49 protein-coding genes (2 of these 49 running past the window's edge) are annotated in these 57,671 nt (G+C 64.4%); 31 read left to right on the forward strand and 18 right to left on the reverse strand.

The annotated features are described in order from the left end of the window. Positions 1–549 carry the 5' portion of an SDR family oxidoreductase gene (locus EWU68_RS01130; protein ID WP_238692241.1) on the reverse strand. The gene continues 180 nt to the left of window position 1, outside the view, so 549 of the gene's 729 nt are visible here — the first part of the coding sequence; it begins with the start codon at positions 547–549; the stop codon falls past the left edge of the window. Positions 550–617: 68 nt separating this feature from the next. On the opposite strand from EWU68_RS01130, the gene EWU68_RS01135 reads away from it, so the two are divergent. Then, positions 618–980 (forward strand): MerR family transcriptional regulator, encoded by a 363-nt coding sequence (locus EWU68_RS01135; protein ID WP_129314040.1) that lies wholly within the window; start codon positions 618–620, stop codon positions 978–980. 152 nt (positions 981–1,132) lie between these two features. On the opposite strand, the gene EWU68_RS01140 is transcribed toward EWU68_RS01135, so the two are convergent. Beyond that, the gene (locus EWU68_RS01140) at positions 1,133–2,011 is read right to left on the reverse strand and encodes an NAD(P)H-binding protein (protein ID WP_129314041.1); all 879 of its coding nucleotides are present in this window, start codon (positions 2,009–2,011) and stop codon (positions 1,133–1,135) included. A 168-nt stretch (positions 2,012–2,179) separates the two neighbouring features. Here EWU68_RS01140 and EWU68_RS01145 point away from each other — a divergent pair, with 168 nt between their 5' ends. Beyond that, positions 2,180–2,773, forward strand: a complete 594-nt coding sequence (locus EWU68_RS01145) for a TetR/AcrR family transcriptional regulator (protein ID WP_129314042.1) — start codon at positions 2,180–2,182, stop codon at positions 2,771–2,773. A gap of 122 nt (positions 2,774–2,895) precedes the next feature. Further along, positions 2,896–3,264, forward strand: coding sequence for an ester cyclase (locus EWU68_RS01150; RefSeq protein ID WP_129314043.1), 369 nt, complete (start codon positions 2,896–2,898; stop codon positions 3,262–3,264). 102 nt (positions 3,265–3,366) lie between these two features. On the opposite strand, the gene EWU68_RS01155 is transcribed toward EWU68_RS01150, so the two are convergent. Next, positions 3,367–4,986, reverse strand: coding sequence for an SLC13 family permease (locus EWU68_RS01155; protein WP_165162077.1), 1,620 nt, complete (start codon positions 4,984–4,986; stop codon positions 3,367–3,369). Positions 4,987–5,090: 104 nt separating this feature from the next. Between EWU68_RS01155 and EWU68_RS01160 the strand changes: the two genes are divergently transcribed. The 4 genes from EWU68_RS01160 (at position 5,091) to map (ending at position 9,141) form a co-directional block, all read left to right on the forward strand. Further along, positions 5,091–5,984 (forward strand): LysR family transcriptional regulator, encoded by an 894-nt coding sequence (locus EWU68_RS01160; RefSeq protein WP_238692242.1) that lies wholly within the window; start codon positions 5,091–5,093, stop codon positions 5,982–5,984. Positions 5,985–6,089: 105 nt separating this feature from the next. After that, entirely contained in the window at positions 6,090–7,172 is a 1,083-nt protein-coding gene (locus EWU68_RS01165; protein WP_129314044.1) for a tartrate dehydrogenase, read from the forward strand. Positions 7,173–7,175: 3 nt separating this feature from the next. Then, entirely contained in the window at positions 7,176–8,402 is a 1,227-nt protein-coding gene (locus EWU68_RS01170) for a glycerate kinase (protein ID WP_129314045.1), read from the forward strand. Beyond that, complete coding sequence (gene map / locus EWU68_RS01175; RefSeq protein ID WP_129314046.1) at positions 8,359–9,141, forward strand: type I methionyl aminopeptidase; 783 nt, start codon at positions 8,359–8,361, stop codon at positions 9,139–9,141. Before EWU68_RS01170 ends, map begins: the two co-directional genes overlap by 44 nt. A 22-nt stretch (positions 9,142–9,163) precedes the next feature. Here map and hchA read toward each other — a convergent pair whose 3' ends face one another. Together hchA and EWU68_RS01185 are read right to left on the reverse strand one after the other, a co-directional pair. Further along, a complete protein-coding gene (gene hchA, locus EWU68_RS01180) occupies positions 9,164–10,024 on the reverse strand; it encodes a glyoxalase III HchA (RefSeq protein ID WP_129314047.1) in 861 nt (286 codons plus the stop codon). Next, a complete protein-coding gene (locus EWU68_RS01185) occupies positions 10,021–10,713 on the reverse strand; it encodes a TetR/AcrR family transcriptional regulator (protein ID WP_197964361.1) in 693 nt (230 codons plus the stop codon). Before EWU68_RS01185 ends, hchA begins: the two co-directional genes overlap by 4 nt. 63 nt (positions 10,714–10,776) lie before the next feature. Here EWU68_RS01185 and EWU68_RS01190 point away from each other — a divergent pair, with 63 nt between their 5' ends. Continuing rightward, positions 10,777–11,532 (forward strand): SDR family oxidoreductase, encoded by a 756-nt coding sequence (locus tag EWU68_RS01190; RefSeq protein WP_129314048.1) that lies wholly within the window; start codon positions 10,777–10,779, stop codon positions 11,530–11,532. A gap of 62 nt (positions 11,533–11,594) precedes the next feature. On the opposite strand, the gene EWU68_RS01195 is transcribed toward EWU68_RS01190, so the two are convergent. Further along, positions 11,595–12,332 carry a uracil-DNA glycosylase family protein gene (locus EWU68_RS01195; RefSeq protein WP_129314049.1) on the reverse strand — a complete coding sequence of 246 codons (738 nt, stop codon included), beginning with the start codon at positions 12,330–12,332 and terminating at the stop codon, positions 11,595–11,597. Positions 12,333–12,436: 104 nt separating this feature from the next. Between EWU68_RS01195 and EWU68_RS01200 the strand changes: the two genes are divergently transcribed. Then, entirely contained in the window at positions 12,437–13,381 is a 945-nt protein-coding gene (locus EWU68_RS01200) for an NADP-dependent oxidoreductase (protein ID WP_129314050.1), read from the forward strand. Between the two features lie 106 nt (positions 13,382–13,487). Further along, the gene (locus EWU68_RS01205; RefSeq protein WP_129314051.1) at positions 13,488–14,843 is read left to right on the forward strand and encodes an MFS transporter; all 1,356 of its coding nucleotides are present in this window, start codon (positions 13,488–13,490) and stop codon (positions 14,841–14,843) included. Positions 14,844–14,855: 12 nt separating this feature from the next. On the opposite strand, the gene EWU68_RS01210 is transcribed toward EWU68_RS01205, so the two are convergent. Continuing rightward, the gene (locus EWU68_RS01210; RefSeq protein WP_129314052.1) at positions 14,856–16,766 is read right to left on the reverse strand and encodes a potassium transporter Kup; all 1,911 of its coding nucleotides are present in this window, start codon (positions 16,764–16,766) and stop codon (positions 14,856–14,858) included. Between the two features lie 501 nt (positions 16,767–17,267). Here EWU68_RS01210 and EWU68_RS01215 point away from each other — a divergent pair. Continuing rightward, positions 17,268–18,452: a low temperature requirement protein A gene (locus tag EWU68_RS01215; protein ID WP_129314053.1), complete on the forward strand. Its 1,185-nt coding sequence runs from the start codon at positions 17,268–17,270 to the stop codon at positions 18,450–18,452. On the opposite strand, the gene EWU68_RS01220 is transcribed toward EWU68_RS01215, so the two are convergent. From EWU68_RS01220 to EWU68_RS01230, 3 genes are read right to left on the reverse strand one after another with little or no spacing between them, the layout of a single operon-like run. Beyond that, the gene (locus tag EWU68_RS01220) at positions 18,422–20,350 is read right to left on the reverse strand and encodes an FAD/NAD(P)-binding protein (RefSeq protein ID WP_162421322.1); all 1,929 of its coding nucleotides are present in this window, start codon (positions 20,348–20,350) and stop codon (positions 18,422–18,424) included. The genes EWU68_RS01215 and EWU68_RS01220 overlap by 31 nt on opposite strands. A gap of 1 nt (position 20,351) precedes the next feature. After that, positions 20,352–21,299, reverse strand: a complete 948-nt coding sequence (locus EWU68_RS01225) for an LLM class flavin-dependent oxidoreductase (protein WP_129314055.1) — start codon at positions 21,297–21,299, stop codon at positions 20,352–20,354. A gap of 10 nt (positions 21,300–21,309) precedes the next feature. Then, the gene (locus tag EWU68_RS01230; RefSeq protein WP_129314056.1) at positions 21,310–22,641 is read right to left on the reverse strand and encodes an LLM class flavin-dependent oxidoreductase; all 1,332 of its coding nucleotides are present in this window, start codon (positions 22,639–22,641) and stop codon (positions 21,310–21,312) included. Positions 22,642–22,893: 252 nt separating this feature from the next. Here EWU68_RS01230 and EWU68_RS01235 point away from each other — a divergent pair, with 252 nt between their 5' ends. The 6 genes from EWU68_RS01235 (at position 22,894) to EWU68_RS01260 (ending at position 29,767) form a co-directional block, all read left to right on the forward strand. Then, on the forward strand, positions 22,894–23,799 hold the full coding sequence (locus EWU68_RS01235) for a sulfurtransferase (protein WP_129314057.1): 906 nt from the start codon (positions 22,894–22,896) through the stop codon (positions 23,797–23,799). Then, a complete protein-coding gene (locus tag EWU68_RS01240) occupies positions 23,796–24,239 on the forward strand; it encodes a SufE family protein (RefSeq protein ID WP_129314058.1) in 444 nt (147 codons plus the stop codon). Before EWU68_RS01235 ends, EWU68_RS01240 begins: the two co-directional genes overlap by 4 nt. A gap of 49 nt (positions 24,240–24,288) precedes the next feature. Beyond that, positions 24,289–24,789 carry a thiol peroxidase gene (gene tpx, locus EWU68_RS01245; RefSeq protein ID WP_129314059.1) on the forward strand — a complete coding sequence of 167 codons (501 nt, stop codon included), beginning with the start codon at positions 24,289–24,291 and terminating at the stop codon, positions 24,787–24,789. A gap of 259 nt (positions 24,790–25,048) precedes the next feature. Then, positions 25,049–26,458, forward strand: coding sequence for an amino acid permease (locus tag EWU68_RS01250; protein ID WP_129314477.1), 1,410 nt, complete (start codon positions 25,049–25,051; stop codon positions 26,456–26,458). A 340-nt stretch (positions 26,459–26,798) separates the two neighbouring features. Further along, positions 26,799–28,307: a sugar porter family MFS transporter gene (locus tag EWU68_RS01255; RefSeq protein ID WP_202976671.1), complete on the forward strand. Its 1,509-nt coding sequence runs from the start codon at positions 26,799–26,801 to the stop codon at positions 28,305–28,307. A gap of 398 nt (positions 28,308–28,705) precedes the next feature. Further along, a complete protein-coding gene (locus tag EWU68_RS01260) occupies positions 28,706–29,767 on the forward strand; it encodes a PRC and DUF2382 domain-containing protein (RefSeq protein ID WP_129314060.1) in 1,062 nt (353 codons plus the stop codon). Positions 29,768–29,931: 164 nt separating this feature from the next. Here EWU68_RS01260 and EWU68_RS01265 read toward each other — a convergent pair whose 3' ends face one another. After that, entirely contained in the window at positions 29,932–32,154 is a 2,223-nt protein-coding gene (locus EWU68_RS01265; protein ID WP_129314479.1) for an NADP-dependent isocitrate dehydrogenase, read from the reverse strand. A 260-nt stretch (positions 32,155–32,414) separates the two neighbouring features. On the opposite strand from EWU68_RS01265, the gene EWU68_RS01270 reads away from it, so the two are divergent. Further along, on the forward strand, positions 32,415–32,846 hold the full coding sequence (locus EWU68_RS01270) for an NUDIX hydrolase (RefSeq protein ID WP_129314061.1): 432 nt from the start codon (positions 32,415–32,417) through the stop codon (positions 32,844–32,846). Between the two features lie 173 nt (positions 32,847–33,019). Here EWU68_RS01270 and pgi read toward each other — a convergent pair whose 3' ends face one another. Further along, positions 33,020–34,702, reverse strand: a complete 1,683-nt coding sequence (gene pgi / locus EWU68_RS01275; protein ID WP_129314062.1) for a glucose-6-phosphate isomerase — start codon at positions 34,700–34,702, stop codon at positions 33,020–33,022. 260 nt (positions 34,703–34,962) lie between these two features. Here pgi and EWU68_RS01280 point away from each other — a divergent pair, with 260 nt between their 5' ends. From EWU68_RS01280 to EWU68_RS01325, 10 genes are all read left to right on the forward strand, one after another. Then, positions 34,963–36,768 carry a BCCT family transporter gene (locus tag EWU68_RS01280; protein WP_162421324.1) on the forward strand — a complete coding sequence of 602 codons (1,806 nt, stop codon included), beginning with the start codon at positions 34,963–34,965 and terminating at the stop codon, positions 36,766–36,768. 416 nt (positions 36,769–37,184) lie between these two features. Beyond that, positions 37,185–38,819 carry a peptide ABC transporter substrate-binding protein gene (locus tag EWU68_RS01285; RefSeq protein WP_129314064.1) on the forward strand — a complete coding sequence of 545 codons (1,635 nt, stop codon included), beginning with the start codon at positions 37,185–37,187 and terminating at the stop codon, positions 38,817–38,819. A gap of 152 nt (positions 38,820–38,971) precedes the next feature. Then, the gene (locus EWU68_RS01290; protein WP_129314065.1) at positions 38,972–39,898 is read left to right on the forward strand and encodes an ABC transporter permease; all 927 of its coding nucleotides are present in this window, start codon (positions 38,972–38,974) and stop codon (positions 39,896–39,898) included. Next, on the forward strand, positions 39,891–40,967 hold the full coding sequence (locus EWU68_RS01295; RefSeq protein ID WP_129314066.1) for an ABC transporter permease: 1,077 nt from the start codon (positions 39,891–39,893) through the stop codon (positions 40,965–40,967). The genes EWU68_RS01290 and EWU68_RS01295 overlap by 8 nt, the downstream gene beginning before the upstream one ends. Before the next feature lie 3 nt (positions 40,968–40,970). Further along, complete coding sequence (locus EWU68_RS01300) at positions 40,971–42,659, forward strand: dipeptide ABC transporter ATP-binding protein (protein WP_129314067.1); 1,689 nt, start codon at positions 40,971–40,973, stop codon at positions 42,657–42,659. Between the two features lie 196 nt (positions 42,660–42,855). Next, positions 42,856–44,772, forward strand: a complete 1,917-nt coding sequence (gene typA / locus EWU68_RS01305) for a translational GTPase TypA (RefSeq protein WP_129314068.1) — start codon at positions 42,856–42,858, stop codon at positions 44,770–44,772. A 30-nt stretch (positions 44,773–44,802) separates the two neighbouring features. Then, positions 44,803–46,089, forward strand: a complete 1,287-nt coding sequence (locus EWU68_RS01310; RefSeq protein WP_129314069.1) for a PIG-L family deacetylase — start codon at positions 44,803–44,805, stop codon at positions 46,087–46,089. Between the two features lie 182 nt (positions 46,090–46,271). Beyond that, complete coding sequence (gene fdxA, locus EWU68_RS01315) at positions 46,272–46,595, forward strand: ferredoxin (protein WP_129314070.1); 324 nt, start codon at positions 46,272–46,274, stop codon at positions 46,593–46,595. A gap of 11 nt (positions 46,596–46,606) precedes the next feature. Then, positions 46,607–47,740 carry a succinyldiaminopimelate transaminase gene (dapC, locus tag EWU68_RS01320; protein WP_129314071.1) on the forward strand — a complete coding sequence of 378 codons (1,134 nt, stop codon included), beginning with the start codon at positions 46,607–46,609 and terminating at the stop codon, positions 47,738–47,740. A 297-nt stretch (positions 47,741–48,037) separates the two neighbouring features. After that, complete coding sequence (locus EWU68_RS01325; RefSeq protein ID WP_129314072.1) at positions 48,038–49,321, forward strand: citrate synthase; 1,284 nt, start codon at positions 48,038–48,040, stop codon at positions 49,319–49,321. Between the two features lie 923 nt (positions 49,322–50,244). Here EWU68_RS01325 and galE read toward each other — a convergent pair. Further along, complete coding sequence (galE, locus tag EWU68_RS01330) at positions 50,245–51,261, reverse strand: UDP-glucose 4-epimerase GalE (protein ID WP_129314073.1); 1,017 nt, start codon at positions 51,259–51,261, stop codon at positions 50,245–50,247. Between the two features lie 23 nt (positions 51,262–51,284). Then, positions 51,285–52,241, reverse strand: a complete 957-nt coding sequence (dapD, locus tag EWU68_RS01335) for a 2,3,4,5-tetrahydropyridine-2,6-dicarboxylate N-succinyltransferase (protein WP_129314074.1) — start codon at positions 52,239–52,241, stop codon at positions 51,285–51,287. 86 nt (positions 52,242–52,327) lie between these two features. Here dapD and dapE point away from each other — a divergent pair, with 86 nt between their 5' ends. Next, complete coding sequence (dapE, locus tag EWU68_RS01340) at positions 52,328–53,455, forward strand: succinyl-diaminopimelate desuccinylase (RefSeq protein ID WP_129314075.1); 1,128 nt, start codon at positions 52,328–52,330, stop codon at positions 53,453–53,455. A 93-nt stretch (positions 53,456–53,548) separates the two neighbouring features. Here the strand turns inward: dapE and EWU68_RS01345 are convergent, their stop codons facing one another. The 4 genes from EWU68_RS01345 to EWU68_RS01360 are packed head-to-tail and all read right to left on the reverse strand — an operon-like array spanning position 53,549 to position 56,696. Next, positions 53,549–54,379 carry an amino acid ABC transporter permease gene (locus EWU68_RS01345; RefSeq protein ID WP_129314076.1) on the reverse strand — a complete coding sequence of 277 codons (831 nt, stop codon included), beginning with the start codon at positions 54,377–54,379 and terminating at the stop codon, positions 53,549–53,551. Further along, positions 54,376–55,059 (reverse strand): amino acid ABC transporter permease, encoded by a 684-nt coding sequence (locus tag EWU68_RS01350; protein ID WP_129314077.1) that lies wholly within the window; start codon positions 55,057–55,059, stop codon positions 54,376–54,378. The genes EWU68_RS01345 and EWU68_RS01350 overlap by 4 nt, the downstream gene beginning before the upstream one ends. Continuing rightward, positions 55,056–55,883 carry a glutamate ABC transporter substrate-binding protein gene (locus EWU68_RS01355; protein ID WP_397554922.1) on the reverse strand — a complete coding sequence of 276 codons (828 nt, stop codon included), beginning with the start codon at positions 55,881–55,883 and terminating at the stop codon, positions 55,056–55,058. The genes EWU68_RS01350 and EWU68_RS01355 overlap by 4 nt, the downstream gene beginning before the upstream one ends. 30 nt (positions 55,884–55,913) lie before the next feature. Beyond that, entirely contained in the window at positions 55,914–56,696 is a 783-nt protein-coding gene (locus EWU68_RS01360) for an amino acid ABC transporter ATP-binding protein (protein ID WP_129314078.1), read from the reverse strand. A gap of 177 nt (positions 56,697–56,873) precedes the next feature. Between EWU68_RS01360 and EWU68_RS01365 the strand changes: the two genes are divergently transcribed. Together EWU68_RS01365 and EWU68_RS01370 are read left to right on the forward strand one after the other, a co-directional pair. After that, the gene (locus EWU68_RS01365) at positions 56,874–57,080 is read left to right on the forward strand and encodes a hypothetical protein (protein ID WP_129314079.1); all 207 of its coding nucleotides are present in this window, start codon (positions 56,874–56,876) and stop codon (positions 57,078–57,080) included. Then, on the forward strand, positions 57,077–57,671 hold the 5' portion of the coding sequence (locus EWU68_RS01370; RefSeq protein WP_129314080.1) for a hypothetical protein. It continues 746 nt past the right edge of the window; 595 of the gene's 1,341 nt are visible here — the first part of the coding sequence; its start codon is at positions 57,077–57,079; its stop codon lies beyond the right edge, outside the window. The genes EWU68_RS01365 and EWU68_RS01370 overlap by 4 nt, the downstream gene beginning before the upstream one ends.

Raw genomic sequence — 57,671 nt, forward strand, 5'->3', positions numbered from 1 at the left:
GGCGAGGAAGAGCGAGCTGACTTGAATACCGTCGCCGGAGAGTTCGGCCCGCAGCCCATTGCTCAGTGCCCACACGGCGGCCTTGGATGCCCCGTAGGTATTGGAGTGCTCGTATCCCAGCCAGGCCATGACCGAAGAAACATTGAGGAACGCGCCGCGGCCGCTGATCTTGAGGACCGGGGCGAAGGCCCGCACCATGTGGAGGGTGCCGAAGTAATTCGTTTCCATTTCCTTCCGGATGTCGGCGAGGTCGCCGTCGACAAGCCGGGCAAAAGTTGAGACTCCGGCATTGTTGATCACAAGGTTCGCGTCTGACGCGATGCGGGCGGCTTCCGCGACCTGATCGGGATCCGTGATGTCGAGGGGGAGTGGGGTTGCCCCGGGAACGTCGAGGGACGCGGGGTTGCGCGCGCCGGCGAAAACCGTCGCGCCGAGTTCGACGAGTTGGCGGGCGAACTCCCGGCCGAGTCCGCGGTTGGCTCCAGTGACGACTGCGACCGAGCTCGAAAGGTCCAGCATGGTGTACTCCGTTTCTTCTTGTCTGGTCAACGCTGCAGTCACTACGCTAAAACCTGACGCCAGCGTCAGGTTCAATACCAGAAAATGTGAGGTGCGCCATGCTTCCGATCGGTGCCGTGGCCTCTGCGGCGAACGTGACGCCGCGGGTGGTGCGCTATTACGAGCAGCAGGGCTTGCTCTCCTCCGAGCGCACCAGCGGCGGGCAACGTCGCTACCCCGAGGCGACGGTCGAACGGGTCCGTTTCCTTCATCAGCTCATCCAAGCGGGCCTGAGCAGCGCCTCGATCCGGGAGCTGCTCCCGTGCGTCGATAGCCGGGTCGCCACGGCGTCGACCCTCCGCACCTTGGAGGCCGAACGTGACCGACTCCGCGCACGCGCGGCAGAACTCGAGGCCATGGGCAACCGCCTCGACGATCTGATCGGTGCCGCTCGAGCCACCATGGACGAGGTGGCGAGCTAGGTTTTGCCGGTCATGACGCTTGGGCTGCAGTCCCGGTGCACGGCGAACAAACCGCGATACCGAGTGAGACAGAAGGAAAAGGTCCGTGACCTGATTGCCGCGTGCGCAGTGGATCTCCTGTGGCTCGAGAGCTCTGCGCAATAGTTCGACCATCAACGAGGAGGGTCACTGACTTGCCCGTCAGCAATCCTCTCCCGCAGCTGATCGGTGATACTGCGAGGTCTGCGGCCCAGCAGGCGCGTGAGCATGGGGTCCGAATTCGCAAAATGCCCGCTCCTGGTGGCCTGGAACATGGACAGGGTGAAGCGCGCGACCTCCTCGGGAACGCCGTTGTTCATCGCATCTCTCACCCACGTCTCGTCGTCGACGACGACGCGGTCGATCTGGTGACCCGTGACCTCGGATGCGGACGCGGCGAAGTCCGCCAGGGTGACCGGCTCGGGCAGCGTCAGGTCAACCGGGCCATCCAACGGCTTGTCGGCCGTGAGGATCGCGGCGGCCGCCTCCGCGGCGTCGCGCCGGTCGACCCAGGAGAAAGGACCGTCCGCGGGCATAGCGATGACCCCTGTTTCCTGCCACGCACCGAGCAACTGTGATGGGTCGCCGTAGAAGCCGTTGCGCAACGCAGTCCATGCGACTCCGGACTCCGCAAGATGGTGTTCAGTGGCCGCATGGATCCTGAGCGGCGGGTAGGGCGTGTCGAAAGCTGTCCCATGGGCGCTCGTGTACAAGATGCGATGAGCCCCCGCGTCGACGGCGGCGTCGATTGCCCTGTCATGCTGTGCGACGACGTCGGAAGATTGGTCGCTGGATGACACGAGGAGGACTTGATCCGCGTCGGCGAACGAGCGCCGCAGGGCCTGAGGGTTGTTGTAGCTCGCCTGCCGTACGCGGACTCCTCGATCTGCCAGGTGCTGAGCGCGTGCAGGGTCACGGACGCTGACGCCGATGTGGTGTGGTGGCACCCGCTTGAGGAGCTGGTCGACCGTGGCCCCGTTGAGGGCGCCTGTGGCTCCGGTGACGATGATCATGGGAAAGTCCTTTCGGGGGGGGGGGGGTACGAGAACGTGCTCATGGTTCACGCCCGGTGCCAGGGAAGAGTGAAGTTTACTCACTGAGTCAACTTTGCGTTGACCCCAGCCTGCACTAAGTTGACTATCTGAATCAAGTTAACCGTCGGCTGACAAGGAGGTTGCCTCGTGCCCGACTCACGAAGTGCGTCCGCTCTCCGTTCGGATGCCCGTCGAAACGTTGATCGGATACTGCAAGCGGCGGTACGAGTCTTCCGAGAACAGGGGTTCTCGGCATCGCTCGACGAGATCGCCGCGGCCGCCGGGGTGAGCAAGGCAACGATCTTCAACCGGCTCGGTGGGAGAGTCGGGCTCATCGATGCCGTCATCGACGACGTCGTCGCGACCGAGTTGAAGGCTGTCATCGAGAATGCGAAGTCCGTCGTCGGCGTCCGACATCGGATCCGGGGCTACATCGTTGCGCTCCGTGACCTGCAGTATGAACGTCCGGCCGTCAACGATGTCCTTCTGCAGGAATATCGCGAGTCCGAACCCTTGCTCGACCTATGCCATGCGGGGACGGACTTCCACGAAAGCCTTGTCGCACAAGGGCGTGCCGCAGGCGTCCTGGCCCATGACGTCACGGCCGAAGACTTTCAAGCACTCGCCCGAGACAATGCCCTGGCGCTCAAGCACGGTGGCCGGCCGCCCCGCGCCGACTATGATCGACGAACTGGTTTCGTGCTCGACGGGATCTGTCCATCGCGGAGTACATCCGCCTGACCTTGCGTTCAGTCGAGATCCGCTGTCAGACAGTCCGCGGATTTCCTCGGCCGAAATTCCACAGGCAGCGTGACCGGTCCGGAGCTCCGTGTGAGAATGGCCAGACGCACGGAAGGAGTGACATGGGTGACAACAGGGAACTCTTCTACCGGTGGATCCAGCAACTCTGGAGCGGGCCGGCCGACCGCGAGGCGCTGCGCGAAGCCGCCGGGGAGCTCGTGACGGACGACTTCATCGGACACTGGCCCGGCCGAGAGGTCCACGGGCCCGACGGGCTGGCCGACATCCTCGCCGAGACCAAGGGCATGTTCTCCGATCTGACCTTCGAGATCGAGGTGCCTCCGCTGGTCGATGGCGATATGGTCGCCGGGCGTTGGGCCGGCACGGGAACCATGACCGACGGGACCGTCTACGGCTTCTTCGGCAATGACATCCTCCGCGCCGACCATGGCAAATTCCGTGAATACTGGGTCGCCTCGGCGGAACGATAAATCCACTGCCCGAGGGTGCGTCCGCAGAGCGGCGGCACGCCCAGAGCGACGGCGTCCGTGGAGACCGGCGTCGATCGTTGCCGACCGACGTCGACCGTGGCGTCAGCCCCCGATGCCGACCAGGGAGGCCAGCCAGGGCAGGAGGGCGACGATCAGCGCGCCTCCGATCACGTCGAAGATTACTCCCGTGCGAATCATGCGTCCGATCGGTACGGTCCCTGACCCGTAGACGATCGCGTTCTGCGGCGTCGATATCGGGAGCATGAAACCGAAGGACGCACCGAACGTGGCTGCGAGGGCCGGAACCACGGGGTCGACGCCGGCGGCCACGGCCAAGGGGACCACGATCGGCACGGTGACGGCGGCAGCGGCCGTATTGCTGGTGGTCTCCGAAATCAGGATCGCCAGAACCACGGCGGCCGCGGTGATGACGAGGCCGCTCGAGACGCCCAGGGATGAATACAGGCCGTGACCGATCGTCTTGGCCAAGCCTGAATCTCCCATCATGGCTCCGAAGATCATCCCGGAACCAAACAAGAGGATGGTTCCCCAATCGATCTTGGCCGCGTCGGACCACTCCAGGGTGCCTTTGAGTTTCTTCGTGTCCGTCGGGAGAAGGAAGAGCAGAGCAGCGCCGATCACGGCGACAATGCCCTCGTCCAAACGATCGTCCACGGCCTTGTACACGGTCGAATCCACACCGACGAACAGGCTCAGAATCGCGGGGAACACCCACAGGACGACCGTGACGGAAAAGGCGATCACCGTGTTGATTTCCGCCCGGGACATCCTGCCCCGGGCCCGTTTCCGGTCGGCGATGAATTCCGCCACGCCCTCGATCCGGCGCGTCTCCGGGCGGTTGACCAGGAAAAGAATCACCATCAGGACCAGGAGCATGCAGACGCAGATCGGAGCCGCCGCGGCAACCCACTGCCCGAAGGAGATCTCGGTCCCGGTGGTGGACTCGATGAGGCCGCGGCCGATCAGGTTCGGCGGCGCGCCGACGGGGGTCAGGAGGCCGCCGATCGAGGCGCCGTACGCAAGCATCAGCATCAGGGCAGCGCCCACGCGCAAACGCATCGGGTCGAAGTCCTGCTTGACCACGCCCTTGTCCTGCATCAATTGGGCGATCACGGTCAGGATCCCCAGGGCTGTGGGCAGAAGCATCGCGACCGTCGCGGTATTCGACACGAAGGCGGAAAGAACACAGGTGATCACGCCGAAGGCCAGGATGATGCGCACCGTGGACTTTCCGACGCCGGGAATCCCCAGGACCAGATAGGCGATGCGCTGGGCGACGCCGTGTTTGAGCATGGCCTGAGCGAGGATGAACGCGCCGATGAACGTGAAGATCGTGGAGGACCCGAACGGTGCCAGGACATCCGATGCAGGGGCAACACCCACGAGGACCATCATCGCGACGCCCAGAAGGGCCGTGACCGGGATCGGTATCGATTCGCACAGCCAGAGCAGAATCACGCCGATCAGAACGGACGCGACCTTCTGCTGCGTCCCGTCCATGCCCTGGGGCAGGAACCACATGGCCAGAAAGCCGATCGGCGCCAGGAAGAAGCCCGATACGCGCCGAATCTTCTCGACCCGTTCCTCGAGAGGGGAGAGGCGTTGCTGGTCGAGGCCGCGATACGTACCGCCTCCGAGTAGCGCCTTGGAGACATCCGTCTTGGGGCCTGGCGATGTGACCGCCCCGGTTGCCTGAGCCAATGTGACCTCCTTGTGTGAACGATGGATCCAGCATGGTCTGCGTCACACATCAAGTCCAAGACCTATTATTGGTTACTGGCATAGACAAAACCTATGAGCGGGGAATGATGGACATCAGGCAATTGACCTACTTCTTGGGGATCGTGGATCACGACGGGTTCAGCCGAGCGGCCGAAGCCCTGCACGTGGCTCAGCCGTCTCTGTCCCAATCCATCCGGTCACTCGAGAGGAGTCTCGGAACCGAGCTGTTTCGCCGGACGGGCCGCGGCGTCGAGCTCACGGCCGTCGGCAAACAGCTCATCGGCCCCGCGCGGCAGGTCCTCCGGGACCTCGACGCCGCCCGGGCCACGGTGAGCGCTATCCAGTCCCTCCGGCAGGGCACGGTCGACATGATCGCGATGCCGAGCCCGGGCGTCGAGCCGCTGACCTCATTGATCACCGAATTTCATGAGCATCATCCGGGTGTGACCGTCAATGTTGACGCCGCCTTCACCCCCGAAGACGTGATCCATGCCGTGCACTCGGGGTCGGCCGAGATCGGGCTTCTGGGGTCTGCAGGGAAGCCCAGGAGCGCGGATCTGCAGGTGTGGCAGCTCGATACCCAGCCGCTCGTCCTCATCTCGCCTCCAGGAACACCCGCACCGACCCCGGATATCCAACGATCGGCGCTGGAGGGAATGGACTACGTGATTTCGCAGCGAGGGTCCATGATGCGCCAGCTGATCGACGACCTTTTGGTCAGCGGAATCGAGGTCAACGTCGTCGCCGAGGTGGCGCACAGGACCTCGCTGCTGCCCATGGTCCGGGCCGGACTCGGTCACACCGTCATGCCGAACTCGTGGCGCTCGATCGCAGAAAGCAGCGGATGCACGGTGCGTCGCATCGAACCCAGCGCATATCTCGACATCTTTGCTGTCTGTCGTTCTTCGGGCCTGACACCTGGGGCCGAAGCGTTGATGGCCATGATCCGAGAGCGGTACAAGATCCTCACATCATAGGGAAAACCTATACCTTTGCGTGAAAATTCGTCTTGGACGAATGGGGTATCGGGGAGTTGTCTGGTTACGGACACAGAGACAACACGCCGATTCAGGAGTAACCGCATGGCTGCCGCAACCAAGACCTTCGACATCGCTTCGATCCCGGCCGACGGTGTCGGTCACGAGGTGGTGGCCGCCGGACGCGAGGTTCTCGAGGCCATCGCGACAAATTCCGGCGGACAGTTCGGGTTCGAATGGAGAGATTTCGACTGGGGCAGCGAATACTACGCCCGCACCGGACGCATGATGCCCGAGGACGGGCTCGAGCAACTCAAGGACCTCGACGCCATCTTCTTCGGAGCGGTCGGCTGGCCCACGGTCCCGGATCACGTGAGCCTCTGGGGGCTTCGCATTGCGATCTGCCAGGGCTTCGACCAATGGGCCAATATCCGGCCCGTTTCCATGTTGCCGAACGTGCAGTCCCCGATCGTCGGTGCCCACGAGAGAGACCTTGACTGGATCGTGGTCAGAGAAAATTCCGAGGGCGAGTACTCGGGCTTCGGCGGACGAAACTTCTCCGGCCGTGAGGGGCTCGGAGAGGTCTCCACGCAATCCGCGGTCTTCACCGAGGTGGGGTGCGAAAGAATCTTCCGATTCGCCTTCGACCTGGCACGAACACGGCCCGGCAAGAAAGTCTCCAAGGTGACCAAATCGAATGCGCAGCAGTACGGCATGGTCCTCTGGGACGAGGTCTTCGACCGCGTCGCCCAGGATTATCCCGATATCGAGACGGAGTCCGTGCTCGTGGACGCGATGGCCGCCAAGTTCGTGCTGCGCCCTGAAGACCTCGACGTCGTCGTCGCCTCGAACCTGCACGCGGACATTCTCTCCGATCTCGGTTCGGCGATGTCGGGTTCGCTCGGCCTGGCCGCCAGCGCGAACCTCAACCCGGACCGTCGATTCCCTTCGATGTTCGAGCCCGTTCACGGCTCCGCACCGGACATCGCCGGGCAGGGCATTGCCAACCCCGTCGGCCAATTCGGCTCGGCCGCGCTCATGCTGGAGCACTTCGGTCTCGACGTCGAAGCGAAGAGCCTTCAGGTCGCGATCGACAGGACGTGCGAACAGGGCATCCTGACCCGGGACGTCGGCGGCACGGCCAGCACCCACGACGTGACCCAGGCCGTCATCGACAACCTGGGCTGAATCATGCCCAGGGTTCTGATCGCTTGCGACAAGTTCAAGGGCTCGGCGACGTCGCAACAGATCGCCGACGCTCTGGGCCGTGGTCTCAGGCGCGTGGCCGGTATCGAGGTCTCCGCCATTGCCGTCGCCGACGGCGGAGACGGGACTCTCGATGCTTGCGACCGTCTGGGGTACGAACGGATCACGCGCACCGTGGCCGGTCCCGATGGAACTTTCGTATCGGCGCAGCTTTCATTGGACAGGTCCCGCCATCGGGCCGTCATCGAGGTCGCGGCCGCTGCCGGGCTTGCACTGGTCTCTCGCGACGGAAGGATCCGTCCCGACGCCGAAGCCGAGCGTGCCACGACCGCCGGCGTGGGAGAACTGATCCTCTCAGCCCTCGACGAAGGAGCGCGAGACGTCATTCTCGGCCTGGGTGGCAGTGCGACGACGGACGCGGGTGCCGGAATGCTCATGGCCCTCGGCCTGCACCTGGTGGATGCATCGGGGGAGCGCGTCACGGACCTGCGGAGGCTCGGCGATGTGCGGCGCGTCAATCTCTCGCAGATGGACGCCCGGCTGGCCGAGACCAGGTTCATCGCCGCAACAGACGTGACGAATCCGTTGACCGGGCCGCAGGGTGCAGCCGCGGTCTACGGCCCGCAGAAAGGGCTGCGCCAAGACCGTATCGACGACGTCGATCGCGCGCTCGGGAGCTTCGCAACCGTCACCGAAGCTGCTCTGGGGTGCCACGGCGCCTCACACGCCGCAGGGGCAGGAGCCGCCGGTGGTCTCGGCTTCGCGGCCGTCACCTACCTGGGCGCCGAGATCATTTCCGGCGCCGACCTGCTGCTCGACCTCGCGGGATTCGACGCGCTCGCGGCATCGGCCGACCTGGTCATTACGGGGGAGGGGAGGATCGACGACCAGACCCTGAGCGGAAAGGCGCCCGCCGTCGTCGCCCGCAGAGCGCGGGACCTGGGCAAGGCCGTGGTGGCCGTGTGCGGAACCTGCGAGGCGACCGATGATTCCCCGCTGCGTGACACCTACACCTCGATCCATGCCCTGACCGATGTGAATTCCGATGTGGCTGCCTGCATCCGGGATCCCGTTCCGCTCGTGACGGAGATCGGCGCCAGGATCGGGGCTCGGCTCGGCCTCGGGGGCGAGAAGAACGTTGTCAGCGCCTGCCTGTACAGTGGTCCGCATGACGGAGATACTCAGCCCCAGCCAGCTCGTCCGTGCCCGTGAATCCGGGCGTCTGGTGGGAGGAATTCTCCAGACACTCAGGGACAGGGTCCGGCCCGGAACGAATCTCCTCGACATTGATGGCTGGACGCGAGACATGATTGTCGACGCCGGGGCCGAGTCCTGCTACGTGGATTACGCGCCGTCCTTCGGCAGCGGCCCCTTCGGCCACTACATCTGCACCTCGGTCAACGATGCGGTGCTCCACGGACTCCCTCACGATCAACGACTCGTCGAGGGCGACCTGTTGACCCTTGATCTGGCCGTCAGCCTCAACGGAATCGCTGCGGATGCGGCGATCAGCTTCGTCGTCGGCGGCAATCCGGCACCCGAGGACGAGCGCATGATCGCCACCACCGAGCGGGCGCTCGCGGCCGGGATCGCCGCTGCCTCTCCCAAGGCGCGCATCGGAGACATCTCCCACGCCATGGGAGCCGTCCTCAAGGAGGCCGGATACCCGATCAACATGGAATTCGGTGGGCACGGGATCGGCACCACGATGCATCAGGACCCGCACGTCGCCAACGACGGTCGACCCGGCCGCGGTCAGAAACTGCGGCCTGGGCTTCTCCTCGCCCTGGAGCCGTGGGTCATGGTGGATACGGACCAGTTGGCCGGAGACCCGGACGGATGGACACTTCGCAGCGCCACCGGGTGCCGAACCGCTCACTCCGAACACACGGTCGCCATCACGGACCGGGGAGCGGAGATCCTGACCCTTCCCAGCATGACCCAGGACTGATGCTGGGTCCGGCTGTCGTCGGCTAGTTGCCGAAGGACTCCAACAGCGCGAGTGCCGCCTCCTTGCCCAGCTGATGCGCGGCCAACGGGCTGTCTCCGGTCAACAGGTTGCGATCGCGCGCGGTGGCACCCGTCATGTCGTCGTTGATGATCGTGAGACCGGCCTCCGAGAGCCTCTTCCCGAGCCGCCAGGGCATTTCACCGGGCAGGTATCCGATATCGACGTTCGCGCCGAAGTCCAGAGAATCCGGGAAAGCGGCAATCTCGTAGCCGGCGAACGGGTTGCTCTGCCGATCGATTCCGGCCGCGAGCAGGGCAGCGGGCCCGTGGCAGAGCGTGACGACGAGGCGGTCGTTCCGAAGGAAGAATTCGAGGACATCCCGAACCTCGGTGCTGTTCGGGATCCCGTTCATGGCACCGTGGCCACCCGGAACGAACACGGCGGCGTAGTCATCCAGGCCGTCCGCGATCACCGTTCCGAGCTTCTTCGGAGACTTGAACTTCTCCTTGGTCGCCTCCCACGCCGAGGCGACGGCGTCGTCCTCCTGGGGATATGCCCACCACTCGAATTTGCCGGGGCCGCCGCTGGTCGTCGCGACGTCGATGCCGTAGCCGGCCTCCGCCATGTGATGAATCGGCAGGAGCGTCTCGACCGGGTGATTTCCGGTGGAGAAGAACGTCCCGTTCCGCATGTGCATGTACCGCTCATCGGTTGCGATCACGAGCACCCTCCATCGACCGCCGGTGTACTTCTCCTCCGTCGCGAGGCCGTCGAAGTCGGTCTTGGGGGCCGTGTACTGGGAGAGGGAGTAAGGGGACGGGAAGAACGCGTTGTCTTCTGCCCGGTCCGGTGTCGGCTGGCGATCTTGGTTGTTCTCGCTCATGCTGAGGTTCCTTTCGCACGGTCGAGGGCGGTGAGCCATTCGATCAGCAATCGTGTCTCGGTGCTCCCCAGCGTATCGGGTTGTGAGGCGGCAATTTCAATGGCCGAAGCGATCGGGTTCCGTTCCGGCCCCGCGGTATTCGTGATCGCGGCGAGAACCCCTTCGCGCACGGCCGCCGAGAGCCGCGGGTCCGCTTCGGCCAGGATGATCTGCCGGAGGGTCACCCCAATGTTCGTCGACAGAATGTGCGCGGCCGCCTGCTCAGATGGAACGGCCAGCCGATTCTGGTCGGCCGCCCGCGCCGTGAGCTCGCGGAGAATGCGCGCCGCCTTGTCCTGGGGCGCGGGCGAGTGTCCGGGACTCACTGTTCCGTACATCAGCGTGTAGAAGCCCGGATTCGCCAGCCCGAATTCCACGTGTGCGTCCCAGCCTTCGCGAATGTCCTGGATCGGGTCACCGGACGACTCCATGGACGACTTCTTGCCCAGGTAGAGATCGAAACCGTAGTCGATGACGGCGTCGATGAGCCCCTGCTTCGATCCGAAGAAGTGGTACAGCGTCGGCATCTTGACGCCGGCAGCATCGCACACGGCGCGCAGTGAGAACTCCTCGCCGGGTGATGCGGCGACGAGGGCCCCCGCCGCGAGGATCAATCGATCCCTGGTGCCTCTTTCCGTCATGTCAGCCATGCTGTTATGGTAACGAATGTAGCAACGTTATAAGAACATGTAACACAGATATGGAGGTGCGCGATGAGCGAGCACACATTGTCAGGAAAGAACGTCCTCATTGCCGGCGGGGCCAAGAACTTGGGCGGTCTCATCGCCCGACAGGCTGCCGAGGCCGGGGCCAACGTGGCCGTCCACTTCAACTCGGACGAGACCCGCTCCGATGCGGAACAGACCGTGGAGGCCGTCAGGGCCTCCGGGGGCCGTGCCGAGATGTTCCAAGCGGACCTGACCGTTCCGGCGAACGTGACCCGACTCTTCGACGACGCCGAAAAGGCCCTGGGCACCATCGACGTCGCGGTCAACACCGTCGGCAAGGTTCTGCGCAAGCCGATGGCGGAGACCACCGAAGAAGAATACGATTCGATGTTCGATATCAACTCCAAGTCGGCCTACTTCTTCATCAAGGAAGCGGGACAGCACTTGGCCGATGGGGGCAAGATCGTCACGATCGTCACGGCGCTTCTCGCCGCCTTCACCGACGGGTACTCGACCTACGCCGGCGGCAAGTCTCCCGTTGAGCACTTCACGCGTGCGGCCGCGAAGGAATTGTCGGAGCGCGGTATTTCGGTGACGGCCGTGGCGCCGGGGCCCATGGATACGCCGTTCTTCTACGGACAGGAAACTCCGGAGCGCGTCGAGTTCCACAAGTCCCAGGCCATGGGCAACCAGTTGACGCAGATCGAGGACATCGCCCCGATCGTGCGGTTCCTGGCCACGGACGGCTGGTGGATCACGGGTCAGACGATCTTCGCCAACGGCGGTTACACGACCCGGTAGTCACTCCGGACGGGACCTTTCCCCGTCTCAGCTGCAAACCGAGGCCTCGGGTCGGCGCGATGTCACGTGTCGGCCCGGGGCCTCGCCTGCGTGGGACCGGTGGGGGCCGAGGACTCCCAGACGGCGCGCCATTTCTCGGCCAGAGAGCCCACGGTTTCGTGGGCGTTGAGACCGCTCGGGTTGGGGAGAACCCACAGCTCGACGTCGTCGGGCCAACCTGGCGGCGCGACGCCTGCCTCCTGGCGGCCCATGACGGCCTTCGGCATCGAGAACGCCTGACGGTACGCGGTGATACCCACGACCGCGACGGCCCGTGGCCCGATGGTGCTCACCCGCGTGACGAGTTCGGCACCGCCGTCGATCAGTTCCTCGGCGGACAGCTCGTCGGCACGGGCCGAAGGACGAGGAACGACGTTGGTGATTCCGATCCCTCGGTCCACCATCATCCGCTCGTCCTCCCGTGAGAGCCCTCGCGACGCATCGACGCGCCTGGGAAGAATCCCCGCCTCCTCGAGCGAGGGCCAGAAACGATTTCCTGGTCGGGCGAAGGGAGCATTCACGGCAGCGGTCCATGGGCTGGGGTTGATGCCGACGATGAGCAACCGGATCCATCCGGAGTTCTGTTCGTCCCGGGGCCAGGGGAGGACGTCCTCGCGCCCGAGACCGGATTCGATCGCGTCCCGGAGCTCCTCCTTCGATGGCCGTCGGCCGTCCAGGGGCGATGCGGCCCGCCACGGTTCCCAGGCGTTCGACGACGGCCGTTCGCGGTTGGCCAAGCGATCAGGGAGGTTGGGGCTCATGGCCCCACTGTACGCGGGGTTCGCAGCTGCGACGCGGACTCTCCGGTTGCGCGGGATGACCGGCAGCCATTGAGGAGTGGCGGCTCCGGTGCTAGACCGAATACATGCGTGCATACGGAGTAACCCAGTACGGAGGGCCCGACGCCCTCCACCCCATCGATGTTCCCCAAGAAGACCTCGGGCCGGGAGAAATTCGGGTCGCAGTGACGGCCTTCGCCGTAAGCCCGACTGATACGAGCGTCCGCGCCGGGCAGCGTTCGAAGGACGATCGGGCCGAGGACCCCGGAGATGTTCCCGGTATGGATGTCGCGGGAACCGTCGTCGAACTCGGCCCGGACACCGACACCGATCTCGAACCGGGAGACCGCGTGGTCGGCATCGTCCAACCGCGAGCACAGCACGGCGCCTATCGGGAAGAGATCGTTCTGCCACAGGGATCGGTGGTCCGAGCGCCGTCGAACGCTTCGGACGCAGCGGCCTCGACCCTGCCCATGAACGCCCTGACCGCACGGCGTGCGCTGGACCTCCTGGGTCTCGAACCCGGCCAAACCCTGGCGGTGACCGGAGCGGCCGGAACCCTGGGCGGGTACATCATCCAGCTCGCCAAGGCCGACGGGCTCGAAGTCGTCGCCGACGCGGCGGAGAAGGACGAGGACCTCGTGCGGACCCTCGGCGCGGACCACCTCGTTCGGCGCGGCGACGATGTTGCGGATCGCATCCGCGAACTCTACCCCTCCGGCGTGGACGGCCTGGCGGACGCCTCGATCCAGTCGGAGCAGGTCCTCCCGGCGGTCAAAGACGGCGGAGCCGTGGCCACCTTCCGCGGCTACAAGGGCGACGGCGCCCGGGAGATCGATGTGCACCCGGTCATGGTCTGGGACGTGGCGGAGGACCGAGAGATGCTGTCGACCCTGCGTGACCAGGCGGAGAACGGAACTCTCACCCTGCGCGTCGCCGAAACCCTTCCGGCGGCCGAAGCGGCGGAGGCACACCGCCGGCTCGAGGCCGGGGGAGTGCGCGGCCGGATCGTGCTGGACATGACCGCCTGATTCGTCCGGTCATCGGGGGAGACGGCGACGTCGGCCGCGGCACGCCGAGCGGAGTGGACGTGTCATCTCCGGACCTCAAGGTCACTTGGGACGATACAGTCAACCCATGATGACCCGGAGACTGCATATCAAATGGCTGATGTGGGGCGTTGGCCTGGCCGCATACATGCTGGCCCTGATCAACAGGAGCTCGTTCTCGGCCCTCGGGCCCGCGGCCCAGGACCATTTCGGGGCCGAAGCAACGGTTCTGTCCTCATTTCTGGTGCTTCAGCTCGTCGTGTACGCGTTGTGCCAGATCCCTGTGGGAGTGTGCCTGGACCGCTTCGGCACCTCGTGGGTCATCGCTTCGGGCATGTTCCTCATGGCCGTGGGCCAACTCGTCCTGGCCGCGACCAGCCTGATTCCCGTCGCCATTGCCGCCCGTATTCTCCTCGGTGCGGGGGACGCGTGCATCTTCACGTCCGTGGTTCGCCTGGTCGCCGAGTGGTTCACGCGGAAGCAGACGCCCCTGGTCAACCAGATCACGGGTCTCGCCGGGCAGGTCGGTCAGCTCGTGGCCGTGGCACCGCTGGCCGCCGTGATCGGCGCTTTCGGGTGGTTCTCGGGGTTCGCGAGCCTGACGGCCATCGGCGTCGTCATCCTTCTCCTGGTCGCGCTCACCATGCGGGACGGCCCCGGGGCCGGAACCATCCTCGAGCGTCTGACCGGCAGGAAAACCGACATCCAGACGGCCGGAACCACGCTCCCGGCCGATACCGGTCCGATCATTCTCACGGAGGTCCTGCCGGTGGTCGGGCCGGGATCCAGCGGCATCCGACCGGCCGTGGTCTCCCTCATGAAACGGCCGGGCGTTCGTCTGGCCTTCTGGGTCCATTTCTCGACCATGTTCGCGCCGGACAGTTTCCTGCTCCTGTGGGGCACCCCGTTCCTGACGGGCGGCTTGGGGTACTCCGACGCCGCGGCCCACACGATCCTCAACATCGCCATCGTGGCTTCCATGGTCGGCGCGCTGCTCTTCGGACCGATTCTCTCCAAGTATTCCGAACACCGTGTGATGCTCGCCCTCGGTGGCGTGCTCGTCATGTTCGCGTCCTGGCTGGTCCTGCTCATCTGGCCCGGTACGGCACCCTTCGGGGTCGCCGCCGTGTACGGCGTCATCATGAGCGTCGGGATCCCGCTGTCCATGGTCGCTTTCGACATCGTGCGAACCCACGCACCGAAGCGCCAGCGCGGCGTCGCCACCGGGCTGGTCAACATGGGCGGCTTCAGCGCGGCGCTGATCACCGTGTTGGGCATCGGCCTGGTCCTGGACCTGATGCACGCCGGAACCCCGGACACCTATTCCCTCGAGGGGTTCAAGGCGGCCATGTCCGTGCAGATCCCGTTGTGGGTCCTCGGTGGAACGATGATCTTGATCGAGACCCCGAAGGCCCGTCGGTACCTCCGGGAGCGCGCTCGCTGAGGCAGAGACCCCCTACAGTTCGGCCTGGGCGCCCATGACCGTGGTCCGCTCCGGAGGAAGATGAAGGGCCTGCGTCCGATTTGCCGAGAATTTCTCGAGAAACCGGAACAGGGTCTTCTGCGGCCGCGGCATGCAACTGTCCTGCCCGGGTTCGATGCGGAACACCGAGAGCATGTACATCGCCTCGGACGGATCGAAGCCGAGTTCCGGGTATTCCATGGTCGCCAGTCGAAGCGCCTGGGGGACGTCCTGGGAATCGTTGAATCCGACCTTGCACAGGATTCGCACGATGCCGTTGCCCGGTTCACCCAGGTGGGTGACCGTGATCCGCTGGTCGGCACGAACATGCGGGACGCCGATGTTCTTCATCGTGATGACGACGCAGTTCTCGTGCAACACGTGATTGGACTCGAGATTTCTCCGGAGAGCCAGGGGAACCGTGGCGGGATTTCCGTGCGGGTACACGGCCAGCCCGGCAACGCGCTGGACGGTGGACTGCGCGAGCTGCTCAGCGAAGGCTTCGATGGGCCCTTCCATCGAGGCCCTCCGGCCCCACATGATGCGTGAGCCGCGCTTCCACGTCATCATGACGACGACGAAGCACGCCGCGATGAGCAACGGCAACCAGCCGCCGGAGAGAACCTTGACCGCATTCGCGCCGAACAGCAGAATCTCGAGGCCGCCGACGAAGACCGCCAGCGCCGCGACCTTGGCGAACGGCCATTTCCACACGGCCTGGGCCAGCAGCAGGAACAAGGAGAGTTCGAGCAGCAGGGTCCCTGTCACGGAGAGTCCGTACGCCGCCGCCAGGTTTCCGGAGGAACGGAAGACCAGCACGAGCGTGAGGACGCCCAGGAACAACAGGATATTCACGGTGGGCATGTAGATCTGGCCCCCTTGCTCACGGGACGTCTGCACCACGCGCAAGCGGGGAAGCAGGGATGAGCGCGTGGCCTGGCGAGACACGGAGAATGCGCCGGAAATGACCGCCTGGGAAGCGATGATGGTCGCGCAGGCGGCCAGAGCCACGAGAGGGATTCTGGCCCACTGCGGGGCCAGGTTGAAGAACGGGTTGGTGATGGTCGAGGGATTGTCGAGGATCATCGCTCCCTGACCGAGGTAGTTCACGGCCAGGGCGGGGAGCACCAGATACAGCCAACCCAGCATGATGGGCCGCCGGCCGAAGTGGCCCATGTCCGCATAGAGGGCTTCCACGCCGGTCACGGCCAGGACCACCGCGCCCAGAGCGACGAACGCGATGAAGGGTCTGTCCAGAGCGAAGGCGATGGCGTAGGTCGGCGAGAGCGCTCGGAGTACCGAAGGATTCTCGACGACCTTGGGCACGCCCAGAACCAGCAGGACGAGGAACCACACGACCATGACCGGGCCGAAGGCCTTGCCGATCTTGCCGGTTCCCCATCGTTGGGCGACGAAGAGGCCGGTGAGGATCAGTGCGGAAAGCGGAACGATGTACTCGGCGAATCCCGGATCCACGACTTCGATCCCCTCGATCGCGCTCATCACGGAGATGGCGGGCGTGATCAGGGAGTCGCCGTAGAAGAGGGAGGCCCCGATGATGGCGAGGACGACGGCGGCGCCTGCGCGGTGCGAGGTCTTGCCGAGTTTGTGTCGGATCAGGGCCGCGAGGGAAAGGATGCCGCCCTCGCCGTGGTTGTCCGCGCGCATGATGAAACCGATGTACGCCAGGGTCACGATGAGCAGCAGGGACCAGATGACCATCGAAATCACGCCCAGGACGTCCTCCGACGTCGCACGGACCGCACCACCGTGAATGCTGAAGACCGTCTGCATCGAGTAGAGGGGGCTGGTCCCGATGTCGCCGAAGACGACGCCCATCGCGGCGACCACGAGAGCGGCGGGCGCCTTGGACCGAGGTCGAGGCGCGTCGAGAGGGAGGGCCATGGTCCGGTTCGTGGCGGCGGCCTCCGGGTGGGGGTCATTGCCCGGGTGCTGGCCATCCTCCGGAAGTGGTTCGTCCTCCGGTGAAGAATCGCTATTTGACGAGGGAAAATGGTTCGAATGAGAACCACATGTCGTATTCACGAAGGATGATTGTGCCACCACCGTGAACGGGCGGCAATGCAGTGATCGACCGTCCGAGTGTGATTTGGGTCAAACTTGTTTCGAATGTGTCGGCCGCCGACCAGCGACAGCAGACCCGTGCAGTACCTGGTTGCGCGTGCCGCCGCCTCGCCGGCCGCGTCCGGGCCCAAGCGTCGCCGTGCCCCAGGCGAGACGGCGTTGCCCACGAAGCCCCATTCCCACGCGAATTCGCCCGGGCCGGCTCGCGTCGGTCGGGCAACAAGATAGGGTAAGAAACCTTCCTCAGATCTTCGCAGTCGACCAGCAGGCAGGCACCACATGACTCCCTCACGCGCCGGGGACGGCCTTCGACTCGTTCCCATGCGACCACGCGATCCTTCCGAGCCGAATCGGGCCGCGAGCACCTTGGAACTCTTCTTCGACCTGGTGTTCGTGGTGGCGGTCAGCACGGCCGCACAGAATCTGCACCACCTGATGAGCGAAGGGGACGTGGTCAACGGCCTGGTCCACTATCTGATGGTCTTCTTCGCGATCTGGTGGGCTTGGATGAATTTCACCTGGTTCGCGACCTCCTTCGACACGGACGACTGGCTGTACAGAGTGGTCACCTTCGTCCAGATGGCCGGAGTGCTGGTTCTGGCCGCCGGGCTGGAGCCTGCCTTCGCCGAGAGCGAGTACACCATCCTGGTCGGTGGGTACGTGGTGATGCGCGTTGCGATGGTTTTTCAGTGGGTCCGTGCGTCTCGTCGCGGGGACGTCGCCTCCCGGGCCGCGCGCTGGTACGCGGCGGGCATCCTCGTGGTCCAGGTGCTGTGGGTCGCCTGGCTGACCATCGATGCGCAGGTGCCGCAGATGGTGGTCTTTGTGATCCTGATGCTCGCGGAGATTTCCGTGCCGGTCGTGGCCGAGACCCGAGGCCGGACCACGTGGCACCCGCACCACATCACCGAACGATACGGATGTTTCACCCTCATTCTGCTCGGGGAATCCTTGGCGGGCTCGGCCAACGCGATCATCGAAGGATTGCACGACACCGAACACCTGGGCGAGATGATCGCCATGGGGGTTCTGGCCTTCGTGGTGACCGCCGGGTTGTGGTGGGTGTACTTCTGGCCGCCCCACCACCGCGCCATCTCGTCCTTCGCCGAATCGCTACGATATGGCTACTGGCATTACTTCGTCTTCGCAGCCGCGGGGGCGTTTTCGGTCGGCATCGAACTCGAGATCGACGCGCTGTCCGATGCATCGCACATCGCCCCAGTGGCGGCGTCCTACGCCGTGGCGGTCCCGGTCGCGGTATTCCTGGTCGGCATCTGGTGGATCGCGATCAGGAAACACGCGGATCGGCTGGTCAACACCGCTCTGCCTCTGGGAGCCGTCCTGGTGCTTCTGGACCCGGTGCTTCCACTGCCGGTTGCGGTGACGGCGCTCGTGATCGCCGCGGTCGTCGTCGTCCTGGTGATTCGCGCGCCTCTTCCCGAGCCGCAGGATGCCCGGGACGGCACGGACCCGATTCAGGAAACTCCTGCTGGCGACTCGAGCTGAACCGCGGCCAGCAGCCGCTGCGCGAGTCGCTCGTTGTCCCGGAACACGTGGGCGTCGGTCCCGGGCCGAGTGAAGGCTTCCTCGACCGAGCCCGCGACCGATGGTCCCACCATGAGGAGATTGTCCTGGGGCGCGCCGGAGGCGTCGAGGGCGCGGTTGGTCGCATCGATCAGGAACTTTGCCGCCGCTCCGCCGCTGTTCTCGAGCCTGAGCTCGCCCCGGTCGATGAGATCCCGCAGGAGTTCGTCCTTTGCGCGCTCTGCGCTGATCCTGGCCAATCGCGCGTCGAACAGGCTCGGGGCCGAGACGGTCTCCGGGCAGGAACCCGCCGTCGTCTCGAAGCGTCCGTGGCGCAGCCCCACCTCCGTGTCGGGGCCCAGGAACCTGACCAGTCCGGCCCGGTGGAGGGCAAGCAGGTTCTCGAGCCTCTGCGGCGGGGGACCGGAGGCGATATAGGAGAACAGGCCGTGGAACCCGGCGTCGAAATTCTGGATCCTGTCCTCGGCCGAGAAAACGCCTTGGCTCACGAGTTCACGGACCACGTAGTACGCACCGACAAGGGCATGGAAGCGTGCAGAATCCTGGGACCACGCCGGGTCGGCGGCACGATCGATGTCCTGGCGTACATGCTGGGCGACCGTGTTCTCGACGTCGGTGAGGCTTCCGAATTCCATCCCCCGCAGCGGGCGGTCTATCGTGCCGAGATCGTAATGATCCCGCGGATCGGGCGTGCGATCCCGGGCCCATTCGTCGGCTGCCGCACGGGCAGCGGCAGCATCCTCCGTGCGGCCCTCGAGGAACACGGCGCACCACTCGTCGCCCTTGTCCCGGACGTCCTCGATGTCGAAGTCGACGCGCTCCGGGTGCCGGTACGCGAGTTCGGAATAGTGGGCAACGAACAACTCCATGTCGACCAGCGGCATGATGTCGTCCTGAACGCTCAGCGCCGCCTCGGCACCGGCGTCTCGCTCCTCGGCCAACGACGCCGCATTGTCTCGCGTCATGTAGCGGGTCGGACCCACACGCATCCCTTCGGGAAGATAGCCGAGCTTGGAGCGGTAGGGAACGCCGCGCCGGGAGCCGACCCACAGGACCGGCTCCCGGCCCGAGGGGACGTACCGCGTCTCCTTGCCCTTCCCGCGGAAGACCCCGCCCCGGTCCTCGGTCAGCATCATCATCGCGTCCACGAAGGCCAGTCCGAACCCGCGTACGAGCACGTCCTGGCCGGGAAGCAAGGAGGACAGATCGACGTCGGCGGTGTATCCGGGAGCGATGTAGGTCAGCCCGTGCCGCTCGGCCGCGGATTTCATGGCCGTGGTGTCCGGATCGTCCATGATTTCGATGAACCCCTGGGCCAGGACCACCACGTCCGCGATGATTTCGTCCTCGCCCGCAGAACCGTCGAGAACGACCCTTCGTCGGCCCTGTGAGGGAACGATCCGGGACGCGGTCGAGCGGTGCACGTGGACGCGCACGTTCTCGGGCATGTGTGCAATGGCGCGGTCGAAGGCCCAGGCCAAATAGGCGGCCTGAACCTGCCGCGGGGCGAAACTGGTCGGGGTCAGACGGTCGGCGTCGGGGCCGAGCCCCCGCCGCTCCAGCTCTTCGCGGCCTTCGCCTGCGACCCAGGTTGCGAGGTCGGGCCCGGTCACGGGGGCGGCGGACAGCGAGGCATCGGAATCCGGAAAGATGGTGACGTCTCGCGCGACGGAGTTCATCCACAGCGTCGGGGACTGCTCGTGTCGCCAAATCCGGCCGCCGCCGACCCGGTACGGGTCGATCACATGGATGTCCAGGGGACCGCCACGTGAGGAATCCTGACGCAGGGAGGCCGCCAGGGACAGAAGGATTCCTGTGGTCTTCGGGCCGCCTCCCACGAAGACGATCGTGGAGCCCACGTCAGTTCGCCCGCTCGCCACCGGACAGCGCCGCGACTGCGGCGTCGGGCGTGGGAGCATCGAGCAGGATCCCCTCGACGCCGGCGACGTCCGTGGCCTCAGCAGCAGACTCGACTCCCACCAGCTCATTCGCCTCGTCCACCAAGGCGGACAGGACCGAGGCCGTGGCCTCGCCACGAGCGGTTCTGCCTTCCTCGGTCAACGCCACGGACAGCAGCACCGTCGGCCGGGCAGGACCGGTCGCGACCGCGTCGAGAAGACGTCGACCGGTCTCGGCATCCGTGAACGCATCGGCATCCAGGACGGCGACGTCGGCGAACCGCGCCGCGGCCCGCGCGGAGGCGTCGTCGGAGACCCGGACGAGGACCGGCAACTCGCCGCGCGGCGGCCGAGGCGTGATCGAGGGCCCCTTGACGGTGAATTCTTCGCCGACGGAATCGGTGCCCGTGAAGTCCACGTAGTGCACCTTGTCCCGATCGATGAAGCGACCCGTGGCTTCGTCCCGGATGACGGCATCGGGTTCCCAGGAGGCCCACAGGCGGTGGACGACGTCGTCGACGTCGCCGGCTTCGTCCCAGACCGCATCCGCACCGGCCGCCGAACGCCTGCCGACGGCCGACGCGGCGGAGGGATCGGTCTGGACCGAGGGGGAGTACCCGGCCCGACCCGTCGAGGCGAAGTCCAGCGTGGCCGTGGCCGTCGAGACGTGAAAGGGCTCGTTGTGGGTGACCGGGACCTCCGGAACCAGTTCGATGCGTTCCGATTGCGGGGCGAGCCACGCCGAGACCGTCAGGGCATCCGCGCCCGAGACGAAGTCATCCCGGAGCACCAGCCACCGGACCGGGAGCTCTCCACCGGCCGTCGAGTCCGCCTGCCGGATGACAGAGGTGAGTGCATTGAATTCCGTGGTCGCCTGCGGGGCAATGGCCACGGCAAGAGGCAAGTTCATGATGTTCTTCCTACTTTCCCACTGGCTGATCTGAGGCTTCCCGCGCGGCCGCCCACTGGTCCGCCGGCGTGGGCCCGGGGAGGCCCATGCTGTCGCGGAGAGTGTCCCCGGGGTACTCGTCCCGGTAGACGCCGCGGGCCTGAAGCGCCGGGACCACGGTGTCGACGAATTCATCGAGCCCACCGGGGGTCAGGTGCGGGATCAGGATGAACCCGTCGGCGGCGCGCTCCTGGATGTATTCGTCCATGCTCCCGGCGATTTCGTCGGCAGTGCCCACAAACCCGTGGCGTGTGGAGACCTCGACGACGAGGTCGCGGATCGACAGGTTCTTGTCCCTCGCCAGCCGCCGCCATTCCTCGATCAGGGGGCGCGGGTCCTTGACGTGCTGGACCCTTCCCTGCGAGAGATTCCCCGAACCGTCGTCGGGCTCGATGTCCGGCAGGGGTCCGTTCGGATCGTAGGCGCTCAGGTCCCTGCCCCATTGCCTCTCGAGGAACGCGATCGCACCGGGCCCGGAGACCTGCTGGTAAGCGACCGACCGTGACCGTTCGACGGCGGCCTCGTGGGTGTCACCGATGATGAAGGTGACCCCGGGGTAGACCTTCAGGTCGTCCTCGGACCGCCCGAATCGGGCGAGACGCTCGGTGATGTCGGCGTAGAACGCCTTGCCGTCCTCGAGCGCCGCATGACGGGTGAAGATGGCGTCGGCATTGGCGCACGCGAAGTCGCGGCCCTCCGGCGAGTCACCGGCCTGGAAGAGAACCGGGTGGGTCTGCGGGCTCGAGGGGACCGGGAAGTTTCCGAAGATCGAGAAGAACTCGGAGGAGAAATCGAAGGGCCCCGCGTCGGAATCCCACATGCTGCGGGCCGCATGGATGAAGTCCACGGCCCTGCGGTATCTGTCCGCACGATCCAGATACCCGCCCCGACGGAAGTTTTCACCGGTGAACGCGTCATTCGTGGTCACCACGTTCCAGCCGGCCCGCCCCGCGGAGACGTGGTCCAGAGTCGCCAGCTTGCGTGCCAGGTCGTAGGGCTCGTTGAAAGTCGCGCTGAGAGTCCCCACCAGGCCGAGACGGCGGGTCACGGCGGACAGGGCCGAGAGGACCGTGACGGTCTCCGGACGGCCCACGGTGTCCAGGTCGAAGACCTCGCCCTTGTGCTCGCGCAGACGAAGGCCCTCCGCCAGGAACACGAAGTCGAACAGGCCGCGTTCTGCCGCCCGGCTGAAGTGCTCGAAACTGGAAAAGTCTATGTTGGAGCCGGACTGGGGATCCGACCACACGGTGGTGTTGTTGACACCGGGGAAATGTGCCGCAAGGTGCACTTGACGCTGGCTCATCCTGCTCCTCATTCGAAACGTTGGGGGTGAATCTCATTAGGAATTCGGCGAGGGGAGTGGATCTCGTCGTTCCCGACGGTCTGTCTGACTGGAATTTCAGCGTAGGAGCCTTTGGCCGATGCGGGTAAGCACCCTTCACAGTGCGAAACATGACCCCAAGCGTCTCGCGGGGGAAAGCTGTAGATTCGGGAATAACAGAGGTCGCTGCACGCGTTCCCTCAAGCAGAATTCCCACGATCCGATGGAGGAAAAGTGCCAGTACCGAATGACACCAGTGCGAAGTTCGCCGCCTATGCGCATCCGGGACGACTCGTGAGCACGGAGTGGGTCGCGGAGCACGCCAAGGACCCGGACGTTGTGCTCGTCGAGAGCGATGAGGACGTGCTCCTCTACGAGACGGGGCACATCCCTGGCGCGGTCAAGGTCGATTGGCATACGGAGCTCAACGACCCGGTGACGCGTGACTACGTGGATGGAGAGGCCTTCGCGCGGCTCATGTCGGACAAGGGCATCGGCCGGGACTCGACCATCGTGGTCTACGGTGACAAGTCGAACTGGTGGGCGGCCTACGCGCTGTGGGTCTTCACTCTGTTCGGGCACGAGGACGTTCGCCTCATGGACGGCGGACGGGCCAAGTGGATCGAGGAAGGGCGCGACATCACGACCGAGGTTCCTTCGCCGGCTCCCGGTGAGTACCCGGTCGTCGCCCGCGACGACGCGCGCATTCGCGCCTACCTGCCCCAGGTTCGCGAGAGCATCGGAACGGTGCCCATGATCGACGTCCGCAGCGACGACGAATACACGGGTCGCCGGACCCACATGCCGAACTACCCCGAGGAGGGGGCGTTGCGGGGAGGCCACATTCCTACCGCTCGCTCCGTGCCCTGGGCCCGGGCGGCCAACGAAGACGGAACTTTCAAGTCCGCCGACGAACTGCGAACCATCTATCAGCAGGAACTGGGACTCGAACCGAATCAGGACATCATCGCCTACTGCCGCATCGGTGAACGATCGAGCCACACGTGGTTCGTGCTCGAGCACCTGCTCGGCTTCGACAATGTCCGCAATTACGACGGGTCCTGGACGGAATGGGGCAATGCCGTGCGCGTGCCCATCGTTCAGGGCGACGAACCAGGAGAGGCCCCCGCAGCATCATGACCGAGACCGCAACCGAACTCCCCGCAGCGCTCCAGGAGATTGTGGACGAATTCGCGGAACTGCCGCCGCAGGACCGTCTGCAACTCCTCCTGGAATTCAGCAATGGCTTGCCGGAACTGCCGTCCAGGTTTCAGGACCACCCCGAACTTCTGGAGCCGGTTCCCGAATGTCAGTCTCCGATCTTCCTGATCACCGAGGTCGAGGACGATGACACCGTGCGGTTGTACTTCTCCGCCCCACCCGAGGCGCCGACGACCCGTGGTTTCGCCGGGATCCTCCAGGAGGGGCTCGACGGCGCGTCGGCCGACGTCGTCGCGGGAGTCCCGTCCGACCTGCCGTTGAGGCTCTCCCTCACACAGGCCGTGAGCCCTTTGAGGTTGAATGGGATGAGCGGCATGCTGTCCCGCATCCAGCGCCAGGTAGCCGAGAAGACGAACTAGGCACCATCCATCACCGAGCACAACGACGTCACGAGACAGAGGAATACACATGGCTGAAATCACCTTCAAGGGCAACCCCACGCAGACCTCGGGCGAACTGCCCGAAACCGGGACGACGCCGCCGGCATTCACCTTGGCAGGGACGGACCTCGGCGAGGTCACCGAGAACGATTTCGAGGGGCAGACCATCGTCCTGAACATCTTCCCCTCGGTGGACACCGGGGTCTGTGCGGCCAGCGTCCGCAAGTTCAACGAGGAGGCCGCAGGCCTCGAGAACGTGTCCGTGGTGTGCGTGTCGAACGATCTGCCGTTCGCCCTCGGACGCTTCTGCGGCGCAGAGGGCATCGACAACGTCGTCACGGCGTCGGGTTTCCGCTCGACTTTCGGAGACGACTACGGCGTGCGCATCACCGACGGCCCGATGGAGGGGCTCCTGGCCCGCTCGGTCGTCGTCATCAGCCCGCGGGGCGAAGTCGTGCACACCCAGCTGGTCCCCGAGATCGGTGAGGAACCGGACTACGACTCGGCCATGGCCGCCGCGCGCAGCTAGGCGCCCACCGAACCGGCTTCCGAAGGGCCCGCACCGACGCGCAGGCGTCGTGGCGGGCTCTTCGTTTGCCCAGGCAGCCGCCGAAGTGCGGGGATCGGAGGGCTGGCATTCGTCCCGGACACCGCCGCAACGCACGGATCCGGTGGTAACCTAGGTTGACTTTGGCGTTCGACCCTCGGGGGTATTCGTGTCCAATAGTGACGACAAGCTGGAATCCTTCACATCAGAAGGCCTCAAGCGCGGCCTCCGCAATCGTCATATGCAGATGATCGCGATTGGCGGCGCTATCGGGACCGGTCTCTTCCTCGCCTCCGGCGGCACGATCGCCAGCGCGGGTCCGGGCGGTGCGTTGGCCGCCTACGCCGTGATCGGAGTCATGGTGCTGCTGCTCATGCAGTCACTCGGCGAAATGGCCGCCCACCTTCCCATCGCGGGATCCTTCCAGAGCTACGCGACGCGTTTCGTGAGTCCTTCCTTCGGCTTCGCCATGGGGTGGAACTACTGGTTCAACTGGGCGATCACGGTTGCGGCGGAACTGGTGGCTGCGGGCCTCATCATGTCCTTCTGGCTTCCGGACGTCCCCGGCTGGGTCTGGGCCGGCGTCTTCCTGATCCTTCTCACGACCTTGAACGCCATGTCCTCGCGCGCGTACGGCGAAGGAGAATTCTGGCTGGCTGCGATCAAGGTCGCGGCCGTCATCGTCTTCCTGGCGGCCGGCGTCCTGATGATTTTCGGGATCCTCGGGGGCGATTCTCCGGGCTTCTCGAACTGGACCGAGAAGGAAGCGCCCTTCAACGGTGGTTTCCTGTCGATCATCTCCGTCTTCATGATTGCCGGGTTCTCTTTCCAAGGGACCGAGATGATCGGTGTCGCGGCCGGTGAGGCCGAGAACCCCCGGCGGGACGTCCCCAAGGCCCTGCGCTCGGTCTTCTGGCGCATCATGCTCTTCTACGTCGGCGCGATCATCGTGATCGGTTTCCTGATTCCCTACACCGACCCGAACCTGTTGCGGAGCAACGAATCCGATATCGCGTACTCGCCCTTCACCCTCGTCTTCGAGCGGGCCGGCATCGCCTTCGCGGCCTCGCTCATGAACGCCGTGATCCTCACGGCGATCCTTTCCGCAGGAAACTCCGGACTGTACGCGTCCGCCCGCATGCTGCTGTCGCTGGCGCTGGAGGGCAAGGCTCCGAAGATCTTCCGCAAGGTCAACAAGCGCGGCGTCCCCATGCCGGCTCTGCTCGCGACAGCCTCGGTGGGGTTGGCAGGGTTCATTACGGCCGTCATCGGTGAGGGCGCGGCCTACACGTGGCTGGTCAATATCTCCGGCCTCTCGGGGTTCATCGTGTGGGTCGGGATTGCGGTGTGTCATTACAAATTCAGACGCGCCTACGTCGCCCAGGGCTATGACCTGAAGGATCTCCCGTACAAGGCGCCCCTGTTCCCGCTGGGGCCCATCGTTGCCTTCGTGCTCTGCATCGTGGTGATCCTGGGGCAGAATTACGAGGCCGTGTTCAACGGTGAGCTGTTCCATGTCCTGAGTTCCTACATCGGTCTGCCGGTGTTCCTCCTGGTGTGGCTCGTGCACAAGCTCGTGACCCGTTCGAAGCCGGTGGACCTGATGGATGCCGATGTGCAGTCCCTGCAGCCTCAGAGGAGCAAGGCCTGATCCACCCGACGCCCTGTGCCGGCGCGCGGGCGCGACGGGGCCGGCTGTCGCAAGCGCAACCGGGAGCTCCGACGCGGCGTGACGACGCAGCGGGATGACCTCCGTGGAGACTCCCGGCACCACCCGTGGAGGGTGCACTGGCTCTTGTCGATGGGAATTTCCTGTTGCTAACCTTGGAGTAAGCACAAGGCGGTGCGTCGCAGAGCACGTATACTGCGGCGCCCCGCCTTTTTTGCCTCACTCCTGGATCGACCGGTGGAGCCCGTTGGTCGGAAGAGTGGCGGGTCCTCGGCACCGTCCGGAAGTGAATTCAGTCCGACGTGCTGTCAGGAGGACACGATTGACTACTGAAAGTTCATCTTCTCCGTCGCCCGAGGGGAAGGGGTCGCACTCTCCGGACACGGGCCAGCTGCGCTCCGCAGCGATGAGCCAGGAACCTCGCCGCACCGCGCGGCTCAGGGTCATTTCCGCATCGTTGCTCGTGGCTCTCGGCGGGCTCCTCTACGGATACGACACCGGCGTCATTTCCGGAACCCTGGCCCAGATCGCCGACGACTACGGCGTCAGCGAACACGGTGTCACGGCCGAGTTCATCACCTCATTCATTCTTGCCGGTGCCGTTGTCGGAGCCCTGGGGGCGAGCTTCTTCGCCCGTCGTTTCGGGCGTCGGGTGACCATCATGGCGGTGGCCTCGGTCTTCGTGGCCGGCGTCGTTTTCTGCGCCATCTCACCGAACCCCTACGTCATGATGGCCAGCCGCTTCTTTCTCGGCCTCGCCGTCGGCGGGTCGACCCAAACGATCCCGACGTATATTTCCGAGCTGGCGCCCAAGAACAAACGCGGCAGCTACGTGACCTTCTTCAACATTGCGATCGGCGTCGGTATCCTCTCCGCGGCCCTCGTCAACTTCTTTCTCCGCGACGTCGAATGGCACTGGAAGATCGTTGTGGCCGCGATCCCCGCGATCGTGCTGGTGCTTGGCATGATTCCGCTGCCAGAGAGTCCGCGGTGGCTCGTCAGCAAGGGAGAAGTCGATACGGCGACCGAGGTTCTCGAATGGGTCCGTCCGAGCGAGAAGTCGGCGAAGAAGGAAATCCGCGAGATCGAGAAGACCCGCCGGGAGGAGCAGCGGCAGGCCGCCAAGAGTGAATGGTCGGCCATGCTGAGCGAGAAGTGGATGCGCCCGGCGATCATCGCCGGCGTCGCCGTGGCCGTCTTCACCCAGATCACCGGGTTGGAAATGATGATCTACTACACCCCGACGCTTCTCACGCACGTGGGTCTGCCGTCCGATATCGGGCTCAGCATCAACGTGATGGTCGGTCTCGTGTATGTGGTCATGACGGCCATCGGTAGGTTCATCGTCGACCGGATGGGCCGCAGGACCCTCATGCTGTGGACCCTGCCCTTCGCCGCCCTGTGGATTGCCCTCTTCGGCCTGACCCTGTTCATGGGAGGCGACCACCCGAACATCCCGCTGATGCTGATCTTCCTCATGCTGTTCATGGTGTTCCAGGCGGGCGGCATCCAGGTGGTCGGCTGGCTCATGGGTTCCGAGCTGTATCCATTGAAAATTCGCACCTCGGCCACGAGTCTTCACGCCATGGCGCTCTGGGGATCGAATCTGGTGGTCACCTCCACCGCCCTGACCTTGGTCAATTTCCTGTCGCCGGGAGGGGCAATGATGGTGTACGCGGCGCTCAACGTGATCGCGTGGATCGTGATCTACTACCGGGTTCCCGAAACCCGGGGGCGTAGCCTCGAGGACATCGAATCGAGCCTCCACGAGGGAGATTTCCTGCCGCTGGAGCGCAAGAGGCTCGCGCGCGAAGGCGCCGAACTGCACTAATCGGCGTACCCCAGCGCCTGATCGCTTGCGGGAAGAGCCCGGAACTGGATTGACTCTCGTCGATGCGGTTTCGGGCTCTTTTGCGGATCGTGACGTGGATTTCAAAGTCTGACAATTGCCCGAGGACTGCCGACTCCTTCCGACTCAAATGTGCAAATATGCGGCAGTGTGACGTAGATGGACATTCTGGCAAAGCGGGTATCCGGCACGTGGCTGGGGGATGAACGCGAGTGGATATCGCGGCGAATCCGTTGCCCCAACCTGGGATCTTCCCTAGCCGTCCGGCGAATCATTGACCGTGGGTGCGCATGTGGATAGATTGAACGCATAAGCCGAAGTCATTTGATTTCGAATGTGGATTGGTAATTTCGTCCAACCAACAAAAGAAGGTAGTGACCATGACCAATAACCAGAACATTGAGTCCCTGCGCAACAGCACGGTGTACGGAAACAATGGCGAGAAGATCGGCAAGGTCGGCGAGATCTATCTCGACGACCAGACCAATGAGCCCACGTTTGCAACCGTCAATACGGGCCTGTTCGGTTCCAAGGAAACCTTCGTTCCGCTGAACCAGGCAGAAGCCTCCGACAAGGGACTGACGGTCCCCTTCGACAAAGAATTCGTCAAGGATGCCCCGAACATCGATGACGATGGCTCCCTGAGCCCCGACGAGGAGCAGCGCATCTACGAGTACTACTCGCTCGATGGCAATGCCTCCGGACGCGGCGACGCATCGGGCCGTGGTGACGAGGACGGCTCCCGCGACGACCAGTCCGCAGACGCACGCGCTGGTCAGAGCGGCGACCACGGAAACGCTGCCGGAACCGCAGCGGCAGGCACCGCGGCGGCCGGTACGGCTGCTGCGGGGACCGCCGCCGCTGGCACTTCGGCCGCTGGCGGGGCAGACGACCGCGACTCGGCCCAGGCGGGCACGGGACGTCACAGCAGCGGTCAGCCCGAGGCCGCGGCCGCGGACACCCGCGACGGCGTCGCAGACCGGCCCGAAACCGCGGAGAGGTCCGAAGCCGCGGGACAGGCCGGAACCGGCCGCCACGGCGCATCGGACAACGACGTCGTCGCCCACGAGGAGCGTCTGGCCGCGACCGACCAGACCGAGCGCCGTGAAACCGGCCAGGTTCGCTTGCGCAAGCACGTGACCACGGATACGGAAACGGTGGAGGTCCCGGTCCGCCGCGAGGAGGTGCAGGTCGAGCGCACCAAGATCGACCCTGACTCGCCCGAGGCGCACCAGCCGGTCGATGGCAAAGAATTCGGCCAGGACGAAGAAGTTTCGGTCACCGCCTACGAGGAGCGGCCGGTCGTCGACACCGAGACGGTGGCGACCGAGCGCGTTCACGTCGGCAAGCAGTCCCATGAGGAGACCGAGACCGTTTCCGGCGAGGTCCGCAAGGAAGAAATCGAGGTGGACGAGGAAGGCAACCGCCGCGACCAGCGGTAAGGGAGCCGGTATACGTCCCCAACGACAAGTGCCCCGGGGCTCGTGAGGTCGAGCCCCGGGGCACGTGCCGTCCGGCGGACGGCGCGTTGAGGACCTTGCGGTGACAGAATGAACGAGGGCCCCGAATGCCACGGCATTCGGGGCTCTCGGTGTTGTTCGGTCCGTTACTTCGTGAGCCGGGCCAGAATCCCGTTGAGGGTTTCGGACGGGCGCATGGCCGAGTCGGCCTTGGCGTCCTGAGGCCAGTAGTAGCCTCCCAACTCGACGGGGGAGCCCTGGACGTCCAGCAGCTCCTGCGCGATCTTGTCCTCATTGGACTTCAGGCTCTCGGAGATTTCGGAGAAAAGCTCCGCGAGATCCGTGTCCCGAGTCTGTGCGGCCAATTCCTCGGCCCAGTAGGTGGCCAAGTAGAAGTGGCTGCCGCGGTTGTCGATTTCCCCGACCTTGCGCGAGGGGGACTTGTTCTCCTCGAGGAAGGTGCCGGTCGCGGCGTCGAGGGTGTTCGCGAGGATCTGTGCACGATCGTTGCCGGTCGTGCTGGCCAGGTGCTCGAAGGACGCGGCCAGTGCGAGGAACTCACCGAGCGAATCCCACCGCAGGTGGTTCTCTTCAACAAGCTGCTGCACGTGCTTGGGAGCCGAACCGCCCGCACCCGTCTCGAACAGTCCGCCGCCATTGATGAGCGGCACGATGGACAGCATCTTGGCCGAGGTCCCGAGCTCGAGGATGGGGAACAAATCGGTCAGGTAGTCGCGGAGCACGTTGCCGGTCACGGAGATCGTGTCGAGGCCCTGACGGATTCTGTCGATCGAGAACTTGGTGGCATCGATCGGGGAGAGGACGCGGAGGTCCAAGCCCTCCGTGTCCTCGTCCTTGAGGTACTCCTCGACCTTGGCGATGAGGTTCCTGTCGTGGGCGCGTTCCTCATCGAGCCAGAACACGGCGGGCGTGTCCGCATCGCGCGAGCGACGGACGGCCAGCTTGACCCAGTCACGCACCGCGACGTCCTTGGTCTGGCATGCGCGCCAGATGTCGCCGGTCTCGACCTCGTGGGAGATCAGAACCTCTCCCGCGGAGTTCAGGACCTCGACGACGCCCTTGCCCTCGATCTCGAAGGTCTTGTCGTGGGAACCGTATTCCTCGGCCTTCTGGGCCATCAGGCCGACGTTGGGGACCGACCCCATGGTCGTCGGATCGAAGGCTCCGTTGTCGCGGCAGTCCTCGATCACGGCCTGGTACACGCCCGCGTACGAGGAGTCCGGGAGCACCGCGAGGGTGTCGTGTTCGTCGTCGTCGGCGCCCCACATGTGGCCGGAGGTGCGGATCATGGCTGGCATGGACGCGTCCACGATCACGTCCGAGGGAACGTGCAGATTGGTGATGCCCTTGCGGGAGTCGACCATCGCCAGAGACGGGCCTTCCTCGAGTCCGCGCTCGATTCCCTCCTTGACGCCTCGGGCGGTCTCCTCGTCGAGGAGATCCAATCCGTTCAGAATCGAGGCCAGACCATTGTTGGGGGAGAGGCCGGCGGCGGCGAGCTTGTCGCCGTAGGTCTCGAAGACGTCCGAGAAGTACGCCTTGACCGCGTGACCGAACAGGATCGGATCGGAGACCTTCATCATCGTCGCCTTGAGGTGAACCGAGAAGAGGACATCCTCCTCGCGTGCACGCGCAACCTGGGCGGCCAGGAACTCATCCAGAGCGGCCGCGCGCATCACCGTGCCGTCGACGATCTCGTCCTTGAGGACCTTCAAACCGTCCTTGAGGACCTTCTGCGTTCCGTCCTCGCCGGTGAAGCGGATCGTCAGGGTGTCGTCCGAGGGCATGATCACGGACTGTTCGTTGGACTTGAAGTCGTCGGCACCCATGGTCGCGACGTTGGTCTTGGAGTCCTTCGACCAGGCGCCCATGGTGTGCGGGTTCTTCCTGGCGTAGTTCTTGACCGACTGCGGGGCACGGCGGTCCGAGTTGCCCTCACGCAGCACGGGGTTGACGGCAGATCCCTTGACCTTGTCGTAGCGAGCCCGGGCATCGGCGTCCGCATCGGACTTGACCTCGTCGGGGTAGTCCGGCAGGTCGTAGCCGTCAGCCTGCAGTTCCTTGATGGCGGCCTTGAGCTGGGGCACGGAGGCCGAGATGTTCGGCAGCTTGATGATGTTGGCCTCGGGGGTCTTGGCAAGCTCTCCCAATTCGGCCAGGGCATCATTGACTCGCTGGTCCTCGGGCAGGACATCGTTGAACTGGGCGAGGATGCGGCCGGCGAGCGAGATGTCCCGGGTCTCGATATCAACGCCAGCGCTGTTCGCGTACGCCTCCACGATGGGCTTGAATGAGTAGGTCGCCAGCAGCGGCGCTTCGTCGGTGTGGGTGTAGATGATCTTCGACATGAGTTTTCGGCGTACTCCCTGCTTGATTTCGAGGGTTATTTCCACGGGCCAATATACCGGACCCGCCGGTTCGAGCCTCATCGATGAACCGGTTGATGACGCCTCGCGCCATGGCCGTCGAGCTCGTGGCCGACGTGCGGTACCGCGGGATACAGAAGTGCGGTACCGCGGGATACAGGTGCAGAAGACCTCCACGACCGAACGAGTTCCGATGAAACGCGGCGTCGTCCGGCCCCTCGTGGGGCAATAAGGTGGGGGTCATGCCACGAATCACCGTTTCAGCAGTTGTCGTGACGGACCAGCAGGGGCGGGTCCTGACCGTTCGCAAGCGCGGAACCCACAGCTTCATGTTCCCCGGAGGCAAACCCGAGCCGCACGAATCGGCGCTCGACGCCGCCGTTCGGGAAGTCCGTGAGGAGCTCGGTGTGGACATCCCGCGGCCGGGGCTCGAGTATTTGGGCAGGTGGGAGACCCAGGCGGCCAATGAAGCAGGGCATGAGCTGGTGGGCGAGGTCTTCCTGTGGAACCACGCCGGGGCAGACGACGATCTGGCCGGCATTTCTCCTCGGGCGGAGATCGAAGAACTGCGATGGAGCCGCCCGGAAGAGTCTCTTCAGGACAGTGACATTGCACCGCTGACCCGTGAGTGCGTTTTCCCTCTTCTGATCGAGCGGGCCGAGCGGAGTGCGTGAGCGCGTTCGAAGCACGAGGTGAGGAAGACAGTCATGGGATCGCCCGGCGGAGGGGACCCTCCCCGCGTCGCGGGTCCCGCGGACACCTGACACGGAGCGCCGGCCGCGGAGAACTCTCCACGGCCGGCGCGTTGTTGTCCGCTCAGGTCACGGGCTTGTGGTCACGAGGGTGACTACTTCCTCGTGCGACGATCGAGGTAGTAGGAGATCAGCCCCTTGGTCGAGGAGTCCTCCTGGTCGAGGGCTGCGGTGTCGCCGCCGACCGCGGGGGCCAGGTCCTTGGCCAACTGTTTGCCGAGTTCCACGCCCCACTGGTCGAAGGAGTCGATGCCCCAGATCGTGCCCTGCACAAAGGTGATGTGCTCGTAGAGGGCGATCAGCTGGCCCAGGACCGACGGTGTCAGTTCGGGTGCCATGATCGACGTCGTCGGCCGGTTTCCGGAGAAAACTCGGGCCGGGACAACGGCCTCGTCGGTTCCTTCCGCCCGGACCTCATCCGCAGTCTTGCCGAAGGCCAAGGCCTTGGTCTGGGCGAAGAAGTTTGCCAGGAAGAGCTCGTGTACGTCCGTATCGCCGTCCTTGACGGGATGGCTGGGATTCGCGAAGGCGATGAAGTCGGCCGGTATCACCCGGGTGCCCTGGTGAATCAGCTGATAGAAGGCGTGCTGCCCGTTCGTGCCCGGTTCGCCCCAGAAGATTTCACCGGTCTGGGTCGTCACGGGGGTGCCGTCCCATCGAACCGACTTGCCGTTGGACTCCATGGTCAGCTGCTGCAGGTAAGCAGGGAAACGGTGAAGGTGCTGATCGTAGGGGAGCACGGCGTGCGACGACGCGTCGAAGAAATTGACGTACCAGACGTTGAGGAGCCCCATCAGGATCGGGAGATTCTTCTCCGCGGGCGCCGTTCGGAAGTGCTCGTCCATCGCGTGGAATCCGGCGAGGAATTCTTCGAATGCGTCCGGGCCCAGAACGATCGCCAGGGACGTTCCGATCGCGGAGTCCACGGAATACCGGCCTCCTACCCAGTTCCAGAATCCGAAGGCGTTCTCCGGATCGATCCCGAAGGCCTCGACCTTGTCGAGGGCCGTGGAGACGGCAACGAAGTGTTTGGCCACCGCCTCATTGTCCGAGCCTTCGTGGGCTCCGGACTCCTTGAGCCGATCGAGCAGCCACGTCCTGCAGACGCGAGCATTCGTGAGCGTCTCCAGCGTGCCGAAGGTCTTCGAGGCGACGATGAAAAGAGTGGTCTCGGGGTCCAGATCGGCGACGGTCTCGGCCGCGTCCGTGGGATCGATGTTCGAAATGAACCGGGCGGTCAAGCCGTCCTGGGCGAAAGTCTTCAGCGCCTCGTACGCCATGACCGGGCCGAGGTCGGATCCGCCGATACCGATATTGACCACGGTCTCGATGGGGCGGCCGGTGATTCCCGTCCACTCTCCGGATCGAACTCGATCCGCGAAGTCGTAGACCTTGGCGAGGACCTCGTGGACGTCCTCGTCGATGTCCTGACCATCAACTCTCAGGCTCGGTTCGCTTCCCTCCGGGCGCCGCAGGGCGGTGTGAAGGACGGCCCGGTCCTCGGTGACGTTGATGTGCTCACCAGCGAACATGCTGTCGCGTCGACCTTCGACGTCGGCCGCATCGGCCAGCTGCAGGAGCAGCTCGCGTGTGCGCGGGGTCAGAAGGTTCTTCGAAAGGTCGGCGACGAGGTCTCCCGCCTGAACGGTGAACTCCTCGGCCCGGTCCGGGTCCTCGTTGAACCAGGTCCTCAGGTCTGGCGCCAGCTCGGCCTTGTGCTGCTCAAGCTCCTTCCACGGGTCGGTGGAGGTGATGTCGGGAATCTGTGGTGCACTCATGCCCCCTATTGTCCTATGGCGGGCCCGGATATTCCACAGGTACGTCGTTGTCGGACAGGGAGTCGAGGCGCTGGAGCGGGGTCGTCCTGCCGCCGGAAAGTTGACACTCTTGTCGAACTGCCGGGTATTCTATTGGTAAGTGTGCTTGCATTATGCAAGCGTCACCCATCGATCATTTGTGGCATATGTCACTGAGTTGTTCCGGTGGGGCGAAAACTCACTTGCACGCATTACTTGATGAGGTACGCAAAGAGGATTGTATGGCTAACTTTTTGACCAGAAAACCTGACATACGGGTCGGGGGAGTGCCCGACCGCCTGCGTGAGAAGATGAAGCGCGGCGCGATCGACAAGCGAGTTTTCATCCCAGCAGCCATCGTGATGGCTCTTTTTATTGGCATCACTATGCTTTTTCCCCACCAGGCCAATGAGGTCTTCGGGGCGCTCCAGACGGACGTCATCGGATACTTCGGCTGGTATTACACCGCCATTGTGGCCATTTTCGTGGTTTTTGCCCTGTATCTGGGGTTCAGTCGGCTGGGCGACATCAAATTGGGTCCGGACGATTCCACGCCGGATTATTCCTTTATGACCTGGCTGGCATTCCTGTTCGCGGCCGGCATGGGTATCGGACTGGTGTTCTACGGCGCCTCCGAGCCGATTGCCCACTACGCGTCGCCTCCGCCCGAGGTCGGCGGGTCGAAGGAGCAGCTGGCACAGCAGGGCATGTCCTGGAGCTTCCTCCACTGGGGTCTGCACCCGTGGGCCATTTACGTGATCGTCGGAATGGCCATCGCCTATTCCGCCCACCGGAAGAAGCTCCCGCTCTCCATCCGCTTCTCGCTCAAGCCGTTGCTCGGTGACCGGATCAGCGGAATCTGGGGGGACATCATCGACATCGTCGCCCTGGTGGGCGTGCTCTTCGGCGTGGCGACGTCGATGGGTCTCGGCGTCATGCAGATCGCCTCCGGCCTGGGATTCCTCAACATTGATGCCACCGGCAATCTGGGATACACGATGATCATCGTCGTGCTGTCCGCTGTGACGCTGTTCTCCGTGGTCACCGGCCTGGAGAAGGGCATGAAGTGGTTGTCCAACGGCAACCTGGTGCTGGCGGCCATCATCGCCCTGTTCGTGCTCGTCATGGGTCCGACGATCTTCCTGCTCCGCGAGTTCGTCCAGGCCATCGGCCACTACCTGCAGCACGTCATCGAGATGACGGCCTCGACCTTCGCCTTCGACGGTTCCGAAGGGCAGGAGTTCGCGGGAACCTGGACCACCTTCTACTGGGGCTGGTGGATTTCCTGGTCGGCCTTCGTGGGCATGTTCATCGCCCGAGTGTCCCGCGGACGCACGGTGCGTGAATTCGTCCTGGCGGTTCTCCTGATCCCCGCCGCGATGTCCTTCTTCTGGTTCTCCGTGATGGGCGGCACCGCGCTGCACACCGAGCTCTTCGGCAAGGGTGGACTCGTCGACCTGGAGAGCGAAGGCGTCCTGTTCACGATGCTGCAGGACCTGCCGGCCTCCGGGGTGCTGATTTTCGGATCGGTCATCCTGATCATCGTGTTCTTCGTGACCTCAGCCGACTCCGGCGCATTGGTCCTGGGCATGATCTCGTCCTCCGGATCGCCGAACCCCAAGACCTGGGTTCGGGTCTTCTGGGTCCTGATCGCAGGTGGAACCGCGACCGCCCTGCTCTGGGCCGGCGGCGAGAACTCGTTGAATGCGATTCAGACGATCTCGATTCTCACGGCGTTGCCGTTCTCGATCGTCATCGTGTTCATGTGCATCTCGCTGTTCAAGTCCTTGCAGGCCGAACACCGGTTGTTCATCCGGGCCCAACGTCGCCAAGTTCGCAATGAGCTGGCGGACGAGATCTCGGAGAACGTGAACAGTCAGGTCGAAGCCAGCTTCTCCCAGCTCGAGGAGCAGTGGAATGACCGGATGGAGGCCGAGGCCGCCGAAGCCGCGGAGAACGCGGTGGAGGCCCGAACGGGAATGACCACCAAGGTCGCCGGCAAGAAGAAGAAATCCGGAAAGCTGCCGTGGAGGTCGTTCGACGACTGATCGCGGCGCTCACCGTCCGCTCGTTCCATCGATCACCTGATGGAAGGCCCGTCCCCGAGGCAAGGGGGCGGGCCTTTCGTGTGTCCGGTGGGGCCGCCGGGTTGAGACGTCGCACGGGCGGCGATCCGGTCGCGCATGAACACGAACCTCGGAGAACCTTGGGGGTCGCATGGAATCGCTTCGACACGCCGAGAAATTCCTCGCCCGCCCCGATGTCGCGCGGTATGACGCCTGTCGCGTGGCCCGATCACACCCGGGAAACCGCGTGGTTACAAATGCGCAACAGTTGTGGTCTACACTTCTTTCATACGTGTCATGCATCACAACTTTCGCCTAGTCAGCGTGGGGCTGGCTCTCTTCGCCAGGGGTGCATCGAGCGCGTTTGTCACACTGATCAATCACTCCTAGGAGGAGAAATGCGATTTTCGCGCATTTCCACATTCGCGAGCGTGGCGGCGATCTCCGTTCTCGCTCTCTCCGGCTGCGGGGGCGGCACCGCGGGCGGCGGAGAAACAGATTCTTCGGCGATCATCACCGCTGACAGCGTCGAACCCCAGAACCCCCTGGTCCCGACCAACACATCCGAAAACGGCGGCGGCGTCGTCGTCGGCAGCATCTTCAGCGGTCTGATCGCCTACGACGAGGACGGCAAGCCGCAGAACGACCTGGCGGACTCGATCGACTCCGACGACAACCAGAACTGGACCATCAAGATCAAGAAGGACAAGAAGTTCACCAACGGCGAGCCCGTCACCGCCCAGAGCTTCGTCGACTCCTGGAACTACGGTGCGGCCGTCAAGAACGCACAATCCGGCGCGAACTTCTTCAGCCCGATCGAAGGATACGACGACGTGTCCAAGGAAGGCTCCGAAGAGGACAAGATGTCCGGACTTCAGGTCGTGGACGACAACACCTTCACCGTCAAGCTGAAGTCCCCGCAGTCCGACTTCAACCTCCGGCTCGGATATTCGGCGTATGTGCCGATGCCCGAATCCGCTTTCAAGGACATGAAGGCCTTTGGCGAGAACCCGGTGGGGTATGGCCCGTACAAGATGGCCAAGGAAGGTGCCTGGCAGCACAACACCCAGATCGACCTGGTCAAGAACGACGACTACGACGGCCCGCAAAAGGCCAAGAACGGTGGCGTCACCTTCAAGCTCTACCAGAACCCGGACACCGCGTATCAGGACCTTCTGGCCAACAACCTCGACGTCCTGCAGCAGATCCCAACCTCGGCCCTGGGCAATTACAAGGACGATCTCGGCGACCGCAGCCTGGACGAACCGTACGCAGGCAACCAGACCATTGCGATTCCGTACTACCTCAAGAACTGGAGCGGCGAAGCCGGCAAGCTGCGTCGTCAGGCCCTGTCGATGGCCATCGATCGTGATGAGGTCATCAAGGTGATCCTGAACGGTACCCGGAAGCCGGCAACCGACATGACGGCACCCGTGCTGGAAGGCTACAAGGACGACGTCAAGAACTCTGAGAACACCAAGTTCGACAAGGACAAGGCCAAAGAGCTCTGGGAGCAGGCCGAGAAGATCCAGCCCTATGACACGTCCGAGAAGTTCACCGTGGCCTACAACGCCGACGCCGGCGGCCACAAGAAGTGGGTCGACGCCGTGACCAACCAGATCAAGAACAACCTGGGCATCGAGGCCGAAGGCAAGTCCTACTCGACCTTCAAGGAGGTCCGCACCGATGCGACCTCCGGCAAGCTGACCGGCGCGGTCCGTTCCGGCTGGCTGGGCGACTACCCGTCGCTCTACAACTTCATGGAGCCCACCTACACGAAGGGCGCCAACTCGAACGACTCCAAGTACGACAACCCGGAGTTCGAGAAGAAGTTGGACGAAGGCCTCCAGGCGAAGGACAAGAACGCGGCGAACAAGGCCTTCCAGGAAGCCGATTCGATGCTCCTCGAGGACCTTCCCGCGATTCCGTTGTGGTACCAGCAGGCCAACATGGGGTGGTCGGAGAGCGTTTCGAACGTCAAGGCGTCCTGGAACGGCACTCCGATGTACTTCGACGTGGAGAAGTCCTCGTGACCCTGCCGGAAACGGCCTGACAAAACAGCAGATGGAGGGCCGCCCGGCGGCCCTCCATCTCCTCTTCCCCTCAGAGGCAGATATCTATGACAACCAATGCAACCACCGGACGGCCACGTGCCGTCGTGACAGAGCAGGGGACGATCTGACCCATGCTGTGGTACCTCTTCAAACGAATCCTCCAACTCATTCCCGTATTCCTGGGGGCCACCCTCCTGGTGTACTTCCTCGTCTTCATGCTTCCCGGAGACCCCCTCGCGGCTCTCTGCGGCGAGAAGGGCTGCACGCCCGGCGTCGCGGCGGCGCTGACCGAGAAATACCATCTCGACGATCCGTTCCTGGTCCAATACGTGAACTACCTGGGCGGCCTCTTCACCGGTGACCTGGGAGTCAACTTCTCCGGTCGAGAAATCGGATCGATCCTCGAAAACGCCTTCCCCGTGACCGCGCGACTGGCCATCGAGGCCCTCGTCTTCGAGGGAATTTTCGGTGTGATCTTCGGCCTCTACGCCGGGCTCAAAAGGGGCAAGCTCTTCGACTCGACCGTTCTGGTCATTTCCCTCATCGTCATCGCCATCCCGATCTTCGTTCTGGCCTTCATGCTCCAGTTCTTCGTGGGCGTGCGGCTCGGCCTCGCGAAACCCACGGTCTCCGGAACGGCCGGATGGGGAGAACTGATTCTGCCCGCAGTGGTGCTCGGCCTGGTGTCCTTCGCGTACGTCCTGCGCCTGACCAGAACGTCGGTCGCGGAGAACGCGAACGCGGACTACGTGCGTACCGCGACGGCCAAGGGCCTGACGCGCGGACGAGTGATCCGCGTGCACATTCTCCGCAATTCCATGATCCCGGTCGCGACGTTCCTCGGCGCGGACCTCGGGGCGCTGATGGGCGGCGCCGTGGTCACGGAAGGCATCTTCAACGTGCCCGGAATCGGCTCACAGCTCTACAAGGCCCTGACCCTGGGCGATGCGCCGACCGTGGTCTCCATCGTGTCGATCATGGTCCTGATCTTCTGCGTGGCCAACCTCCTGGTTGATTTGCTCTACGCCTGGCTCGATCCGAGGATCCGCTATGCATAAATACGAAAACACTGACACCACGCCCTCCCCGAACGAGGGCATCACGGAACCGACGCGCGAGCGGCTCCAGCCCGAGGCCGCCGAACACGCCGTCGCGGGAAACCAGAAGGACCTCCCCGGTTCCGCGCTCGCCGTCGAACACTACATCGCCGATATCGACGAGACCCCCGTAGCCGCGACGGATTCGACCGTTGCGGACGAAGCGCCTCTCAGCCTCTGGCGGGATGCCTGGCGGCAGTTGAGGACCAAACCGACGTTCATCATCTCGGTGATACTGATCGTCCTGGCGGTCGCCATCGCGTTCTTCCCGCAATTGTTCTGGAGCGAGGATCCCTCAAGCGCCGAGTGCCTTCTTCAGAACTCCAACGGCAAGGCGTCCTCGGGCCACATCATGGGGTTCACGGCCCAAGGGTGCGACGTGTTCTCGCGCGTCATCGCCGGAACCAGGGCGTCGCTGACCGTGGGGCTCTTCGCGACGCTCGGCGTCGTCGTCATCGGTGGAATCATCGGAGCGATCGCCGGGTATTTCGGTGGCTGGGTCGACGCCGTCCTGGCCCGCCTGGGCGACATCTTCTTCGCCCTGCCCCTCATCCTCGGCGCGCTGGTCATCATGCAGCTCCCGGCATTCCGGGAGAACCGCGGTGTGTGGACGCTCGTCGCCATCCTGGTGCTGCTGGGGTGGCCCCAGGTCGCACGCATTATGCGTGGCGCCGTGGTCGAGGTCCGCAACGCGGACTACGTGACGAGCGCCCGATCCCTGGGGGTCTCCTCCTTCAACGTTCTGCTGAGGCACATCATCCCCAACGCGATGGCCCCGGTCATCGTGATCGCGACCATCTCCCTGGGCACGTTCATCGTCGCGGAGTCGACGCTGTCCTACCTGGGCATCGGTCTGCCCCCGGACGTCATGAGCTGGGGAAATGACATCTCCGACGGCAAGGACGCCTTCCGTTCCAACCCGATGCCCGTGTTCTGGCCAGGCCTGGCCCTGTCCCTGACGGTTCTGAGCTTCATCATGCTGGGCGATGCCCTGCGCGATGCACTCGACCCCAAGTCCCGGAAGAAGTGACCCATGACCGAACAAACATCACACCCGCTCCTGGACATCAAGAACCTCGGAATCACGTTTTCCACCAGCACGGGCGACGTCGAAGCCGTCAAGGAATCGAGCTTCTCGGTGATGCCCGGTGAAACCGTGGCGATCGTCGGGGAATCCGGTTCGGGCAAATCGACCTCGGCCCTGGCCGCCATCGGGCTTCTGCCCAGCAACGGCAGGATCTCCGGCGGGCAGATTTTCTTCGACGGCAAGGACATCACCCACATCGACGAATCCGAGAAGGTCAAACTGCGCGGCAACCAGATCGGCATGGTTCCGCAGGATCCCATGTCCAACCTGAACCCCGTGTGGAAGATCGGATTCCAGGTCAAGGAGACCCTGAAGGCCAACGGTCTTCCGTCGTCGGACAAGGACGTCAGCCGCGTCCTCGAACAGGCCGGACTTCCGGACGCCGACCGTCGCGCACGCCAGTACCCGCACGAATTCTCCGGCGGGATGCGGCAGCGTGCCCTGATCGCGATCGGGCTGTCCTGCCAGCCGCGCCTGCTCATCGCCGACGAGCCGACGTCCGCGCTGGACGTGACGGTGCAACGGACGATTCTCGACCACCTGGAGGGGATGACCCAGGATCTGGGGACGGCGGTTCTGCTGATCACGCACGATCTCGGGCTGGCCGCGGAGCGCGCACGCAAGGTCGTGGTCATGTACAAGGGCCGGGTCGTCGAGGCGGGACCGGCACTGGACCTGTTGCGGAACCCTCAGCATCCCTACACCAAGAAGCTCGTGGATTCGGCGCCGTCGCTGGCCTCCCGCCGCATCCAGGTGGCCAGGGAGACGGGGCAGGAGACCGACGAACTGCTCGCCGAGCGGCCGAAGACAGAGATCCAGGCGTCGCTGCAACACGATTTCGTCCAGATCGAGAACTTGTCGAAGGTGTTCAAACTCAGAGGAGCCTGGGGCAAGTCCGAACAGTTCACCGCGGTCGACGACGTCTCGTTCACGATCCCGCGCGGGACGACGACGGCCGTGGTCGGCGAATCCGGTTCCGGCAAGTCCACCATCGCGCGAATGCTCTTGGGTCTCGAATCGATCACTCGGGGCCGCATTTCCTTCGACGGCAGGGATATCGCCGGGCTCAAGGGCCGGGAGATGTTCACGTTCAGGCGACGCGTACAACCGATTTTCCAAGACCCCTATGGCTCGCTGGATCCGATGTACAACATCTTCCGGACGATCGAAGAGCCCATGCGTGTCCACAAAGTCGGTTCCAAGGCGGAGCGCGAGAAGAAGGTCAAGAGCCTGCTCGACCAGGTGCAGCTCCCGCAATCGATGATGGCTCGCTACCCCAATGAACTCTCGGGGGGACAGCGTCAGCGTGTTGCGATCGCGCGTGCCCTGGCGTTGAACCCTGACTTGGTGGTTTGCGACGAAGCCGTCTCGGCCCTGGACGTCCTTGTGCAGGCGCAGATCCTGAACCTTCTGGCCGAGCTCCAATCCGAACTGGGCCTTACCTACCTGTTCATCACCCACGATCTGGCGGTCGTCCGCCAGATCGCGGATCGGGTGTGCGTCATGGAGAAGGGCAAGATGGTCGAGACCGGGTCCACCGATGCGGTGTTCGAGGACCCACAGACCGAATACACCCAGAAGCTGTTGGCGGCCATCCCGGGTGCGGGGCTCATGATCCCGCCCGAAGCCGCCTGACACCAGGAACGCACCGGAGCCCGAGGCCCGGGCACCCGCCACCACAGGCCGGGGCCCGGGCCTCGGCGTTTGACGATGCGGCTATGATGGACATTGGCCCAAGAGGTCGCGCTAGATCGCGCCTGAAAATTATGCCGACGCTGTGGCATCCCATGACGTCACCCCAGCCACTGACCAGCAAAGCGAGCCTTATCGTATGACTGAAACTTCCAGCACCGCTACGCGCACCGACATCCGCAATGTCGCGATCGTGGCCCACGTTGACCACGGCAAGACCACCATCGTGGACGCCATGCTCAAGCAGACCCACGCATTCTCTGACCACGCGGATGTCGAAGATCGCGTGATGGACTCCGGTGATCTGGAACGCGAGAAGGGCATCACGATTCTCGCGAAGAACACCACCGTGGAGTACTCGGGCGAGCATTCGAAGGGCGAGACGGTCACAATCAACGTGATCGACACCCCGGGCCACGCCGACTTCGGTGGCGAGGTTGAGCGCGGGCTGTCGATGGTCGACGGCGTCGTGCTCCTCGTCGACGCGTCGGAGGGTCCGTTGCCGCAGACGCGCTTCGTGCTCCGCAAGGCACTCGCGGCGAAGCTTCCGGTCATCCTGGTCGTGAACAAGGTCGACCGTCCGGACGCCCGCATCGAGGAAGTCGTCTCCGAGACCATGGACCTGCTCCTGGGCTTGGCCTCCGATCTTGCGGACGAGGTCCCCGACCTGGATCTCGACGCCGTCCTCGACGTCCCCGTGGTCTACGCTTCCGGCAAGGCCGGCCGTGCCTCGACCGATCAGCCCGCCGATGGCGAGATTCCGGACAATGAGGACCTCGAACCCCTGTTCAAGACGATCATGGAACACGTCCCGGCTCCGACGTACAACCCTGACGGCGTCCTGCAGGCCCACGTGACCAACCTGGACTCCTCGCCCTTCCTCGGGCGTCTGGCTCTGCTGCGCGTTTTCAACGGAACCCTCAGGAAGGGACAGACCGTTGCCTGGGCGCGTCAGGACGGCCAGCTCAAGAACGTCCGCATCTCGGAGCTGCTCAAGACCAAGGCCCTCGACCGTGTGCCGGCCGAAGAAGCAGGTCCCGGCGACATCGTCGCGGTTGCCGGCATCGAGGACATCACCATCGGTGAGACCTTGACCGACGCCGAGAACCCGGATCCGCTGCCTCTGATCACGGTCGACGAGCCCGCCATCTCGATGACCATCGGAATCAATACCTCGCCGATGGCGGGTCGAGTGAAAGGCGCCAAGGTCACCGCGCGCCAGGTCAAGGACCGCCTCGACAAGGAGCTCATCGGCAACGTGTCGATTCGCATCCTCCCGACGCAGCGTCCCGACGCCTGGGAAGTCCAGGGCCGTGGCGAGCTCGCACTGGCCATCCTGGTCGAGCAGATGCGTCGTGAAGGCTTCGAACTGACCGCGGGCAAGCCGCAGGTCGTCACCAAGATCGTCGACGGCAAGGTCCACGAGCCCATCGAATACATGACGATCGATGTTCCGGACGAATACATGGGCGCAGTCACCCAGCTCATGGCGGCCCGCAAGGGGCGCATGGAAACCATGACCAACAACGGCACCGGCTGGGTCCGCATGGAATTCCGAGTTCCGGCGCGCGGCCTGATCGGTTTCCGTACGCAGTTCCTGACCGAAACCCGGGGCGCGGGCATCTCGAACTCGTACGCGGACGGTTTCGAACCGTGGGCGGGCGACATCGAGTACCGCACGAACGGCTCGTTGATCGCGGACCGCGCGGGCGTGGTGACCCCCTACGCGATGATGAACCTGCAGGAACGCGGCACGTTCTTCGTCGAGCCGACCTCCGAGGTGTACGAAGGCATGATCGTGGGCGAGAACTCACGCGCCGACGACATGGAGGTCAACATTACGAAGGAGAAGAAGCTGACCAACATGCGTTCGGCCAGCGCGGAGAGCTTCGAGAACCTGACCCCTCCGCGGAAGCTCACGCTGGAGGAATGCCTCGAATTCGCCCGCGAGGACGAATGCGTCGAGATCACGCCCGAGGCGATCCGCATCCGCAAGGTCATCCTCGACGCCCACGAGCGTGTGCGCGCGTTCCGAGCACGCAACCGCGCCAACTAGATCGAGGTACCGGACAGCACGCCTTCACCGATGACAACTCCCTCAACGCACGGTTCCCACCCCGAGCCGTTCTACCCCGAACAGGCCGAGTACACCGCGCCGGACGCACTGGCCTCGCTCCTGCCCGAGTCCCTGGACCCGCGGCACGCGACGATGCTTTTCATCCACGCGCACCCGGATGACGAATCCACGTCGACGGGCGCGACGATGAGCCATTACGCCCGGGCAGGGGCCGCGGTGGACTTGCTCACGATGTCGCGCGGCGAGATGGGGGAGGTCATCGGTGAACGGCATGCCGACCTGGATGTCCGAAAGCGTTCGGACGATGATTCCGGGGACGCCCTGGGGGCCCTCCGCGAAACCGAGTTGGAAGCGGCGTGCCGCGAACTCGGTGTTCGCAACCACTGGTTCGCCGAACGGCGTCGCAGCCCCGGATACTTCCGGGATTCAGGTATGTCCTGGGGGAAGCACGGGAGGGCGACGTCGGCCACGAACGCGGCGTCGGACTGCCTGACGCGGGCGCCGTTGAAGGAATCCGCGGCAGCCATTGCCCGGGTGATCGAAAAGGTCCGGCCCGACGTCGTCGTGAGTTACGACGTCGACGGCGGGTACGGTCACCCCGACCACCGGCGGACCCACGAGGCGACCATGAAGGCCCTCGGGATGCTCTCCCGCAAGGCGCAGCCATTGCTGGTCTGGGGCGTCGAGGGAGAAGCCGACCCGGACGACGACCGCCGGCAAGCGGTCGTCGAAGGCGATGCGGCCACCAAGAAAACCGCGATGGCCGCCCACGAGACCCAGGTCGAAGTGGGCGACGGCATGACCTTCCACTACTCGAACAACGTCGAGCAGAACATCAGTGCGGCCGAGTCCTACCGGCTCCTCGCCGAATCGATCGACGTGTCCCAGGAAGATCCCGAGGATCTGGCCGCAGGGCCGGTCAATTCGGTGATCGCGGGTGCCGGTGTGGGACTGGTGGTCGGATTCATCGGCACCATGTTCCACGCCTCGATCAGCTACTTCTCCGGCTGGTACCTGCCCTGGGGCCTCGGCCTGGCGTTGTTGCTGGTCCTGAGCGGGACCCTCTGGATCTCCCACTACACCCGTCGGACGTGGGCCACGGTCCTGCCCGGACTCTTCGCTTTCATCGAGATCGGGTTCTTCGTCTACGCCCGCTCCGACTCGTTGCTGGTGATTCCGAATCCGAAGGTCCCGATCGGGCAGGTCGGGATCGCCTGGATACTGGGGATCCTGGTCATGACCATGATCGGGCAGTGGATTTCCAACAGGACGATCCTGAAGTCCCGAAATGCTTAATCTTCGTCAAGACTTCATGGATCTTAACCGCCGGGCTCCCGGTCAGTGATACCCCATACAGTGGAGTCAACCGGGTAGGACGTCGCGTCGAGCCCGACTAGACTGATGGTTCAACAGACGTGCCGCGGAGCAACGAACCGAACCGCGACGACCGGCGAACCCGGTACCGATGAGAGGTTTGAATGACATACGTAATCGCCCAGCCCTGCGTCGACGTGAAAGATCGCGCCTGCGTCGAGGAATGCCCCGTGGACTGCATCTACGAAGGCGAGCGGTCACTGTACATCCACCCGGACGAATGCGTGGACTGCGGTGCCTGCGAACCCGTGTGCCCGGTCGAGGCGATCTACTACGAGGATGACGTCCCCGAAGAGTGGGAAACCTACACCTCGGTCAATGCGGATTTCTTCGATGACCTGGGATCCCCGGGCGGAGCCGCCCGAACCGGCGCCCTCGACTACGATCACCAGTACATCGCGGACCTTCCGCCCCAGAACCAGGAGTAGGACCGCGACCCATGCCCGATTTCGGCCTCAGCCTGCCTGATTACCCGTGGAACGCTCTGGCGCCGTATCGCGAACGTGCTGCCGCGCACCCGGACGGAACCGTGGATCTGTCGATCGGTACGCCGGTCGATCCGACTCCCGATATCGTCCGCCGCGCCCTGGCGGATGCCGCTGACGCCCCCGGGTACCCGACCACGCAGGGCACCGCGGAAGTTCGCCAGGCCATTGCCCAGTGGTACCGGCGTCGCCGTGGTGCGGACAGTGTGGACGAGTCCTCGGTCATGCCCACGGTCGGGTCCAAGGAGTTGGTCGCGTGGTTGCCGTTCCTGCTCGGGCTGGGGGAGGGCGACGTCGTCGTCCGTCCTGTCGTTGCCTACCCGACGTACGACATCGGCGCGACGCTGGCTGGTGCCCGGGCCGTCGCGGCGGACGACCTGTCCGCCCTCGACGCCGAGACCCGGTCCCGGGTCAAGCTCGTGTGGATCAACTCTCCGGGCAACCCGACCGGCAGCGTGCGGGACGCGGAATCGCTGAGCCGGTTCGTGGCAGAGGCACGTGACCTCGGCGCCGTGGTCGCTTCCGACGAATGCTATGCGGAACTGGGATGGGGAGACTGGGACGAAGCCCGCGGTGGCCGTGCCGTGCCGTCCGTCCTGGACACCACGGTCTCGGGCGGCGACCTGACGGGCCTGCTCTCGGTGTACTCCTTGTCCAAGCAGTCCAACCTCGCCGGCTACCGTGCCGCCTTCGTCGCCGGCGACCCGGGGATCATCGCGAACCTCATCAACTCGCGCAAGCACGCGGGCATGATCGTTCCGAGGCCGGTCCAGGACGCGATGACCGTGGCTTTGGGTGATGACGCGCATGTCCGGGAGCAGAAGGACCGGTACCGGCGACGTCGCGAGGCTTTGAAGCCCGCGGTCGAGGACTACGGCATGAGGATCGAGGACTCCGAGGCGGGCCTGTACCTGTGGGGGACCATGGGCGAGGACACCTGGACCAGCGTCGGCCGTTTCGCGGATCTGGGGATCGTGGTCGGGCCGGGCGTCTTCTACGGCGACCACGGGCAGGGACGCATCCGCATTTCCCTCACGGCGACGGACGAGCGGATCGACGCCGCCGTGCGGAGGCTGGCCCGCGGCTGATTCGCCGACGCCGGCATCGACTGCCGGTCCGAGGAATCCGGTGCGCACGGAGACGTTTCGGTGTACCACGGAAAGGCCTCGGACCCGCACGTCAAGCGCCGCGAAATGTCTCTGCATATCATCGGGATGATTCGTGACGGTGTGTCGGCAAAGGGTAGGCTATGCAGAGGAAATCTGTGTCCCCGCCCACGCCCGCGGCCTTCACCGTTGCGGAAGGGGCGGCGATTTTGTGTCGGCCCCAGGAAACCCCTCGAGCCCCAACGGATCGACGGAGGACACACGCAAACGGGAGGAAATATGACCGATAAAGCGACCTTCACTTTTGATGGTACGAGCGTCGACTGCCCCGCCGTCGAACCGACCGACGGGTTCGGAGCTTTCGATATCGCCAAGCTCCGTTCCGAAACCGGCGGATACGTCACCTACGATCCCGGGTTCATGAACACCGCGAATGTCCAGTCGGCCGTCACCTACATCGACGGTGAGGCCGGGATCCTGCGGTACCGCGGGTATCCGATCGAGGACCTCGCGAAGAAGGCGAGCTTCGTCGAGGTTGCCTACCTGCTGATCTACGGCGAATTGCCGACGCAGCAGCAGCTGGATGACTTCGACCACATGATCCGCACGCACACCATGGTCCACGAGGACCTGAAGATCTTCTTCTCCGGTTTCCCGCGCACCGCGCACCCGATGCCGGTCCTGGCTTCTGCCGTATCGGCGTTGTCGACCTTCTACAGCGACTCCCTGGACCCGCACGACGAGCACGAGGTCGAGGTCTCCACGATCCGCCTGCTGTCCAAGGTCCCGACCCTTGCGGCCTACGCCTTCAAGAAGTCCAAGGGCGAGCCGATGCTCTACCCGCAGAACGACCTCAACTACGCCGAGAACTTCCTGCGGTTGTGCTTCGGGGTTCCGGCCGAGGACTACGAGGTGGACCCGGAGATCGCCGAGGCGCTCAATCTCCTCCTGATCCTCCACGCCGACCACGAGCAGAACTGCTCGACCTCCACCGTGCGCCTGGTGGGCTCGTCGGATGCCAACATGTTCGCTTCCGTCTCCGCGGGCATCAATGCCCTGTACGGTCCCAAGCACGGAGGGGCCAACGAGGCCGTCCTGAACATGCTGCGCAGCATCCAGTCCGAGGGCATCAGCCCCGAAGACTTCATGGAGAAGGTCAAGAACAAGGAAGAGGGCGTCCGCCTGATGGGCTTCGGCCACCGGGTGTACAAGAATTACGACCCGCGCGCCCGCATCGTGAAGGCCACCGCCGACAAGATCCTCCGCAAGATGGGTGGCGACGACGAGCTGCTCGATATCGCCATGCGCCTCGAGGACAAGGCCCTGGCGGACGACTACTTCGTGGAGCGCAAGCTCTACCCGAACGTCGACTTCTACACGGGTCTGATCTACAAGGCCATGGGTTTCCCGGAGCAGATGTTCACGGTTCTCTTCGCCATTGGTCGCCTGCCGGGCTGGATCGCACAGTGGCGAGAAATGATGCTGGACCCCTCGACCAAGATTGGTCGGCCGCGTCAGGTCTACACGGGCGAAACGGAGCGCCGTTACCCCGGAGTGGAGTAATCCACGACGCCGTGACGCACATCCGATGATCTCGGGCCGTCGCGTGCGCATCGGGTCGCAGAATGACCCGGTCCGCACACGGCGGCCCGCGGTGCGTTAAACGGGGATTCGTGCTGCGTCGCGCCGCGGGGCGTGAGGCCGGGGAGCGGGGCCGCGAGACCGAGGAGCGCTAGGGCACGAGCCTTGTTGGGTGGCGGTTGCCTGCGGGGTGGGGCCCTGTTGGGTGGCGGTTGCCCGATGGTGAGGCGTTTTCCGTCGGTAGGTGGGGGTTCAGCCCCCTCAAACGGTGGGAAATCTCCACCTCATCGGGTAACTGCCACCCAACGGCTCGCGACAGACCGGTTTTCAACCCCCTCAAACGGTGGGGAACCGCCACCGATTCGGGTAACTGCGACCCAACGGCTCGCCGAGGCGGGGTCCGCCCGCTGGAGCGCTGAGCGGATTGGCAACCATGAACGAGTCCGTCCAGGGTCCGGCGGATGCTAGCTCACGCATGGGTGGCGGTTGCCCGATGGTGAGGCGTTTTCCGTCGGTAGGTGGGGGTTCAACCCCCTCGAACGGTGGGGAACCGCCACCGGATCGGGTAACTGCCACCCAACGGCTCGCGGTAGCCCGGGTTTCAACCCCCTCGAACGGTGGGGAACCGCCACCTCATCGGGTAACTGCCACCCAACCGCTCGCGGCAGACCGGGGTCCAGCCCTTCGAACGGTGGGGAAGTGCCACCGAATCGGGTAACCGCCACCCAACGGCTCGCGGCAGGTCGGGATCCGGCCCCTTCGACGGTGGGGAAGTGCCACCGATTCGGAAGACCGCCACCGAATCGGGTAACCGCCGCCGAACAGCGCCGCCGAGGCGGGATCCACCCCCGGAGTGGCGAGCGGATCGGCCGCCATGAACGAGTCCGTCCGGGGTCCGGTGGATGCTAGCTCGCGTACCCGTTCGGGTTGTTCTCCTGCCAGCGCCAATGATCGGCGCACATCGTGTCGATATCGCGGGTTGCGGACCACCCGAGATCGGCCAGTGCGGAGGAGGGGTCGGCGTAGGACACGGCGACGTCGCCGGGGCGGCGATCCACGATCTCGTACGGGATCTCCTTGCCGGACGCCTTTTCGAACGCGTCACGGACCTCAAGAACCGAGTAGCCATTGCCGGTTCCGAGGTTCCAGGTGTGCAACCCGCCCCGGTCCGAGATGGCGTCCAGGGCTTTGATGTGGCCTTCGGCCAAGTCGACAACGTGGATGTAGTCCCGCACGCCGGTCCCGTCCGGGGTCGGGTAATCGTTGCCGAAGACCTTCAGCTTGTCCCGGCGTCCCACGGCGACCTGCGCGATGAACGGCAACAGGTTGTTGGGGACGCCCGTCGGGTCCTCTCCGATTCGTCCCGAAGCGTGCGCGCCCACGGGGTTGAAGTACCGCAGGAGAGCTACGTTCCATGCATCGTCCGCGTTGGCCAGATCAATCAGCATGTCCTCGATGTGCTCCTTGGTCCGGCCGTAGCAGGACTGGGCATCCATGGGGAGCTTCTCGGTGAGTGGCATCTCTTCGGGGGCGCCGTACACGGTCGCCGACGAAGAGAACACGATCGAACGACAACCGACCGACTCCATGGCCTGAAGCAGGTTGATCGTACCCGCAACGTTCGTGTTGTAGTACCACAGCGGTTTCTCGGCCGATTCACCGACGGCCTTGAGGCCCGCGAAATGGATGACGGCCTCGGGCCGGGTCGAAGCGAAGAGCTCACGCATCGCCGCGGCGTCGAGCAGATCGACTTCGTGGAATTCGATCGCCTTGCCTCCGGCCAATTCACTGACGCGTTCCAAGGACGTACGGGACGAGTTGGCCAGGTTGTCCATGACCACGACCTCGTGCCCCGCTTCCAGCAAGGCGAGGACCGTGTGGCTGCCGATGTATCCGGCACCGCCGGTCACCATGATCTTCATGTTTGATTCCTCAAAGTTGTGATTCAGTTGGCGTGCAGGATCGAGTTGAGCTCCACCGTGCCGGTGGCCCGCGGAATGGCCTCAACGGTTCCGGTCTGGGAATTCCGGCGGTAGAGCAGATTCGACGTTCCGGACAAATCGGCGGCCTTGACCACCGTAGATTCCTGATCGGTGACCACGGTGACCCGCGTTCCGGTCGTCAGGTACAGGCCGGCCTCGACGACGCAGTCGTCGCCCAGCGAGATGCCCACTCCGGCGTTCGCCCCCAGGAGCACGCGCTCTCCGAGACGAACGCGTTCCTTTCCACCACCGGACAGCGTGCCCATGATGGAGGCACCGCCGCCGACGTCGGTATGGTCGCCCACGACGACGCCCTGGCTGATGCGTCCCTCGACCATGGCGTGTCCCAGGGTTCCCGCGTTGTAGTTCACGAAGCCTTCGTGCATCACGGTCGTGCCATCGGCGAGGTGAGCGCCCAGCCGGACACGGTCGGCGTCACCGATGCGGACGCCGCTCGGGACCACGTAATCGACCATGCGGGGGAACTTGTCCACGGAGTGGACGGTCACGTGTCCGCGGGAACGCAGTGCCAGCCGGGCTCGACCGAGGTCCGAGGCCAGGACGGGTCCGAAGTTCGTCCAGGCCACGTTCGCGAGCTTGCCGAAGATGCCCTCGAGGTTGATCGAGTTGGGCTGTACGAGACGGTGGGACAGCGCATGCAGTCGCAGGTAGGCATCGGCCGCGTCGGAGGGGTTCTCCTGCAAGGCCGACGTGGTTTCCACGATGCGCAACTCCACGTTGCGGGCGGCGTCGGAGCCCTGAGCGGCCTCCAGATCCTCCCGCACTGAGGTGTCGGCGGTTTCGGACAGGGAGGGGGTCGGATACCAGACATCCAGGACCTGTCCTTCGTCGGGACCTGAGGCCACGATGGTGGCCAGGCCCAATCCGGCTGCGTATTCGGCGCTCGTACTTGAAGTCATAATGACCAGTCTACGAAAACCGCGCCCTACATCCGAAGATCGGGAATCATTCATATCGAAACGTAAGACGACGCTAAGGTGAGTGCATGACTCCCGACAGCGCACCGCAACAAGGAACCGTTCCCGACTTGGACCTGACGAAGGACGTCGCCGAATTGACGGCCGATCTTTTGGACGTCTATTCGGTTTCCGACAGCGAGGGGCCGATGACCGACGCCATCGAAAGGGCGTTGAAGGGCTTCGCGCACCTCACGGTCCACCGACACGGCGACACCCTCGTGGCCCGGACGGATCTGGGACGACCCGAACGTGTGGTCCTGGCCGGTCACGTGGATACCGTCCCGTTGCCGAGAACCGCTGGCGCGCGAGGCACCGTGCCGTCCGAGTGGGACCAGATCGACGGCCGCAACGTTCTCTTCGGACGCGGTGCCACCGACATGAAGGGCGGCGTCGCGGTCCAGCTCGCTCTGGCCGCCCGGCTGACCGAGCCGTCCCGGGACATCACCTACGTCTTCTACGATCACGAAGAGGTCTCCAGCGACGCCTCGGGCCTGGGCAAACTCCTCGAGGTTGCGCCGGACCTCGTGACCGACGCCGACTTCGCCGTCCTCCTGGAACCGACCGACGGACGGATCGAGGGCGGCTGCAACGGAACCATGAGGTTCTGGGTGCATGCGACCGGGACCGCGGCGCACTCGGGGCGCGCCTGGATGGGGGAGAACGCGATCCACAAGGTGGGAGACCTGTTGCGCATTCTGGAGCAGTACCAGCCGGAGAGCGTGGTCGTGGAAGGGCTCGAGTTCCGAGAGGGACTCAACGCCATGCAGATCGACGGGGGAGTCGCGGGCAACGTGATTCCCGATTCGTGCAACGTCCACATCAACTACCGATTCGCCCCGGACAAGACCCTGGAAGAGGCGACCGAGCGGATGCACAGGATCTTCGACGGGTACGAGTTGGACATTGTGGATGCCTCGCCCGCGGCCCGGCCCGGGCTGGACGCCCCGTTGGCGAAGGACCTGGTTTCCTCGGTCGGCGTCGACCCTCACCCGAAGTATGGGTGGACCGACGTCGCCCGATTCTCCGCACTCGGAATTCCCGCGGTGAACTTCGGTCCGGGCGACGCGCTGCTGGCCCACTCCGACGACGAGCACGTCTTCGCCTCCGAGGTTCACGCATGCCTGGACGCCCTCGAACGGTGGCTGACGGCCTGAAGGGTCCGTCCACGCGGCACCCGGGCAAGAATTGACGATGCCGCCCGGCCCTGGGCAGGGAGGGGCGGCATCGTGCCGGTTGTGCGAACAGGATCAGACCTTGGCCCTGACCCCGACCCGATGGCTCAGGTAACGCGACAGCCACTGGGCCAGAGTGGTCAGCAGGGCATTGATCACGATGAAGAGCATGGCCGCCACGATGAGGGCCTGAAGCATCGAATGGGCCGCTCCCAGCCGTTTGGCCGCATCCAGCAGTTCGCCGTAGGTGATGATGTAGCCCAGGGCGGTGTCCTTCAGGATCACTACGAACTGACTGAGTAGGGCCGGCATCATGGCCACGAGGGCCTGCGGCAGTTGGATCATTCGCAGCACCTGCCCGGAAGACAGTCCCAAGGACAGGCCTGCTTCACTCTGCCCCTTGGGCAACTGGTGGACTCCCGAGCGAACCAATTCCGCGATGACCGATCCGTTGTACAGGGTCAGTCCCAGAACCACCGCGAAGAATGGCAGATGATTCGGGTTGATCAGGGAAGTATGCCCCAACCAGAGCCAGAAGAAGATCATCATGATCAGAACCGGCACGGCCCGCAGGAACTCCACGACCACGGTGCAGACCCAACGGATCGGGCCGATCGGGGAGAGCCGGCCCATGCCGAAGACAAGCCCGAAGACCACCGACGTCACGACTGCAAGGAACGCGGCCTTGAGCGTGCCCCAGAGGCCGGGCAGGAACAGATGGGCCCAGGCGTCGCCGGTGAACAGGAATGCCCAGCGGTCCCAGGTCAGCTGGTCCTGCCGCTCCAATCGGACCAGGACGAGCAGAATGATTCCAGCGATTACCAGCGCACCGATGATGTTGAAGACCCGGGTCAGGCGTTTGGCCCTGGGGCCCTGCGCGTCGAAGAGTGCGTTCTGAGTGCTCATCGCTTCACCGCCCATTTCCTCGACGCCCACGTGGTGATCAGGCCCACGGGAATCACGATGATCACGAAGCCGAGGGCGAAGGTCATGAAGATCGCGAAGATCACGTCGGAGTCGAATTCGATCATTTTCTTCATCATCACGGAGGCCTCGGCGACCGACGCGGCGGCCGCGACCGTGGTGTTCTTGGTCAGAGCGATCAAGGCGTTGCCCAGTGGTGTGATGGCCCCTCGAATGGCCTGCGGAAAGATGATCAGGCGAGCCGTGGGGAGGAACCCCAGGCCGATCGAGCGGGCGGCCTCGGCCTGCCCCAGGGGAACGGTGTTCACTCCCGACCTGATCGCCTCGCAGACGAAGGCCGCGTGGTAGATCGACAGCATGGCCACAGCGAAATTGAAGAAATTCTGCTTGAAGTCCGTGGAGAGCGTGATGTGCATCTGCGTCCACAGGGCCAGAACGGCCATGACCATCAGAATGGTCAGTGGCGTATTGCGCACGATGTGGACGTAGGCTCCGCCGAGCAAACGCAGACTGGGCACCGGAGAAATCCGCATGAGCGCGACGACTGCTCCGATCAGGAACGCGAAGACGGCCGCCCAGAATGTCAGCTGGATGTTGACCCAGAACGCTCCGACGACGTCGTAGTCGGCGAAGAGACGGGAGAACTGGTCGAAGTAGCTCATGCGCACCCCTCCGTGGGTTTCGGCGGATTGGCCTTCGCATCGAATTCGTAGCCGGACCCCTCGGTATTCTTCGACACGAACTTCTCCCAGGACCCGTCATCGACCATCGAGGTGATGGCCTTCGAGATTTCCGGGCACCGGGTGGTGCCCTTCGGCAGTCCCACGCCGTATTTCTCCTCGGTGAAGGTCTGGCCCGTGAGCTTGAACTTGCCCTTGTTGGTGCCGGTCGAGGCCAGACCTGCCAGGATGATGTCGTCGGTCGTCAGAGCGTCGATGCGGCCTGCTTCCAACGCGCCGATGCACTCGGCGTAGCTGTTGAGCTCCACGAGGTTGGCGTTCTCGGCGTATTTTTCCTTGATCTTGGCGGCGGACGTCGACCCCTGGACCGAGCACAGGTTCTTGCCGTTGAGATCGTCCGGCCCGTGGATGTCCGCGTTCGACTTCTGCACCAGCAGGTCCTGTCCGGCCACGAAGTACGGGCCGGCGAAGTCGACGGACTTCTTGCGTTTGTCGGTGATCGAATAGGTGGCCACGATCATGTCGACCTGATGGTTGGAGAGCATATTCTCACGATTGGCCGAGGGCGACTGGACCCATTCGATCTGGTCCGGGGAATAACCGAGTTTCCCCGCGAGGTAGGTGGCGACGTCGACGTCGAACCCGGAGTATCCGGTCCCGTCCTGATAGCCCAGACCCGGCTGGTCGAACTTGATTCCGATGCGGATGCGGTGGTCTGACCCTCCGACGCCGCACGAAGCCAAGGACAGGCAACCGATGATTGCCAGGGCCAGTGCCCTGAGCACGACCCGCTTGCGATGGCGCACGATTCCTCCTTTCACGGTGGCGACCGGTGGTCAGTGATTGAGGATCTTGCCCAGGAAGTCCTTGGCACGATCCGATTGCGGATTGGTGAAGAATTCCTCAGGGGTGTTCTCCTCGACGACGGCGCCATCGGCCAGGAAGACCACTCGGTCCGCCGCTTCGCGCGCGAATCCCATCTCGTGGGTCACCACGATCATGGTCATGCCCTCCTTGGCCAGGGAGGCCATGGTGTCCAGTACCTCGGTGATCATCTCCGGGTCGAGGGCGGAGGTCGGTTCGTCGAAGAGCATGACGCGGGGCCGCATGGCCAGGGACCGGGCAATCGCCACGCGCTGCTGTTGCCCGCCCGAGAGCTGGGCGGGCAGCTTGTCGGCCTGGTTGACCACTCCGACCTTTTTCAGCAGAGCTTCCGCCAGTTCCCTGGCCTCCCGTTTGGACTTGCCGCGGACCTTGATGGGGCCCATGGTCACGTTCTCCAGAACGGATTTGTGGGCGAACAGATTGAAGGACTGGAAGACCATGCCGACCTCCGAACGAAGCTCGGCCAATGCCTTGCCCTCGGCAGGAATCTCCGCGCCGTCGATCTGAACGGAACCCGAGTCGATGGTCTCCAACCGATTGATGGTCCGACAGAGGGTCGACTTTCCCGAGCCGGACGGGCCGAGGAGTACGACGACCTCACCCGGTTTGACCGTCAGATTGATGTCGCGGAGGACGTGGTGGTCACCGAACCACTTGTTGACGCCCGAGAGTCGGACCTCGGCGCCGGCCTGTGAAATGGCTGCGGTGCCACCCTCTGGAGCTGCAGTGCTCATCGAATACCTCATGCTGATTGACTGGAAGGTGATGAGAATCATTTATACCAGTGTTGTGTATCACGTGAGGTCGCCCGAAGGCAGCCTTCGGGGGAGGTGCCGAACGCCCGGCGCGGACCCGACTCGGGCAGATCGTCCATCGAGGAAGTTCCCGAACTCATGGTCCAGAATGGAGGCATGAACTTTATCCTGGTGGGATTGACTTTCGTCATTCTGGCGGCCGTGCTCATCTCGTGCGCCGTCCTGGGCGCGGACCGACTCTCCGGATCCGAATACGTTTCCCGAGACGGCATCGACTGCCCCGGTCCCGAACGGGGCCCGTTGGAGCACGGTCGCACGACCCCCGACGTCGACCGCCCGACCGGTCGCCACGGCACCAGGTGACGCCCGTACGCCGGTTCGCCGCCGACGGCGTCGAACGGATCCGACAACGTATCCTCGGGTCCCCGATCTTCCTCTGGGTCTTGGGCGTCTACGCCGCAACCCGGATTTGGGGCTGGGTGGTCTTCAGCCTGGTCGGACGCCAGCAACAGTCCAGCCCCTGGGGGTCCGGGCCGATGAGCTACCTGCAGTTCATCGCCATCTGGGACGGGGACTGGTACCGGCACATCGCACAGGTGGGGTACCCGAGCACGCTTCCGGTGGACCTGTCCGGAAGCGTGGACCAGAACCCCTGGGCCTTCTATCCCTTGTTCCCGATGACGGTGTCAGGCCTCATGAGGGTCACGGGACTTTCCTGGCCTGCCGCCGGGGGACTGGTGTCCATCGCCTGCGGAGCCGTCGCTTCAATCCTCCTGTACGGCTTCTTCACCTCGGCCCGGGCCGTCGCCTCTCGGTCCGAGGATGCCGGAGGGGAACAGTATGTTTCTCCGCGTCGCATCCTCCACGGCCTCGGGCTGAAGCAGCCCGGACGCGGCATCGATCGGTTCGCCCTGTGGTCCACGGCGCTGGTCCTGCTCAATCCGATCGCGCCGA

The organism is Rothia koreensis, assembly GCF_004136575.1.
In the GTDB taxonomy this organism is placed as follows: Bacteria; Actinomycetota; Actinomycetes; order Actinomycetales; family Micrococcaceae; genus Rothia; species Rothia koreensis.

Excerpts from the sequence above, each read along its gene's own strand:
- hchA (WP_129314047.1), bottom strand. The coding sequence starts at position 10,024 with ATGAGCGAGAACAACCAAGATCGCCAGCCGACACCGGACCGGGCAGAA.
- EWU68_RS01365 (WP_129314079.1), top strand. The coding sequence starts at position 56,874 with ATGAACTTTATCCTGGTGGGATTGACTTTCGTCATTCTGGCGGCCGTG.
- EWU68_RS01225 (WP_129314055.1), bottom strand. The coding sequence starts at position 21,299 with ATGAACTTGCCTCTTGCCGTGGCCATTGCCCCGCAGGCGACCACGGAA.
- dapE (WP_129314075.1), top strand. The coding sequence starts at position 52,328 with ATGACTCCCGACAGCGCACCGCAACAAGGAACCGTTCCCGACTTGGAC.
- EWU68_RS01190 (WP_129314048.1), top strand. The coding sequence starts at position 10,777 with ATGAGCGAGCACACATTGTCAGGAAAGAACGTCCTCATTGCCGGCGGG.
- EWU68_RS01325 (WP_129314072.1), top strand. The coding sequence starts at position 48,038 with ATGACCGATAAAGCGACCTTCACTTTTGATGGTACGAGCGTCGACTGC.
- EWU68_RS01260 (WP_129314060.1), top strand. The coding sequence starts at position 28,706 with ATGACCAATAACCAGAACATTGAGTCCCTGCGCAACAGCACGGTGTAC.
- EWU68_RS01185 (WP_197964361.1), bottom strand. The coding sequence starts at position 10,713 with ATGGCTGACATGACGGAAAGAGGCACCAGGGATCGATTGATCCTCGCG.
- EWU68_RS01135 (WP_129314040.1), top strand. The coding sequence starts at position 618 with ATGCTTCCGATCGGTGCCGTGGCCTCTGCGGCGAACGTGACGCCGCGG.
- EWU68_RS01240 (WP_129314058.1), top strand. The coding sequence starts at position 23,796 with ATGACCGAGACCGCAACCGAACTCCCCGCAGCGCTCCAGGAGATTGTG.
- EWU68_RS01270 (WP_129314061.1), top strand. The coding sequence starts at position 32,415 with ATGCCACGAATCACCGTTTCAGCAGTTGTCGTGACGGACCAGCAGGGG.
- EWU68_RS01290 (WP_129314065.1), top strand. The coding sequence starts at position 38,972 with ATGCTGTGGTACCTCTTCAAACGAATCCTCCAACTCATTCCCGTATTC.
- EWU68_RS01230 (WP_129314056.1), bottom strand. The coding sequence starts at position 22,641 with ATGAGCCAGCGTCAAGTGCACCTTGCGGCACATTTCCCCGGTGTCAAC.
- EWU68_RS01280 (WP_162421324.1), top strand. The coding sequence starts at position 34,963 with ATGGCTAACTTTTTGACCAGAAAACCTGACATACGGGTCGGGGGAGTG.
- dapC (WP_129314071.1), top strand. The coding sequence starts at position 46,607 with ATGCCCGATTTCGGCCTCAGCCTGCCTGATTACCCGTGGAACGCTCTG.
- map (WP_129314046.1), top strand. The coding sequence starts at position 8,359 with ATGACGGAGATACTCAGCCCCAGCCAGCTCGTCCGTGCCCGTGAATCC.
- EWU68_RS01150 (WP_129314043.1), top strand. The coding sequence starts at position 2,896 with ATGGGTGACAACAGGGAACTCTTCTACCGGTGGATCCAGCAACTCTGG.
- EWU68_RS01215 (WP_129314053.1), top strand. The coding sequence starts at position 17,268 with ATGCGACCACGCGATCCTTCCGAGCCGAATCGGGCCGCGAGCACCTTG.
- EWU68_RS01310 (WP_129314069.1), top strand. The coding sequence starts at position 44,803 with ATGACAACTCCCTCAACGCACGGTTCCCACCCCGAGCCGTTCTACCCC.
- EWU68_RS01140 (WP_129314041.1), bottom strand. The coding sequence starts at position 2,011 with ATGATCATCGTCACCGGAGCCACAGGCGCCCTCAACGGGGCCACGGTC.
- pgi (WP_129314062.1), bottom strand. The coding sequence starts at position 34,702 with ATGAGTGCACCACAGATTCCCGACATCACCTCCACCGACCCGTGGAAG.
- EWU68_RS01360 (WP_129314078.1), bottom strand. The coding sequence starts at position 56,696 with ATGAGCACTGCAGCTCCAGAGGGTGGCACCGCAGCCATTTCACAGGCC.
- typA (WP_129314068.1), top strand. The coding sequence starts at position 42,856 with ATGACTGAAACTTCCAGCACCGCTACGCGCACCGACATCCGCAATGTC.
- EWU68_RS01195 (WP_129314049.1), bottom strand. The coding sequence starts at position 12,332 with ATGAGCCCCAACCTCCCTGATCGCTTGGCCAACCGCGAACGGCCGTCG.
- galE (WP_129314073.1), bottom strand. The coding sequence starts at position 51,261 with ATGAAGATCATGGTGACCGGCGGTGCCGGATACATCGGCAGCCACACG.
- fdxA (WP_129314070.1), top strand. The coding sequence starts at position 46,272 with ATGACATACGTAATCGCCCAGCCCTGCGTCGACGTGAAAGATCGCGCC.
- EWU68_RS01265 (WP_129314479.1), bottom strand. The coding sequence starts at position 32,154 with ATGTCGAAGATCATCTACACCCACACCGACGAAGCGCCGCTGCTGGCG.
- EWU68_RS01345 (WP_129314076.1), bottom strand. The coding sequence starts at position 54,379 with ATGAGCACTCAGAACGCACTCTTCGACGCGCAGGGCCCCAGGGCCAAA.
- EWU68_RS01250 (WP_129314477.1), top strand. The coding sequence starts at position 25,049 with ATGCAGATGATCGCGATTGGCGGCGCTATCGGGACCGGTCTCTTCCTC.
- EWU68_RS01295 (WP_129314066.1), top strand. The coding sequence starts at position 39,891 with ATGCATAAATACGAAAACACTGACACCACGCCCTCCCCGAACGAGGGC.
- EWU68_RS01350 (WP_129314077.1), bottom strand. The coding sequence starts at position 55,059 with ATGAGCTACTTCGACCAGTTCTCCCGTCTCTTCGCCGACTACGACGTC.
- EWU68_RS01200 (WP_129314050.1), top strand. The coding sequence starts at position 12,437 with ATGCGTGCATACGGAGTAACCCAGTACGGAGGGCCCGACGCCCTCCAC.
- tpx (WP_129314059.1), top strand. The coding sequence starts at position 24,289 with ATGGCTGAAATCACCTTCAAGGGCAACCCCACGCAGACCTCGGGCGAA.
- EWU68_RS01300 (WP_129314067.1), top strand. The coding sequence starts at position 40,971 with ATGACCGAACAAACATCACACCCGCTCCTGGACATCAAGAACCTCGGA.
- EWU68_RS01165 (WP_129314044.1), top strand. The coding sequence starts at position 6,090 with ATGGCTGCCGCAACCAAGACCTTCGACATCGCTTCGATCCCGGCCGAC.
- EWU68_RS01160 (WP_238692242.1), top strand. The coding sequence starts at position 5,091 with ATGATGGACATCAGGCAATTGACCTACTTCTTGGGGATCGTGGATCAC.
- EWU68_RS01170 (WP_129314045.1), top strand. The coding sequence starts at position 7,176 with ATGCCCAGGGTTCTGATCGCTTGCGACAAGTTCAAGGGCTCGGCGACG.
- EWU68_RS01210 (WP_129314052.1), bottom strand. The coding sequence starts at position 16,766 with ATGGCCCTCCCTCTCGACGCGCCTCGACCTCGGTCCAAGGCGCCCGCC.
- dapD (WP_129314074.1), bottom strand. The coding sequence starts at position 52,241 with ATGACTTCAAGTACGAGCGCCGAATACGCAGCCGGATTGGGCCTGGCC.
- EWU68_RS01205 (WP_129314051.1), top strand. The coding sequence starts at position 13,488 with ATGATGACCCGGAGACTGCATATCAAATGGCTGATGTGGGGCGTTGGC.
- EWU68_RS01285 (WP_129314064.1), top strand. The coding sequence starts at position 37,185 with ATGCGATTTTCGCGCATTTCCACATTCGCGAGCGTGGCGGCGATCTCC.